This window comes from Streptomyces roseolus, assembly GCF_014649855.1.
Classification (GTDB): Bacteria; Actinomycetota; Actinomycetes; order Streptomycetales; family Streptomycetaceae; genus Streptomyces; species Streptomyces roseolus.
Genome location: NZ_BMTV01000002.1, coordinates 238,550 through 295,674 on the forward strand (window position 1 = coordinate 238,550; position 57,125 = coordinate 295,674).

Below are 57,125 nucleotides of genomic sequence, written 5' to 3' on the forward strand. Positions count from 1 at the left end.
GCACGGCACCAGACGCCGCGAGCTGATCCGGCCTGATCCGAAAGACACGCCCTAGCTCGGCTGCTCGATGAGCGTCGAGAGGTAGAGCGCCTCGCCCAGGGACTCGATCAGTTCGAGCTGGGTGTCCAGGTAGTCGATGTGGTGCTCCTCGTCCGCGAGGATCTCCTCGAAGAGGTTGGCCGAGGTGATGTCACCCTTGGCGCGCATGACCTCGATGCCCCGCTTGAGGCGGTCGATCGCCTCCACCTCGACCTGGCGGTCCGCCTGGAACATCTCGGTGACGGTCTGGCCGACGCGCACGTGGAAGAGCCGCTGGTAGTTGGGCAGGCCGTCGAGCATCAGGATGCGCTCGGTCAGCTTGTCCGCGTGCTTCATCTCGTCGATGGACTCTTCGCGGGTGTACTTCGCGAGCTTCGTCCAGCCCTTGTTGTCCTGGATGCGGTAGTGCAGCCAGTACTGGTTGATGGCCGTGAGCTCGCCGGTGAGCTGCTCGTTCAGAAACTCCAGGACCTCGGGGTCGCCCTGCATCGCTCCAGGTTCCTTCCCTCACGGAATGTGCCCGGCCCCTCACGGGACAGGATGGCCGCATCCTCGCACTCCGAATGGGGGGCGTCCAGTAAGTGGAGGCTTAGTAGGACTTGCCCGAATGGGTGCGTCCGGGTGGGTGGCTGGTCATGACCACCCCTCGCCGTCTGTCACCATGGAGGACATGGTTCAGCCGGAGAGCGGGGTACACCGGGACGCGGGGACGCCGGAGATGTCGCCCGAGCTTCCGCCGGGGCAGCGGCTCCAGCGCGGCTGGCCGGTCACCCACTACGGGCCCGTGCCCAAGTTCAAGCCGGAGCGCTGGGAGTTCCGCGTCTTCGGCGCGACCGCCGACGGCGACAAGCGCTGCTGGAACCACGAGGAGTTCTCGGCCCTGCCGTTCTCCACGGTGGTCGCCGACCTCCACTGCGTCACGAAGTTCAGCATGCTCGGCGCCGAGTGGGGCGGGGTCGCCGCCCGTACGGTCCTGGAGCTGGCGCCGCCCGCGCCGCACGTCACCCATGTGATGGTCTGGGCCGAGTACGGCTACAGCGCCAACATGCGGCTCGCCGACTTCGCCGCCGAGGGCACCATCTTCGCCACCCACAAGGACGGCGAGCTGCTCACCGCCGAACACGGCTTCCCGCTGCGGCTCGTCGTGCCGCACCTGTACGCGTGGAAGGGCCCCAAGTGGGTCCGGGGCGTGGAGTACATGACGGCCGACCGCCGGGGCTTCTGGGAGGAGCGCGGCTACCACAACATCGGCGACCCGTGGACCGAGCAGCGCTACTCCTACCAGGAGGAACCGGGCGACGGCCCGGAGCTGTAGCGGCCCCCGGCCGTCGCGTACGGCGTGGTCAGCGGTGGTACCGGTGGACCACCGCGTGGCCCTTGCCCCGCCCGATCAGCCACTTGTTCACCGGCGTGGTGACCAGGAAGGCGACGAGGAAGGCGAAGGCGAGCGCACCCCAGAAGAGGGCGTCGTCCAGGTGGGCGTCCATGGCGCCGGGGACCAGCAGCAGCACGCCGTTGTCGACGATCTCCATCACGAGGATGGAGAGGGTGTCGGCGGCGAGCGCGACCTTGAAGGCGGACGCGAAGTCCAGGCCGGCGGCGAGGACGCCGCGCAGCGTGAGCGCGTAGCCGAAGAAGAACGCGAGGGCGATCGCGAGGACCATGGTCGGCGCGTTGCCCCAGCCGAGCGCGGTGCCGATGATCATGCCCAGGACCTCGCCGACGGCGCAGCCGGTGAGGCAGTGGAGGGTGGCCTTCGCCGCCGTGCTCCAGGACGCCGCCCCTCCGCCGCCGTGACCGGCGTGGTGGTCGTGCCCGGCGTGAGAGTCGTGGCCGGTGTGGTGGTCGTGGCCGGTGTGGTCGTGCGTCTCGTGCTCCATGAGGGTCCCCCACCTCGGGTAGCGGTTCCTGCTCCTCAAGGAACCGTATACCCCCTTGGGGTACTCCTCAACGGAGCTTCTTCAGCAGCTCGATGTCGGCGACGTGGCCTTCCCTGCCGCCCGGGGTCTCGATGACCAGCGGTACGCCGTCGGTGGCCGGGTGGCGCAGCAGCTGCCGGAACGCCTCCTGCCCGATGTGACCGACGCCGATGTTGGCGTGCCGGTCCTTGTGCGCCCCGGCGACGTCCTTCGAGTCGTTGGCGTGGATCAGCCGGAGCCGGCCCTCGCCGACCGTGGCGACCAGCTCGTCCAGGGTGCGTGCCGCCCCGCCCGGCGCGGTCAGGTCGTGGCCGGCCGCGAAGATGTGGCAGGTGTCGAGACAGACGCCCAGCCGGGGGTGGTGGTCGAGGGCGTCGAAGTACGGGCCGAAGTCCTCCGCCCTGGAGCAGAGCGAGAAGCCCTGGCCGGCCGTGGACTCCAGGAGGAGGTACGGGTCGTCCTCGTGGGTCAGCTCGTCGAGCAGCGGCAGCATCCGCTCCCGTACCTGCGCCAGCGCCTCCTCCCGCGGACGGCCCCCGGTCGCGGAGCCGGTGTGCACGACCACGCCCTTCGCGCCGATCTCCCGGGCGCGCCGCAGCGAGTGCCGCAGCGACTCCACCGACTTCTCGACGGTGGCCTCGGTGTGGGACCCGAAGTTGATCAGATAGGGGGCGTGCACCCAGGCCGAGATCGATCCCTCGGCGCACTCCTCCCGGAACCGCTCGTCCTGGGCGGGGTTGCCGGTGGGGGTGGCCCACCCGCGCGGGTTGGCGACGAAGACCTGGACGGTCTCGGCGCCCAGCTCGCGGGCGTAGCCGAGGCCGGTCGAGGCGAGACCGCCGGCCACGGGGACGTGGCCGCCGACGGGGTTGCGCATGTTCTCTCAGATTCCCTTGACGGTGATGGCGACGGTGGAGCCCTCCGGGGCGGTCAGGCCGCCCTCCACGGACTGGCCCGTGACCTCGTCGCCGAGGAAGGGGAAGCTCTTCTGCACCTTGACCTCGAAGCCCGCCGCCTCCAGCTTCTCGCGGGCCTCGTCGGTCGACAGGCCGACGACGTCCGGCACCTCGACCGGGCGCGGGCCCTTGGAGACGGTCAGGGTGACCGCGTCGCCCTTCGCGGCCCGGCTGCCCTCGGCGAGGGACTGGGCGGCGACCGATCCGGCGTCCTCGGGGGAGTGCACCCGTTCCGGCGCGACGGAGACCTTGAGGCCGGCCTCCTGGAGGGCGGCGGTGGCGTCGGCGACGGTCTCGCCGGTGACGTCCGGGACGTCGACCGGGGCCCCCTTGCTGACCACCAGCGCCACGGCCGAGTCCGGGGCCCGCTCGGTGCCCGGCTCCGGGTCGGAGCCGATCACCGCGCCCTGGGCGACGGTCGTGCTGAAGGCCGAGGTGACCACGCCGGGGGCGAGGCCCTGCTCGGTGAGGATCCGCCTGGCCTCGTCGAGCGGCTTGTTCTTGAGGTTGGGGACCTTCACGATCTCCGGCCCCCGGGAGAGGGTGAGCGTGACGGTGACGTGGCTGCGGACCCGCTCGCCGGGCGCCGGGTCGACGGCCATCACGGTGCCGCGCTCGTACACGTCGCTGAAGGCGCGCTTCGTCGTGCCCGGCTCCAGGCCCGCGTCGGCGAGCCGCTCGCGGGCCGCCTGCTCGGTCTGGCCGAGGACGGCGGGGACGCGGGTGAACTGGCCGGCGTTGATGTACCAGACGCCGCCGCCGAGGCCCAGGACGAGCAGCACGCCGAGGACGATCAGGAGCGGACCGCGCGGTGCCGGGCGGAAGGTGCGGCGGCGGGGCCCGGCCGGCGGGGGCCCGGGCGTGGCGAGGCGGCTGGTGTGCTGGACGGCGTGCGGGTCGGCGGCCTCCGGCGCGGGCACCGGGCGGGCGATCACGCTGGTGCGGTCCTCGCCGGTGTCCCGCTGCTCGGTCCTCGCGCCCGGCGGCAGCGCGTCCAGCTGCTCGTCGGTGAGCGCGGCCCGCGCCTCCCGGAGCAGGGCGAGCAGCGCCACGGCGTCGTGCGGCCGGACCTCGGGGTTGCGGGCGGTCGCGGCGGCGACCAGCTCGTCCAGTTCGAGCGGCAGGCCGGGGACGGCGGCGGACGGGGCCGGCACGTCGGTGTTCAGGTGCCGGTAGAGGACCTGGGCGGGGGTGTCGCCGGAGTGCGGCTTGCCGCCGGTGAGCATCTCGTACAGGACGACGCCGCAGGCGTACACGTCGGCCCGGGTGTCGGCGGTGCCGTGCTCGATCTGCTCGGGGGCGAGGTACGAGACGGTGCCGAGGACCGCGCCGGTGGTGGCGGTCGCCGAGCCGACGGAGCGGACCAGCCCGAAGTCGGCGACCTTGACCCGGCCGTCGTCCCCTATCAGCACGTTCTCCGGCTTCATGTCCCGGTGCACGAACCCGACCCGGTGCGCGGCGCCCAGCGCGGCGAGGACCGGCTCCAGGATGTCCAGGGCGGCGCGGGGCTGGAGCGCGCCGCGCTCGCGGAGGACGTCCCGGAGGGTGCAGCCGGAGACGTACTCCATCGCCAGGTAGACGTACGCGCCCTCGGCGCCCTGGTCGAAGACGGCGACCACGTTCGGGTGCGCGAGGCGGGCGACGGACTTCGCCTCGCGGATGAACCGCTCGACGAAGGCCGCGTCGGCCGCCAGGGCGGGGTGCATCACCTTGAGCGCGAGGACGCGGTCGAGGCGGGTGTCGACGGCCCGGTAGACCGTGGCCATCCCGCCGACGGCGATGCGCGCGTCCACGCGGTAGCGGCCGTCGAGCAGCCGCCCGACGAGGGGGTCCTGAAGGGTCGTGTCCACGGCGTCGAGTCTACGAGCCGGTACGGACCCGTCCCGCCCTCCGGGCCCCGACCGCAGCACGCTTGTGACGTACCCCGCTCGGGGCCCGGCCGGGGCCGGGCTCAGAAGGCGGGGCGCTCCGGGTCCAGCCGGGCCAGGCCCTCCGTCGGCGAGGACGCCTCGGCGAAGCGGCGGCGGGGGATGCGGCCCGCGCGGTGCGCGAGGCGGCCCGCCTCGACCGCGTGGCGCATCGCCGAGGCCATCAGGACCGGCTCCTGGGCCCGGGTCACCGCCGAGGCGAGCATCACCGCCGCGCACCCCAGCTCCATCGCGAGCGCCGCGTCCGAGGCGGTGCCCGCGCCGGCGTCGAGGATCACCGGCACCCCGGCCCGCTCCACGATCAGCTCGAAGTTGTGCGGGTTGCGGATGCCGAGGCCGGAGCCGATGGGGGAGCCCAGCGGCATGATCGCCGCGCAGCCCACGTCCTCCAGCTTCCGGGCCAGGACCGGGTCGTCGTTGGTGTAGGGCAGGACGGTGAAGCCGTCGTCCACCAGGGTCTCGGCGGCGTCGAGGAGCTCCACCCCGTCGGGCAGGAGGGTCCGCTCGTCGGCGACGACCTCCAGCTTGATCCAGTCCGTGCCGAGGGCCTCCCGGGCCAGCCGGGCCGTGAGGACGGCCTCGCCGGCCGTGTAGCAGCCCGCCGTGTTCGGCAGGACGCGGATGCCGAGCCGGTCCAGGACGGAGAGGACCGAGCCCTGCACGGTGGGGTCGAGGCGGCGCATGGCGACCGTGGTGAGCTCGGTGCCGCTCGCCACCAGGGAGCGTTCGAGGACGTCCAGGCTGGGGGCGCCGCCCGTGCCCATGATGAGCCGGGAGGAGAACTCCGTACCGCCGAGGGAGAACACGTCGTCGGACATCGCGCTCAGCCTCCCTGCACCGCGGTGAGGACCTCGACCCGGTCGCCGTCGGCGAGCAGTGTCGCCGCCCACTCGCCGCGCGGCACCACCGTCTCGTTGACGGCGGCGGCGACCCCGGACGGGGCGGTGGTGAGGCCGGTGACCAGGGCCTCCAGGGAGACGGGGGCGGCGAGCACGCGCGGCTCGCCGTTCACGGACACGTTCATGCGGGCTGCTCCTGACGTGCGGAGAGAGCGGTGGGGAAGCGGCGGGGGGAGAAGGGGCGCGCCTCGTCGGGCAGGACGCCGGTGGTGAGCACCTCCGCCATGACGTCGCCGGTGACGGGGGTGAGGAGGATCCCGTTGCGGTAGTGGCCGGTGGCCAGGTCGAGGCCCGGCAGGGCGGTCGGGCCGAGCATCGGGGCGTTGTCGGGGGAGCCGGGGCGCAGCCCGGCGAGGGTCTCGGTGAGCGGCAGCTCGGTGAGGCCCGGGACCAGTTCGTGGGCGTCGCGGAGCAGCTCGTACACCCCGCCCGCGGTCACCGTGGTGTCCCAGCCCAGCTCCTCGCTGGTGGCGCCGACGACCAGCTCGCCGTTCTCCCGCGGCACCAGGTAGACGTGGCTGCCGCGGACCACCGCCCGCACGGTGCGGGAGAGGAAGGGGGCGTACGGGGCGGGGATCCGCAGCCGCAGGACCTGGCCCTTCACCGGGCGGACCGGCGGCAGGACCGCCGGCGGCACGCCCGCGAGCCGACCGCTGAGGCTGCCGGCGGCGAGGACGGTCCGGCCGGCGGACAGCGCCGTGCCGTCGCTCAGGACGACGCCGGTCGCCCGGTCGCCCGCCACCGTGAGCCGCTCGGCGAGCGCCCGGTGGAAGACCACCCCGGCCCGCTCGCAGGCGGTGAGCAGCGCGGCGGCCAGCCTGCGCGGGTCGACCTGGTGGTCGCCGTCCACCCGGAGCCCGCCGCGCACCCCGGGCGCCAGCATGGGTTCGAGGCGGCGGCACTCGCGGCCGCTGAGCCACTCGGAGGCGAGCCCGCAGCGGGTCTGGAGGGCGTGCAGTTCGCGCAGGTGGGCGCGGTCGTCGGCGTCGAGCGCGACGGCGAGGGTGCCGCAGGCGCGGTAGCCGACGTCGAGGCCGGTGGCCTCCTCCAGCTCGGCCGTGAAGGCCGGGTAGCGCGCGGCGGAGGCGAGGTTGAGCCCGAGGAGGGTCTCCTCGCCGTAGTGCAGTTCGGTGACGGCGGCGAGCATGCCGGCCGCGACCCGCGCGGCGCCGCCGCCCGGTTCGGGGTCGACGACCGCGACGGCCAGCCCGCGCAGGGCCGCCCGCCAGGCCGTGACGAGGCCGATGACGCCGCCGCCGATCACGAGGACGTCGGCGATCTGACGGTCTTCTGTTCCTACGGAAGGACGCATGGGCGTTCCCGCCCCTCCCTTCGCCGGCATGACCCGGATCAGGTTCGTACGGTCGGAGGCCGGTCAGCCTCCCTCTCAGCCCGGTGCGTCCGGGCTCCCGCGAGTGGTGTGTGCCCGCCACCCTAGCCCCCGTCGGCGGAGCTCCACAGGGGGCCTCCTGTCTGATGATCCGTCAGATGCGTATGGTGGACGGGTGAGCGAGCAGAAGCAGACCCAGCGGCACGTGGTGATCGTCGGCGCGGGCATGGCGGGCGTGCAGACCGCCGTCGCCCTGCGCGAGCAGGGCTTCCCGGGCCCCGTCACCCTCATCGGCGCCGAACCCCACCAGCCCTACGACCGGCCCCCGCTCTCCAAGGCGGTCCTCCTCGGAAAGGCCGAGCACTCCGCCTTCGACGTCGACTTCGCGTCCCTCGGCGTCGACCTCCGCCTCGGCCTCGACGTCACCGGGCTGCGTCCCGCCGACCGCGAACTCGACACCGAGGCGGGACCCGTCCCGTACGACGCCCTCGTCCTCGCCACCGGCGCCCGCCCGCTCACCCTCCCCGGCGCCGAGGGCGTCCCCGGCGTCCACCTGCTGCGCACCCTCGACGACGCCGTCCGCCTCGGCCCCGTCCTGGCCGGCGGCGGCTCCGTCGTCGTGGTCGGTGCCGGCTGGATCGGCGCCGAGTTCGCCACCGCCGCCCGCGAGGTCGGCTGCACCGTCACCGTGGTCGAGGCCGCCCCCCTCCCGCTCGCCGGCGCCCTGCCCGACGAGGTCACCACCGCCATGGCCGGCTGGTACGCCGAGAGCGGCGCCGAACTCCTCACCCACGCGCGCGTGGCCGCCGTCCGCCCCGGCGCCGTCGTCCTCGCCGACGGCCGCGAACTCCCCGCCGACGCCGTCGTCGTCGGCATCGGCGCCCGCCCCGCCACCGACTGGCTCGCGGGCTCCGGCATCGCCCTCGACCCCAGCGGCGCCGTCACCGCCGACGAGCGGCTGCGCACCTCCCTGCCCGACGTGTACGCGGTCGGCGACTGCGCCTCCTTCCCCTCCGCCCGCTACGGGGAGCGGCTCCTCGTCCACCACTGGGACAACGCCCTCCAGGGCCCCCGCACGGTCGCCGCCGACCTCACCGGAGCCGACGGCGCCGCCCCGGAGCCGTACGATCCCGTGCCGTACTTCTGGTCCGAGCAGTTCGGCCGCTTCGTCCAGTACGCCGGCCACCACGCCGGCGCCGACGCCCTCGTCCGGCGCGGGGACGCGTCCGGCGCCTCCTGGGCGGTGCTCTGGCTGCGCGACGGGGTGCCGGTCGCCCTCCTCGCCGTCGGCCGTCCCCGCGACCTCGCCCAGGGCCGCAAGCTCATCGAGGCCGGCACCCCGGTCGACCCCGAGCGGGCCGCCGATCCGGCCGTCCCGCTGAAGTCCGCCGTCCGGTGACAACCCGGACGGAGGCGGCCGGGGCGGGCCCGACTACCGACTGTCGGTCCCGGATGGCAGGCTTGTCCCGTGACCGAGATTGACGCAAACATCGATGCTCTCGTCCCCGCCTGGCTCTACCTCCCCGACATCGCGGAGATGCTCGACGTCGAAGTGACGCGGGTGAGGCAGCTGGTGAAGGAGGGCCAGCTGATCGCCGTGCGCCGAGGAGAGAACAACGCTCTCCAGGTGCCCGCCGCCTTCATCCAGGGCGACAAGGTCGTCAAGGGCCTCGCCGGCACCCTGACGCTCCTGCGGGACGACGGCTTCTCCGACGAGGAGATGCTGGAGTGGCTCTTCACCGAGGACCCGAGCCTGCCCGGCACCCCCGCGCAGGCCCTCGGCGAGAATCGCGGTACGGAGGTGAAGCGCCGCGCCCAGGCGCTCGCCGTCTGACCCGCCGAAGTCCAAGGCGCCGGAGTCCAAGGCGCCCGGGTCCGTGGCTCCGGGGGCCGAGACGCCCCGGAGCCCGGGACCCGGCGTCGGGAACACTCGGACCCGAGACACCCCGGAGCCCGGGACACCGGCCTCCGGACACCGAACCACCACCGCCGGTGCCGCGGCCCCCGCGCCGCGGCACCGGCACCACCCGACGGGGGGAACCACCATGCCCACGCCTCGTGAGCGGCTCGCCGACGCCCGGCTCTACCTGTGCACCGACGCCCGGAAGCGCCAGGGCGACCTGCCCGCCTTCCTCGACGCCGTGCTCTCCTCCGGCGTCGACGTCGTGCAGCTCCGCGACAAGGGCATGGAGGCCGGCGAGGAGCTGGAGCACCTCGCCGTCCTCGCCGAGGCCTGCCGCCGCCACGGCACGCTCCTCGCCGTGAACGACCGGGCCGACGTCGCCCACGCCATCGGCTCCGACGTCCTCCACCTCGGCCAGGGCGACCTGCCCGTCCCCGCCGCCCGCGCCATCCTCGGCGACGAGGTGCTGATCGGCCGCTCCTGCCACGCGGAGTCCGAGGTCGCCGCGGCCGCCGCCGAGCCCGGCGTCGACTACTTCTGCACCGGCCCCTGCTGGCCCACCCCCACCAAGCCCGGGCGGTACGCCCCCGGCCTGGACCTGGTGCGGTACGCCGCGGGACTCGCCCAGGACCGCCCCTGGTTCGCCATCGGCGGCATCGACGAGACCAACCTCGACCAGGTCCTCGACGCCGGCGCCCGCCGCATCGTCGTGGTCCGCGCGCTCACCGAGGCCGACGACCCGGCCGCGGCCGCCGCCTCCCTCGCCAAGCGCGTCCGGGAGCGGGCCGACGCCTGACGCCGACGGCCCGACGCGGAAGGACCCGCCCCGACGGCCCGCCCCGCACGGGTCCGCCCCGACGGACCGCCGCGGAAGGCCCGTACCGCTGTCCGAAAAGGTGTCCATTCCTCGGACGCGGTTTCCGCGCCTCCCTGGACCCCGTCTAACCTGCCCGTATGGCCCTTGGAACCGCTTCCGTCCGTACGGACCGCGCCCGCACGGTCCGCGAGATCCTCGCCGCCGGGACGTCGTACTCCTTCGAGTTCTACGCGCCCCGGACGGCCAAGGGCGAGCAGGTCCTGTGGAACGCCATGCGCCGCGTCGAGGCCGTCGGCCCCAGCTTCGTCTCCGTGACCTACGGCGCCGGCGGCTCCACCCGCGGCGGCACCGTCAAGGCCACCCAGAAGATCGCCTCGGACACCACCCTCACCCCGGTCGCGCACCTCACCGCCGTCGACCACTCCGTCGCCGAGCTGCGCAACGTCCTCGGGCAGTACGCCGACGCCGGCATCCGCAACATGCTGGCGCTCCGCGGCGACCCGCCGGGCGACCCGCTGGGCGACTGGGTCGAGCACCCCGAGGGCGTCCGGTACGCCGCCGACCTGGTCCGGCTCATCAAGGAGTCCGGCGACTTCTGCGTCGGCGTCGCCGCCTTCCCCGAGATGCACCCCCGGTCCACGGACTGGGACACCGACATCCGCCACTTCGTCGACAAGTGCCGGGCCGGCGCCGACTACGCGGTCACCCAGATGTTCTTCGACCCCGAGAACTACCTGCGGCTGCGCGACAGCGTCGAGAAGGCCGGCTGCGAGACCCCGATCATCCCCGAGGTCATGCCCGTCGTGAACGTGAAGACGCTCGACCGGCTGCCCCAGCTCAGCAACGCCGCCTTCCCCGCGGATGTGAAAGAACGCATCCTCGCGGTCAAGGACGACCCCGCCGCTGTACGCTCCATCGGTATCGAGTTCGCGACGGAGTTCTGCGCGCGCCTGCTGGCCGAGGGTGTCCCCGGACTGCACTTCATCACGCTCAACAGCTCCACCGCGACGCTCGAGATCTACGAGAATCTCGGACTGCACCAGCAGTCCTGACCGGTCGTACCCGCCCCGACCCGCGGCGGAGGCCGTAGAGAGGGGCGGCGGGGCATGGGGTGGACGGTCCTCTACATCGCGTTCGGCCTGGTGGCGCTCTGGCTGCTCGGCGAGGTGCTCCTCCAGTACAAGGCGCGGCTGCGCTGGCGACTCCTCGCCTTCTGCGGCTTCCTCGGCGTGGTCGCCGGCGTGCTGCTGCCCTCCGTGGCGGTCATCATCGCGGGCGCGGTCGCCTTCGCCGTCGGCCAGACCTTCGTGACCCTCTCCTTCCGCCGCGGCTTCTCCACCGGCTGGGCGATCGGCGGCACCCCCGGCGCCAGCCGCCGCCGCAAGGCGGGCCCGGCCCCCGAGGCCGGCCCCACCCTGGAGGTCTCCGGCCTCTCCTACGACGACCCCGACAGCGCCCCCGGCTCCGACGCCGAGGCGCCGCTCGGGGCGGACGCCCCCGCCCACGTCCACGCACCGCAGCCCCTGCCCGAGGACACCGGCCAGTACGGCGTCTACGACCCGCAGCAGCCGGGCTACGCGCCGCAGCCCGGGTACGACACCACCGGCTACGCGTACGACGCCCACGCCACCGGCTACGAGCAGCAGCCCGCCTACGACTACGGCACCGCGGGCGCCCCGCAGCAGTACGCCGCCTACTCCGACCCGTACATCGGCCCCGGCACCGACGGCCAGCAGTACACCCAGTACTACGGCGACCCCTACGCCCCCTCGTACGCCTACGACACCCCGCCCGGCGGCGTCTGGGTCCCGCAGCAGCGCGACACGGACGAGCAGCAGCCCCAGGCCCACGCGCCGGGCCAGTACGGCTACGAGCCGCAGCCGCAGCAGGACGAGCAGTCCCCGTACCGCTACTGAGCCGACGGGGAGGGGCCGCGGCCGCTCACTGCGAGCCGCGGAACTCCGCGCCCTCCACGATCAGCCCGGCCACCAGCGCGCCCGACATGCCCGCGTGGGCGAGCCCGCCACCCGGATGCGACCAGCCGCCGGCGAAGTACAGGCCGGGGACGGGCGAGAGGTTGGCGGCCGGCAGCCATTCCCCGCCGGCGTCCGCCAGCGCCGGGCCCGGGACCTCGGGCGTCCCCGTCGCCTCCCGCACGTCCTCCGGGGTGCGGACCTCCTGCCAGAGCAGCCGCCCCGCCAGGCCGGGGACGGCCCGGGCGGCGGCCCCCACCAGTCGCCCGGCGAGCTCCGCCCAGTCCTGTCCCGGCACCGGGTCCACGCGCGCCGAGACCGTCACCGACTCGTGGTCCGCGTCGGGCCGCAGCGCCGGGTCGTCCGGGCGCAGCACCGTCGCCGTGGGCCGGCTCCCGTCCCCGTGCACGACGGTCCGGTGCACGGCGTCCTCCTCACGGGCGCCGCGCAGCGCCAGCAGGACCGTCAGCCGGCCCGTGCCGTGCCCCTGGAAGGCGGGCCGCTCGTCGGCGCGCTCCCACGGCACCACCCGCTCGCGGTAGAGCGCCGGCACCGGAGCGCCCGCGACCACGTGGTCCGCCGCCACCGTCTCGCCCGACTCCAGCCGGACCCCGGTCGCCCGGCCGCCCTCGGTCACCACCTCGTCCACGCGCGCGTCGAAGACGAACTCCACCCGCCGCTCCCGGCAGCGCTCGTACACCGCGTCGGCGAGCGACCGGATCCCGCCCGCCACGTACCAGCTGCCGAAGGTCTGCTCCATGTACGGCAGGACGGCGGCCGACGCCGGGGCGGTCGCCGCCGGGAAGCCGTACGCCTCCGCGTACGCGTCCAGGAGCGCGACCAGCCGGGGGTCGCGCAGCTCCCGCTCGCCGACCTGGGCGAGCGTCCGCGTCGGGCGGCGCAGCAGCCCCGCCCTGAGCGCCGGGTACGGCTCCCGGGCGAGCGCCTTCGGGTCGACGGGCTGCGGCTCCTCCAGGAGCGGGCGGCGGGTCCGGTCCCACGCCTCGCGGGCCCGCACCAGGAAGTCCCCCCAGCGCTCGCCCGCGCCCGCGCCGAGCGCCGCGTCCAGGGCGGCGACCGTGCCGGCCCGGGAGGCGTTCGGCAGGTCCACGCGCGTGCCGTCGGCGAAGACGTGCCGGGCGGCCGGATCGACCTGGCTCAGCCCGACGCACTCCTCCAGCGGCTTCTTCCCCGTCTTCACGAAGAGATCGCGGTAGACCGCCGGCAGGTGCAGCAGCCCGGGCCCGGTGTCGAAGGCGAAGCCGTCGCGCTCGAAACGGCCCACCGCCCCGCCGTACGTCGACGTCCGCTCGTACACCGTCACCGCGTGTCCGGCGACCGCGAGCCGGGCCGCCGCCGCCATGGCGCCGAGACCCGCGCCGATCACCACAATCCGTCCCATGCCAGGGACTTTATCGGCCTCCGCCGACAGACCGGTCCGCAGGTGGGCCGCCCTCCGCCGCCAGCCTCCGCTCCTCGCGGCGCTGCGCCCGGCGGCGCAGGAACCGCCGGATCCGCGAGGCCAGGAAGACCAGCAGCCAGATGCCGAGCGCCAGCAGCACGGCGGCGATCACCGCCGCCGCCACCGGATGGAACATCGCGAAGGTGATGACGCCGGCGACCGCGAGGTCCTCGCCCGTACTGACCGCGATGTTGGAGAACGGCTCCGGCGAGGTGTTCACCGCCATCCGCGTCCCCGCCTTGACCAGATGGCTCATCAGCGCCGTCGACCCGCCGATCGCCCCCGCCGCCAGCTCCGGCAGCGAACCGCTCTCGCCGGCCAGCAGGGCGGCCACCACGGCACCGGCGACCGGCCGGATCACCGTGTGGACCGAGTCCCACACGTTGTCCACGTACGGCACCTTGTCCGCGACCGCCTCGACGAGGAACAGCACGCCGGCCGCGATCAGGACGTCCGTGCGCTGGAGCGCCTCGGGCACCTCGTCGCTGAGTCCGGTCGCGCCGAAGACGCCGAGGAGCAGGACCACCGCGTAGGCGTTGATCCCGCTCGCCCAGCCGCTCGTGAAGACCAGGGGGAGTACGGACACGCTCGTGATCGTAACGAGGCCGTGCCCGTCCGTCACGGGCGTCGGCTGAGTATCCGTACCTAGGCGCCGAGATGAGTACCCGCGCGGATGGGGCGGGAGCCGTCCGGAGGAGAGAGTGGTGCCCACGGAAGGGGCGCGGCTCCCGAACCGCCGACACGGGGCGGCGGAGCGGGGCCGCGCGCCTGCCGGCACGGGGGACGTGCACGGGGGTGTACGAAAGGAAGCGCCGGTCCGGCGTGGCTCGGGGGGATCGAGCCTCGCGCGGACCGGCGCTTTTCGTTCGCGTGGATCCGGCCTCCGGGATCCGGTTCAGCGGCCTCCGCCGACGCGCCCGTGCAGCAGCAGGGACAGGGCCGCGTGGACGTCGTCCAGGGAGCGTTCGCTCTGGAAGGCCTTCCAGTCCAGGGCGGCGACCAGGACCATGCCGACCAGGGCCGCCGCCGTGAGCTGGACGTCGATCTCGTCGCTGAGTTCGCCCGCCTCGACGCCCTCGCGCAGGACGCCCTCGACGACGGCGACGGCCTCCTGGCGGACCACCAGGAGCGTGGAGTTCCAGGCGCGGTTGGTGCGCCAGAGCTCGGCCACGTACAGCTGGGTGAAGGCGGGGTAGCGGTCGATGAAGACGAGGCCGGCGCGGATCATCGCGTCCAGCGCCGCGACCCGGCTGCCGCCGCTCGCCGCCGTCTCCTCGGCCGCCGTCCGCAGGGAGGCGGTGAGGAGGGAGACGCCGTGGCGCAGCAGCTCCTCGAAGAGCTCGGTCTTGCTCTTGAAGTTGTAGTAGACCGTGCCCTTGGCCACCCCGGCCCGCTCGGCGATCTCGTCGACCGTCGTGGCCGAGAAGCCCTGCTCGGCGATGAGGGTGACGGCCGCCTCGTAGAGCTTGGCGCGGGTGGCCTGGCGGCGGGTGCTGCTGCTGTCCATGGGGTCGATTCTCACAGAGGCCGGGCCGGTCACAGCGACAGCTCGGGGTGGAGCCGGTCCAGCGTCCACACCTGCTTGCGGCGCGCGGTGACCGCGGTCAGGGCGAGCGCGCCCAGGGTGAAGGCGGCGAGGACGGCGACGGCCTCCCAGACCGGGGCGAGCCCGCCGCCGGAGATGAGCCGGCGCAGCGCTTCGACCACGTGGGTCATCGGCAGGAAGGGGTGGACGGCGTTGAAGAAGCCCGGGCTGGTCTGCACCGGGTAGGTGCCGCCCGCCGAGGTCAGCTGGACCATGAGGAGCGCCAGGACCAGGATCCTGCCGGCCGCGCCGAAGCGGGCGTTGAGCCACTGGATGATCGCGGCGAAGCAGCAGGTCACGAGGGCGAGGAAGCCGACCGTGCCGGCCGCCCTGGCCATCTCCAGGCCGAGACCCCAGTGCAGGACGGAGAGGAGCGCGGCGACCTGGAGGACGCCGATCGCCGCGACCGGGAACCAGCCGGCCAGCGCGATCCGCCAGGCGGAGGCGCCCGCGGCGAGGGCCCGCCGGTTCATCGGCTGGATGATCATGTACGCGACCATCGCGCCGACCCACAGGGAGAGCGGGATGAAGTACGGGGCGAAGCCCGTGCCGTAGTTGGGCGCCTTGTGGAGCGACTGGGCGGCCAACCGCACCGGGTCGGCCATGACCTCCGTACGCCGGTCGCGTTCCGCCTTGTCGTAGTCCGGGATCTGGTCGACGCCGTCCTTGAGACCGGTGGCGAGCGAACCGGAGCCGTCGGCGAGCTTGAACAGGCCGCCGTCGAGGTCGCCGGCGCCCTTCTTCAGCCTGCCGACGCCGGTGTCCAGGCTGACCGAGCCCGCGCGGGCGCCGGTGACGCCGGTGTGCAGCTGCGCGGCGCCGTCGGCGACCTGCTTCGCGCCCCTGTTGAGCTCGTTGATCTTGCGGATGGCACCCTTGACGTCCTCGTCCAGGTGCGGGGCGCGGGCGGCCAGCTCGTCGGCCTCCTTCTTCAGCTTCTTCAGCCGCTCGTCGAGCGTCTTCAGGTCGCCGTTGCTGCCCTTGGTCAGCCGGTGCACGTCGTCCGCGACGGTCGCGACGTCCCCGGCGTTGGTCGACGCCTCCTTCAGGGCGGCGCAGAACTCCTTGTTGTCGGGGAGGGCGAACCCCTCGGGCAGGGTCACGCCCTCGGGCAGCTCGATCGGCGGGGTGGTGCCGGGCTTCGCGCAGGACTCGCGGTGCAGCCGGGAGAGCGTGTCGTCCGCCTTGTGGGCGGCGGTGCGCAGCAGCGGGGCGCGGCGGACCAGGTCCGCCAGGTCGTTGCGGGCGGCGGTGGCCGAGTCGGAGACGAGCCTGGCGGTGTCGCGGATGGACGTGCCGTTGTTCGCCAGGTACGGGCGGACCTTGTCGGCGGTGCCGTTCACCTTGTCGGCGAGCGCCTGGGTGCCGTCCGCGACCTTGCGCGTACCGGTCTGGACGTCCTTGGACCCCTTGTCCAGCTTCTTCAGGCCGGCGGCGAGGTCGCCGCTGCCGGTCTTGGCGTCGGCGAGGCCGTCGGAGAGGTCCTTGGACCCCTTCTTGGCCTTGTCCACGCCCTTCTTGAGGTCGGCGGCGCCCTTGGCGGCCTCGGCGGTGGCCTCGTGGATGTCGGAGAAGGAGATGAAGATCTTGTCGAGGAAGGTCCGGGAGGACTTGGTGGAGGCGGCGGTGCGCACCTCGGAGAAGACCGTCCGCGAGATCTGGCCGACGATGTAGTTGTTGGAGTCGTTCGTCCGGACCTTCAGGGCGCCGGTCTCGGGGGAGTCCCCGGAGCTGGACGCGATCCGCTCGCTGAAGTCGCCGGGCACGGTCAGGGACAGGTAGTACCGGCCGTCCTCGACGCCCTCGCGCGCCTCGGCGTCGCTCACCCGGTGCCACTCGAAGGTCCGGCTGTCGAGCAGGCCCTCGGTGATGTCCTCGCCGGCGGTGATCCGCTTGCCGTCGGCGGTGGCGCCGCGGTCCTCGTTGACCAGGGCCACGGGCAGCCGGTCGAGCCTGCTGTACGGGTCCCAGAACGAGTACAGGTACAGGGCGCCGTACAGCAGCGGCAGCAGCAGGACCGCGACGAGCGCGGCGCGCGGCAGCTTCCCCCTGCCGAAGCGCCTCAGCTCAAGCGCGGCCAGTTTCGGCGAGCGCATCGTCCGCCCCCTCCTCGGTGGTGTCGTCGTCTTCGGCGGCGTCCCCGGTTTCCCCGGGGGTGTCGTCCGCGCCGTCCTCGGCCGTGTCCCGTGCGTCCGGGTCCGCGGCGGCGGGCGCCGCGACCGTGGTGATCCGCAGGGCGTCGGCCGGGGCCTCGCTGCAGACGGCGAGGACGGTGGTGCCCGTGTCGGCCACCGCGCGCAGCAGCGCCCAGGCCTCGGCCCGGTCGGCGTCCGACAGCTTCAGGTCCGTGTCGTCCACGCCGAGCAGCCGGGGCCGGCCGATCAGGGCCAGCGCGAGGGACAGCCGCAGCGCCTCCAGGCGCTCCAGGTCCCGTACGGAGGTCCGGTCGCCCTTCGGCAGGGCGGCGAGGTCGAGCCCGACGGCCGCGACGGCCTCGTCGATCCGGGCCCGGGCCTCGGCGGCCCGGGTGCCGGGGCGGCGGAGGAGGGCGCGGACCGAGCCGTCGAACCGGCGCTGGAGCAGGGCCCGCTCGCGCAGGTGCTCGGCGACCGTGAGGGAGGGGTCGAGCTCGCTCACGCCGGGGACCTGGCCGAGCGCGGCGATCCGGCGCACGGCGGCCATCCGGCGCGGCAGCGGCAGCCCGCCGATCTCGGCGGTGCCCTCCTTGGTCCTCATCCGGCCGGTGAGCGCGAGCAGCAGACAGGTGCGGCCGCTGCCGGACGGGCCTTCGAGCGCCACCAGGGCTCCGGCCCCGGCCCGGAAGGACACGTCCCGGAAGGCCCAGCCGCGGGGGCCCTTGAGCCCGAGCCCCTCGACGACGAGCGCGGCCCCCTCCGGAGACGGTCGTGTGGTCAGGTCGTCGGATCCCATGGACCCACCCCCCGCTTCCCACTTTTGAACTGACTGGTCAGTCCAAAAGTTACCCGCGAGTCGCCCGGCTGGCAAAGCGCCAGGTCAGAACGATTGTCAGTGGGTGCCTCCACGATGGACACAGACGGCGACAAGGCCGTCACCCGACGACAGGAGGCTCGTCATGGCCAGTCCTTTCGCAGCAGCCGACGTCCACCCCGTGTCCCGCAGGACCGGTGCCCCGCCCGCCGCCCTCGACCTGCTCGCCAAGGCCCGCGCCGGAATCGACGAGGCCGCGGCCCTCGACCGCCCCCACGAGAGGTACGCCACCGCGCACCTCGCCGCCCTGCGCGCCGCGGCCGCCGTCCTCGCCGCCCGCGCCCGCCCCGAGCCCCGCACCCGCCGGCGCCAGCCCATAAGGAGCGCCTGGGAGCTGCTGCCGCAGCTCGCCCCCGAGCTCACCGAATGGAGCGCCCTCTTCGCCGCGGGCGCCCCGCGCCGGGCCCTCGCCGAGGCGGGCGTCGCCGCCGCCGCGAGCGCGCGCGAGGCCGACGACCTCGTCCGGGACGCCGCCCACTTCCTGCGGCTGGTCGAGCGGCTCCTCGTGCTCCAGCCGGTGCTGCCCCGGCAGCCCCCGGCGGACGGCACCGCCGGTTGATCCGCGCGACATCGCCGAGGCCATAGGGTGGGGAGGTCCGACCCCGTCACCGAGGAGTCAAGAGCCGTGCCGGACCCTTCCGCTGTCTTCGGCCGTGAGGCGTCGTCGCGCCCGTCGCGCGCCTCCCTGCGCACCGCCGTCGTCTGGGACGTCCTCAAGGACGCCCTCGACCGCCGGGTCGCCGGCACCGGGAGGGCCGTCCTCGACGTCCTGGACACCGGCGGCGGCTCCGGCAACTTCGCGGTGCCGGTGGCCCGCCTCGGCCACCGCGTCACCGTCGTCGACCCCAGCCCCAACGCGCTCTTCGCGCTGGAGCGCCGCGCCGCCGAGGCCGGAGTCGCCGAGCTGGTGACCGGCGTCCAGGGCGACGTCCGCGGGCTCTTCGACGTGGTCGAGCGCGGCGCCTACGACGCGGTGCTCTGCCACGGCGTCCTGGAGTACGTGGACGACCCGGCCGAGGGCGTGCGGAACACGGAGGCCGCGCTCCGCCCCGGCGGCGCGCTCAGCCTCCTCGGCGCCGGGCTCGGCGGCGCGGTCCTCGCCCGCGCCCTCGCCGGACACTTCACCGAGGCCCGGACCGCGCTCGGCGACCCCGACGGACGCTGGGGCGCCGGCGACCCCGTGCCCCGGCGGTTCACCGCCGATCAGCTCACCGGTCTGGCCGAGGAGGCCGGCCTCTCCGTGAGCGCCGTCCACGGCGTGCGGATCTTCGCCGACCTGGTCCCCGGCGTCCTCGTCGACACCGAGCCCGGTGCCGCCGAGGCGCTGCTGAGACTGGAGGCCGCGGCGGCCGAGCTGGCCGCCTTCCACGCCGTCGCCACCCAGCTCCACGTCCTCGCCGAGAAGCCCGCCTGATCGGGTGGAACTCCGGGGCCCCGCCACCCGTTCGGAGGTGTGGGCCCCGCTCCGCGACAGGCCGCCCCCTCTGCGGCTTCGCGCCGTATGATCGAGGGAAACCATCCGGCATGACGGACGGGCGGGTGGGGAATCAACGCCTCACCAACCGAACCGCGTGGCGGCCCGGATGGGCTGATCGGCATTGAGGGCGGGTTTCACGGGGGCGATTCCCTGCCTATCCTGAAAGGGCCGCAACCGGTCGCCCCCGCGACCGACGACTAGGAGGACTCCGTGCCGCTCTCGGAGCACGAGCAGCGCATGCTCGAGCAGATGGAGCGAGCGCTGTACGCCGAAGACCCCAAGTTCGCGACAGCGCTCGAAGGAAGCGGGCTGCGCACGTACACCCGGCGACGGGTGTACCAGGCAGTCGCCGGCTTCCTGGTGGGTATCGCGCTCCTCATGGCCGGAATGGTCGCCCAGCAGATCTGGATCAGCGTGGTGGGATTCCTCGTCATGCTGGGCTGTGCGGTTCTGGCGGTCACCGGATGGCGCAAGGCGCCGAAGCCGGGTGAGCAGGCGCAGCAGCAGGCGGGCCGGGGCCGGCAGGTCCGGGCGCGACGCTCGATGATGGACCGGATCGAAGCGCGGTGGCAGCGACGCCGTGACGAGCAGCAGGGCGGCGGCCACTGACGCGGCCCTGAGCGGAAGGCCCCGCACCCCCGTACCCGCGCCCCGCCGGACCCGAGCCCCGGCGGGGCGCAGTGTTTTCCGCCCCCGGGCGGTGCCCGCCGTCGCCGCCGTTCCGTCGTGGGCACACGTTCCGCTCGGGGTCCCCCCTGGACGAAGTCCATGGGGGAGGAACGCATGCCCACGACGGGGACCCGGAGGAGGCGCCGCCCGTACCCGGGTCAGGCCCTCACGGGGCGCCGCGGAGGCCGGGGACCCGGGAGGCGAGGGTGGCCCATCGGGTGGAGGCGGACCAGTGGAGGCGGGCGGCCGAGCGGGGGGCCAGGAGGGCTCGGAGGCGTGCCCCGCGGGTGGCGTTCGCGTGGAAGGCGGTGCGGACCCGGGCCGCGTCCTCGGCCAGGCCCGCCGTCGGACGGGGCGCCGGGGCGTAGAGCGTCTCCTCGACCGCCCGCGCCACGCGGTGGACCGACTCCGCCGCCGCACCCGTCAGCTCACCCGCCCGGACGATCCGCTCCGCCGTCCGCCGCGGCGTCTGCGCGTCGTCCGGTTCGAGCCCGTAGTCCCAGGCCGTGTCGCCGATCTCCCGCCACACCGCCAGCGCTCCGCCCGAGGGGCCGAGCCGGCGGGCCCGTACCCGGCTCCGCCAGAGGAGCGGGACGAGCGGCAGGGCGAGGACGAGCAGGATCCCCAGCGTCCAGGCCGCCGGCTTCAGGAAGTCCGTGCCGCCGCCGGAGGACGCGTCGTCCGCCGCCGCCACGGGCTGACCGCACTCGCCGAGGCGCCGCATCTCCGGCGGGCAGCTCTCCGAGGCGCTCGGCGCCGCCGAGGGCCGGGCCGAGGCCGCCTCCGAGGGCTGCGCCGGACCGGTCGGGCCGCCGGTGGGGGAGGCCTGCCGGGTGTACGCCGGGGTGAAGCCCCGGGACGGCGTCGGCTCGAAACGGGTCCAGCCGGCGCCCTCGAAGTACAGCTCGGGCCAGGCGTGGGCGTCCCGGATGCCGACCGAGACCGAACCGTCGGACTGGCCGGTGCCGGGCATGAAGCCGACCGCGACCCGCGCCGGGATGCCCAGCGTGCGGGCCATCGCCGCCATCGAGAAGGAGAAGTGGATGCAGAATCCCCTCTTGTCCCTCAGGAAGCGGGAGATCGCCTCCGTGCCCGTCCCGGACGTCACGTCGACGTCGTACCGGAAGCCGCCGTCCTGCGAGAACCAGTCCTGGAGCCGGACCGCCCGCTCGTAGTCGTCGGCCGCGCCCCGGGTGACCTCCAGGGCCGTCGCCTTCACGTCGGCGGGCAGGCTGCCCGGGACCTTGGTGTACTCGCGGAGCAGCGCGTCCGGCGCCGGGCCCGCCTGGGCCAGCTGCTCGGCCGTGGGCTGCACGTCGAGGCTGGTCACCTGGTAGCGGACGCCCTTGGTGGTCTGCTTGTCGTCGCCGACGAGCATCCGGCCGGCCGGCTCGAACCGCCAGCGGCCCTCGATGTCGACCCGGGCGGCCGGGAACGGCATCGGAAGCCACTTCTGGTCGTACCCCTCCGAGGCGACGAAGTTGCTGGTCACCTCGGCGGTGCGGACCGACTGGGCGAGTCCGTCCGGCCACGGCAGCGACTTCGGGACGGCCTCGATCGGGCGGACCGAGGACTTCCACGAGGTGCCGTCGAACTGGTCGAGGGCGACGAGCCGCAGATAGAGATCGCTGGTGTCCAGGGCGTTGGTGCGGTAGCGCAGGACCTCGAAGTCCTCCGGCTGCCGCAGGTTGTCCTGGAGCGAGACCAGCGGGTTCACCGCGGCGATGGTGCCGCCGCCCCCGCCGCCCCCGCCCGCGGCCCCTCCGCCGCCGGTGCCGAGGAGCCCGCCGGAGAAGCCGGGCAGGACGAGCGGCACGACCAGGGCGGTGCCCATGGCGACGGCGCCGATCCGGCGGCCGGTGCGCACCGGCGCGAAGGACGCCCCGGTGCCCACGAGCGCGCCGGACCGGCCGGTGCGCTGGGCGCCGCCGAAGACCCGGCCCCAGGCCGAGAGCCGGTCACGGCCCTCGGCGAGGAGCAGCAGGAGGTAGCCGGCGGCGGCGAGCACGAACCAGAGCCGGCCGGCGCCGCCGCCGGAGAGCCCGGCGGCCACCGAGTACAGCGCGAGCAGCGGCAGACCGGCCGGGGCGGCGCGGCGGAAGGTGACCGCCAGGACGTCCACGAGCAGGCCGATCGCCAGCACGCCGGCGACCAGCATCAGCCGGATGCCCTCGGTGTCCGGGGCGGGGATCGCGTAGGTGCCGACGTCCTCGGCACCGAGCCGGAACAGCTCGGCCACGTGCTGGACCGCGAGCGGCCCCGGCAGGAAGCCGAGGAGCGCCTGCTCACGGGCGAAGACCACGGTCAGCGCGAGCACGCCGACGAGCAGCTGGGCGCCGACCGTCAGCGGCCGGGCCAGCGGCACCCGCCGGCACAGCATGCCGGTGCCGCTCTGCAGGGCGAGCAGGAAGGCGGCGGTGAAGATCCAGGTGGCCGGCTTGACCAGCGGCAGCAGCGCCCCGGCGGCCATCAGGGAGGCCGCCCAGGCGGCCAGTGTCAGGCGGGTGAGCCCGCTCATGCCCATCCTCCGTAGCTGTCTGCGGCGGCGGTGTCCCGCAGCGCCCCGGCGGCCTGCTGCCACAGGTCGGCCGTCCGGCCCCCCGGCGGTACGGAGACCGCGGTCCAGCCGGTCTCGCGCAGCTGCCGGATCCGGGCCTCGACGGCCCCGGTCACGGCGCCGCCGGTGAGCCAGGCGCCGGAGTCCAGGACGAAGGCGACGGCCGCGCCGGCTCGGGCCCGCATCCGTCCGGCCAGCGCGGCCTGTTCCTCGTCGAGGTCGCCGAGGAAGGCGACGAGCAGCCCGTCGCCGCCGGCGCGCAGCACGTCGGCGGCGCGGGAGAGCCCGGCACCGTCGGAGTGGTCGACGAGCGCGAGGGTGTCCATCAGCAGCCCGGCCGTCTCCGCGGAGTCGCCGGTGGACGTGTCGGTGTACCCGCCGTCGGAGCCCTCGCCGGGGACGGCGGCGCCGGTGTCGGTGAGCAGCCGGACCGCGTAGCCCCGCTCCAGCATGTGGGTGAGGACGGAGGCGGCGCCGGAGACGGCCCACTCGAAGGCGGAGTCGGGGCCGGAGCCCTGGTAGCCGGCCCGGCGGGTGTCGAGGAGGACCGTGCAGTGGGAGCGCTGGGGCTGCTCCTCGCGGCGGACCATCAGCTCGCCGTACCGGGCGGTGGAGCGCCAGTGGACCCGGCGCAGGTCGTCGCCGTGCCGGTAGGCGCGCGGGATGATGTCGTCGTCGCCGGCGAGGGCCAGCGCGCGCTGCCGTCCCTCCCCGTACCCGGAGGCCTCGCCGCCCAGCGGGACCGCGGGCAGCGGGGTCGTGCGGGGGACGACGGTCAGGGTGTCGTACGTGTGGAAGGAGCGGGTGAGCTCGCACATCCCGAAGGGGTCGCTCAGCCGCAGCTGGAGCGGGCCGAGCGGGAAGCGGCCGCGCAGGTCGGAGCGGACCCGGTAGGAGACCTCGCGCCGGCCGCCGGCCTCGACCCGGTCGAGGACGAAGCGGGGGCGGGGGCCGAGCATGTACGGCACGTGGTCCTGGAGCATCAGCAGCCCGGTGGGGAGCTTGGAGACGTTCTCCATGCGGAGCTGGACCCGGGCCTCGGTGCCCGCCTCCACCCGCTGCGGGGTGAGCCGGCGGGAGGTGGCGACCCGGTAGCGGGTGCGGTGCAGGACGAAGACGCAGATCAGCGGCAGGCTGGCGAGCAGCAGGCCGACCCGGAGCAGATCGGCCTGGCCGAGCACGTAGGCGCAGACGGCGGCGGCCGCCCCGGCGGCCAGGAAGGACCGGCCGCGGGTGGTGAGTCCGCCGAGGGCGGCCCGCAGGCCGCCCCGGCCGTCCTCGGCCCGGGGGCCTTCGCGGTCGTCGGCCCGCTGCCCCTGGGGTGCGGCGGGGGTCGCCATCACAGCTGCCGGCCGCCGGGCTGCCGGCCGTAGACCGGTCCCGCGGGCGGGGCCGCGGACGGGACGGGGGTCCGCTGGAGGATGTCGAGGACGACCTGCTCGGCGTTGCGCCGGCCCAGCTGGGCCTGCGCGGTGGGCAGCAGCCGGTGCGCGAGGACCGGCACGGCGAGCGCCTGGAGGTCGTCGGGCAGCACGTACTCGCGGCCGGCGAGGGCGGCGGAGGCCCTGGCGGCCCGCAGCAGGTGGAGCGTGGCGCGCGGGGAGGCGCCGAGCCGCAGGTCGGGGTGGTTGCGGGTGGCGGCGACGACGTCGACGGCGTACCGCCGCACGGCGTCGGCGACGTGCACCGTGCGGACCGCCTCGATCAGCTTGAGGATCTCGTGGGCGTGGGCGACCGGCTGGAGGTCGTCCAGAGGATTGACCGCCCCGTGCACGTCGAGCATCTGGAACTCGGCCTCGGCGCTCGGGTACCCGATGGAGACGCGGGCCATGAAGCGGTCGCGCTGGGCCTCGGGCAGCGGATAGGTGCCCTCCATCTCGACCGGGTTCTGGGTGGCCACGACCATGAACGGGCTGGGCAGTTCGTAGGTGTGCCCGTCGATGGTGACCTGACGCTCCTCCATGGACTCCAGGAGCGCGGACTGCGTCTTGGGCGAGGCGCGGTTGATCTCGTCGCCGATGACGATCTGGGCGAAGATCGCGCCCGGCTTGAACTCGAACTCCCGGCGCTGCTGGTCGAAGATCGACACGCCGGTGACGTCCGACGGCAGCAGGTCGGGGGTGAACTGGATGCGGCGCACCGAGCAGTCGATGGACCGCGCGAGCGTCTTGGCGAGCATGGTCTTGCCGACGCCGGGCACGTCCTCGATGAGGAGGTGCCCCTCGGCGAGCAGCACGGTCAGCGCGAGACGTACGACCTCGGGCTTGCCCTCGATCACGCTCTCCACCGACCCGCGGACGCGCTCCGCGGTGGTGGTCAAGTCTGTGAGGCTCGCTCGGTCGTCATAGGTCGTCACCCCGGCCCTCCTCGGCCTTGCAGGAACACGGACACCTGCCCCCGCCGGGATGGACGGGGGGTGTCACCCGGGCATTCTTGTGGGGATGGCCGGGCCGTGTCACTCGCCTGTGGACAACCGTGGGGGGAATGCCGGGGTTTGTCGTCTTACGCGACGGCGGAAGGTGTGCTCCTGCCGGAGCCGGAACCATTCTCCACAGGGTGGATCTCGCGCAGCAGGCCGGTCGTCACGTCGAAGACGAAGCCCCGGACGTCGTCCGTGTGCGGCAGGAACGGCGAGGTCCTGACCCGCCGCATCGACCGCCGCACGTCAAGCGGACGAAGAACGCCCGTGGACCCGCGTGTGAGCCGACCCACGGCGACCGTCGCGTGCCGCCGGTCGAGTGAACCGTCCGGAACGTCCGCCACCGCGTCCGGAGCCGCGGCGCGCGTCGGCCGGTTGATTGACCGGCCCCCTCCGTGGACTAGAGTGACGCGGAGTTCCTGGAGACAATCGAGCGATTTGAAGCGGTTTCTCCCCCGTGTGCGCGGCGGCACCCAGGGCTCGGCCTCCATACCGCTCGCCGTGCCCGTTCTGAGAGGGTGCGTTGAGCAACGACCGACACGTCCCGGTGATGCTCCAGCGGTGCCTGGACATGTTGGCCCCTGCCCTCCAGAGCCCGGGAGCGGTCGTCGTCGACTGCACCCTGGGCCTCGGCGGACACAGCGAGGCCCTGCTGCGCGCCTTCCCCGAGGCCCGGCTCGTCGCCCTCGACCGCGACAAGGAGGCCCTGCGCCTCTCCGGCGAGCGGCTCGCCCCCTACGGGGACCGCGCCACCCTCGTCCACGCGGTCTACGACGAACTGCCCGAGGTCCTCGACCGGCTCGGCATCGACAAGGTCCAGGGCGTCCTCTTCGACCTCGGCGTCTCCTCCATGCAGCTGGACGAGGCCGACCGCGGCTTCGCCTACGCCCAGGACGCCCCGCTCGACATGCGCATGGACCAGACGACCGGCATGAGCGCCGCCGAGGTCCTCAACACCTATCCGGCCGGCGAACTCGTCCGCATCCTGCGCGCCTACGGCGAGGAGAAGCAGGCCAAGCGGATCGTCTCCGCCATCGTCCGCGAGCGCGAGAAGGAGCCGTTCGCCAACAGCGCCCGGCTCGTCGAGCTCATCCGCGACGCCCTCCCGCAGGCCGCCAAGCGCACCGGCGGCAACCCCGCCAAGCGCACCTTCCAGGCCCTGCGCATCGAGGTCAACGGCGAGCTGAGCGTCCTGGAGCGGGCCGTCCCCGCCGCCGTGAAGGCCCTCTCCGTCGGCGGACGGGTCGCCGTCCTCTCGTACCACTCCCTGGAGGACCGGCTGGTCAAGCAGGTCTTCGCGGCCGGTGCGGCCACCACCGCCCCGCCCGGCCTCCCGGTCGTCCCCGAGCAGTACCAGCCCCGCCTCAAGCTCCTCACCCGCGGCGCCGAACTCCCCACCGAGGAGGAGGTGGCCGAGAACCGCCGGGCCGCCCCCGCCCGCCTCCGGGGCGTCGAGCGCATCCGGGAGGACGTGCTGTGAGCGCGGCGAGGGGGCCGCTCAAAGGCCGGGCCGCGCGGCTCGGACGGCTGATGCCGTCCGGTCCCAGCACGGCCGCCCGCACCCCCTTCGTCCTGCTCGTCGTCCTCCTCCTCGGCGGCGGCCTCATCACCCTGCTGCTGCTCAACTCCGCCCTCAACCAGGGCTCCTTCAAGCTGCGCGAGCTCAAGGACCGCACCACCGAGCTCACCGACGAGGAGCAGGCGCTCCAGCGCGACGTCGACGCCGACGCCGCCCCCGACGCCCTGGAGCGCCGCGCCCGCGAGCTCGGCATGGTCCCCGGCGGCAGCCCCGCCTTCCTCGGCCCCGACGGCAAGGTCCTCGGCGAGCCCACCGTCGCCGCCTCCCCGAAGCCGTCCCCCACGCCCTCCCGCACGCCGACCCGCGCCCCGGACGACGGCACCGGCGACCCGGCCCCGTCCGGTACGCGGCAGGCCGCCGCCCCCGGCACGAGCACCGCCCCCCGCTCCACGGCCCCGGCGGCGGACACCACCGCGCCCACTCCCACGACCTCCGGCAGGTGACCGAGCAGTGCCCTCCAAGGAGCCCCCGCGCCGCCGCGTCCCCGGCCCCGCGCGTCCGGCCGCCCGCCCCCGGCCCGCCGCCTCCGCGGGATCCGGCGCCCGGAGCGGCGGCCGCGCCCCCCGCCCGGCCGCCCGTCCCGCCGCCCGCCGGCCGGCCCCGCCCCGGCCGCCCGCCCGCAAGCCCCGCACCATCAAGCTCGGCAACCCCCGGCCCCGGCTGCGCCTGATCTCCCTCGGCCTCACCCTCGTCATGCTGGTCTTCGTGGTGCGGCTGCTCCAGGTCCAGGCCGTCGACGCCAGCGCGTACGCGGCCAAGGCCGACAAGTACCGCTACCAGGAGTACACGCTCTCCGCCGAGCGCGGCGAGATCACCGACCGCAACGGCATCGCCCTCGCCACCAGCGTCGACGCCTACGACATCACCGCCGACCCGAAGCTCTTCACCCCCGAGGAGTCCAAGGTCCCCGACGCGCCCGAGCAGGCCGCCGCGCTCCTCGCCCCGATCCTCGGCAAGGAACCGGCCGAGCTGGTCAAGAAGCTCCGTACCCCCAAGTCCCGCTACACCCTGCTCGCCCGCAAGCAGACCCCGCAGGTGTGGAACCAGATCAAGGACCTCAAGAAGGTCTACGGGCAGAAGGCCCAGGCCGCCGGCGGCACCGGCGTCAACCTGCTCGGCGGCGTCCTCAGCGAGCCCAGCACCAAGCGGGTCTACCCCAACGGGGACCTCGGCGCCGGGATACTGGGCTTCGTCAACGCCGAGGGCCGCGGCGCCGGCGGCGTCGAGTCCATGCTCGACCCCGCACTCGCGGGCAAGGACGGAAAGATCCGCTTCACCGCCTCCGGCGGCCGGCAGGTCCCCACCGCCGGCTCCCAGGGCACCCCCGCCGTCCCCGGCTCGGACATCGAGCTCACCATCGACCGGGACATCCAGTGGGCCGCCCAGCAGGCCATCAGCGAGCAGGTCCGCAAGTCGAAGGCCGACCGCGGTTACGTCATCGTCCAGGACACCCGCACCGGCGAGGTCCTCGCCATGGCCAACGCCCCCGGCTTCGACCCCAACGACCTCTCCGCCGCAAACGCCGCCGCCATGGGCAACGCCGCCCTCCAGGACGCCTACGAGCCCGGCTCCACCAGCAAGGTCATGTCCATGGCCGCCGTCCTGGAGGAGGGCAAGGCCGCCGCCGACACCCACGTCGTCGTCCCCAACCGGCTCCACCGCGGCGACCGGCTCTTCAAGGACGACATCGACCACCCGACCTGGTACCTGACGCTCAACGGCGTCCTCGCCAAGTCCAGCAACATCGGCACCATCCTCGCCACCGGCCAGCTCGGCAAGGACCAGGCCGAGTCCAACCGGATCCTCGACGGCTACCTCCGCCGCTTCGGCATCGGCAGCCCCACCGGTCTCGGCTTCCCCGGCGAGACCTCCGGCATCCTCGCCAAGCCCGAGGACTGGTCCACCTCGCAGCAGTACACGATCCCCTTCGGCCAGGGCCTCTCCGTCAACGCCCTCCAGGCCGCCTCCGTCTACTCGACCATCGCCAACGGAGGCGTACGCATCGAACCCACCCTGGTCCGCGGCACCAAGGGCCCCGACGGGCGCTTCACCCCCGCCGAGAAGCCCGCCGAGAACCGGGTGGTCAGCGAGCGGACCGCCAAGACCCTCGCCCAGATGCTGGAGTCGGTCGTGGACGACCGCGAGGGCACCGGCACCAAGGCCGCCATCCCCGGCTACCGCGTGGCCGGAAAGACCGGCACCGCCAACCGCGTCGACCCCGAACTCGGCCGCTACAAGGGCTACACCGCCTCCTTCGCCGGCTTCGCCCCCGCCGACCAGCCCCGGGTCACCGTCTACTGCGCCATCCAGAACCCCACCAAGGGCAGCTACTTCGGCGGCCAGATCTGCGGCCCCATCTACAAGAAGGTCATGGAGTTCGCGCTCAAGACCCTCCACGTGGCCCCCACCGGCAGCGCGCCCCCGCGGCTGCCGGTCACCTTCGAACCCACCCCGTGACCTCCGGGAGCACCACCAGTGACGACGATCACCCCCCATTCCGGGAACCGGAAATCGAACTCCGGCGACGCCCGCGGCTCGTTTGGTCCCCCGCAGGGTGCGCCCGGTACGCTCACCGCCGTGCCACACGCTGATCAGTCCCGAACCACCCCGCCCCGCCCGGAGCGGGCCCGCCCGACACCCCTGGGCGAGCTCGCGGCACGGCTGGGCACCGAGCTCCCCGACGCCGCACAGGGCGTCCCGGTCTCGGGCATCACCCACGACTCCCGGGCCGTGCGCCCCGGGGACGTGTACGCGGCCCTGCCCGGTGCCCGCCTGCACGGCGCCGACTTCGTCGCCCAGGCCGCCGGCCTCGGCGCCGCCGCGGTCCTCACCGACCCGACGGGCGCCGACCGCGCCGCCGCCACCGGCCTGCCCGTCCTCGTCGCAGAGGACCCGCGCGGCCGGATGGGCGAACTCGCCGCCGAGATCTACGGCCGCCCCGGCGAGGGCCTCCTCCAGATCGGCATCACCGGCACCTCCGGCAAGACCACCACCGCCTACCTCGTCGAGGGCGGACTGCGCGGCGCCGGGAAGCACACCGGGCTCGTCGGCACCGTCGAGATGCGGATCGGCGACGAGCGCATCAAGTCGGAGCGCACCACCCCCGAGGCCACCGACCTCCAGGCCCTCTTCGCCGTCATGCGCGAGCGGGGCGTCGAGGCCGTCGCCATGGAGGTCTCCAGCCACGCCCTCGTGCTCGGCCGGGTCGACGGCTGCGTCTTCGATGTCGCCGTCTTCAACAACCTCAGCCCGGAGCACATGGAGTTCCACTCCGACATGGAGGACTACTTCCGGGCGAAGGCGACCCTCTTCACCCCGGAGCGCAGCCGGATCGGCGTCGTGAACGCCGACGACGAGTACGGCCGCCGGCTCGCGAAGGAGGCCGGGGTCCCGGTCGTCACCTTCTCCGCCGAGGGCCGCGCCGACGCCGACTGGCGCGCCGAGGACGTCGTCCTGGGCGCCGCCGACTCCACCTTCACGGCCGTCGGCCCCGAGGGCGAGCGGATCCCCGCCACCGCCCCGCTGCCCGGCCCCTTCAACGTCGCCAACACCCTCGCCGCCATCGCCACCCTCGCGACCGCCGGGCTCGACCCGCGGACCGCCGCCGACGGCGTCGCCGCCGTCCCCGGCGTCCCCGGCCGCCTGGAGCGCGTCGACGCCGGCCAGCCGTACCTCGCCGTCGTCGACTACGCGCACAAGACCGACGCCGTCGAATCGGTGCTGCGCTCGCTCCGCGAGGTCACCGAGGGCCGGCTGCACGTGGTCATCGGCTGCGGCGGCGACCGGGACACCACCAAGCGCGGCCCCATGGGCGCCGCCGCCGCCCGGCTCGCCGACACCGCCGTACTGACCTCGGACAACCCCCGCTCCGAGGACCCGCTCGCGATCCTCACCGCGATGCTCGCGGGCGCCGCCGAGGTGCCCGCCGCCGAGCGCGGCGACGTCCTGGTCGAACCCGACCGGGCCGCCGCCGTCGCCGCGGCCGTCGCCCGCGCCCGGCCGGGCGACACCGTCCTGGTCGCCGGCAAGGGCCACGAGCAGGGCCAGGAGATCGCCGGGCAGGTCCGTCCCTTCGACGACCGCCAGGTCCTGCGCGCCGCGATCGAAGCAGCGAACGAACACCGTCACCAGAACAGTCAGGGATGAAGCAGTGATCGCCCTCTCCCTCGCCGAGATCGCCGAAATCGTCGGCGGGCAGGCGCACGACATACCGGATCCGGGCGCCCGGATCACCGGGCCCGTCGTCATCGACTCCCGTGAGGTGAAGCCCGGCAGCCTCTTCGCCGCCTTCGCCGGCGAACGCGTCGACGGCCACGACTACGCGGAGCGCGCCGTCGCGGCGGGCGCGGCGGCGGTGCTCGCCGTCCGCCCCGTCGGCGTCCCCGCGATCGTCGTGGACGACGTGCAGGGCGCCCTCGGCGCCCTCGCCCGCGCGGTCGTCGAGCGGCTCGGCACCGATGTCGTCGCCCTCACCGGCTCGGCCGGAAAGACCTCGACCAAGGACCTGATCGCCCAGGTCCTCGGCCGCCACGCGCCCACCGTCTGGACGCCCGGCTCCCTCAACAACGAGATCGGCCTTCCGCTCACCGCGCTGACGGCCACCGAGGAGACCCGGCACCTCGTCCTGGAGATGGGCGCCCGCGGCATCGGCCACATCCGCTACCTGACCGGGCTCACCCCGCCCCGGATCGGGCTCGTCCTGAACGTGGGCTCCGCCCACATCGGCGAGTTCGGCGGACGCGAGCAGATCGCCGAGGCCAAGGGCGAGATGGTCGAGTCCCTGCCGTCCGCCGAGGACGGCGGAGTGGCGGTCCTCAACGCCGACGACCCCCTCGTCCGCGCCATGGCGAGCCGCACCAAGGCCCGCGTGACCCTCTTCGGCGAAGCGGACGAAGCGACCGTACGGGGCGAGAACGTCCGCCTCACGGAGACCGGCCGCCCCGCCTTCACGCTTCACACACCCACCGGGTGCAGCGACGTGACCTTGCGCCTGTACGGTGAGCACCACGTGTCGAACGCGCTCGCAGCGGCCGCCGTCGCGCACGAGCTGGGCATGCCTGTCCAGGAGATCGCCACCGCGCTCTCCGAGGCCGGCTCCCTTTCGCGCTGGCGCATGGAGGTCACCGAGCGTCCGGACGGCGTGACGATCGTCAACGACGCCTACAACGCGAACCCCGAGTCCATGCGAGCCGCCCTGCGCGCGCTCGCGGCCATGGGCAGGGCCCGAGAGGCCCAGGGGGCCCGCACGTGGGCGGTGCTCGGCAGGATGGCCGAGCTCGGTGACGCGTCGCTGGCCGAGCACGACGCGGTCGGACGGCTCGCCGTCCGGCTCAACGTCAGCAAGCTCGTCGCGGTCGGGGACAGGGAAGCGTCCTGGCTGCAACTGGGCGCCTATAACGAGGGTTCGTGGGGTGAGGAGTCGGTGCACGTGTCCGACGCGCAGGCGGCTGTCGACCTGTTGCGCAGGGAACTGCGCCCGGGGGACGTGGTCCTGGTGAAGGCCTCCCGGTCGGTCGGTCTCGAGCAGGTCGCGCTCGCGCTGCTCGACGGTGAGGGCGAGGTATCGGGCCGATGAGGCAGATCCTCTTCGCGGGGGCCATCGGCCTCTTCCTGACCCTGATCGGCACCCCGCTGCTCATCAAGCTGCTGGCCCGCAAGGGGTACGGGCAGTTCATCCGCGACGACGGCCCGCGCGGCCACGCCGGGAAGAAGGGCACGCCCACCATGGGCGGCATCTCCTTCATCCTGGCGACGCTCATCGCGTACGCGCTGGCCAAGGTCATCACCGGCGAGCCCGTCTCGTACTCCGGCCTGCTGGTCCTCTTCCTGATGGCCGGCATGGGCCTGGTCGGCTTCCTCGACGACTACATCAAGATCGTCAAGCAGCGTTCGCTGGGCCTGCGGGCCAAGGCGAAGATGGCCGGCCAGCTCATCGTCGGCATCGCCTTCGCGGTGCTCTCGCTCCAGTTCGAGGACGCGCGCGGGCTGACCCCGGCCTCCGAGAAGCTCTCCTTCATCACCGACTTCGGCTGGTCGATCGGCCCGGTCCTCTTCGTGGTCTGGGCGCTCTTCATGATCCTGGCCATGTCGAACGGCGTGAACCTGACGGACGGTCTGGACGGCCTCGCCACCGGCGCCTCCGTGATGGTCTTCGGCGCCTACACCTTCATCGGCCTCTGGCAGTTCCAGGAGTCCTGCGCCAACGCGCTGACCCTGACCAACCCGAACGCCTGCTTCGAGGTCCGCGACCCGCTGGACCTCGCGGTCGTGGCCTCCGCGCTCATGGGCGCCTGTTTCGGCTTCCTGTGGTGGAACACCTCGCCCGCCAAGATCTTCATGGGCGACACCGGCTCCCTCGCGCTCGGCGGCGCGCTGGCCGGTCTCGCCATCTGCTCCCGTACGGAGCTGCTGCTCGCGCTGCTCGGCGGCCTGTTCGTGCTGATCACCCTCTCCGTGATCATCCAGGTCGGCTCGTTCAAGATGACCGGCAAGCGCGTCTTCCGGATGGCCCCCCTCCAGCACCACTTCGAACTCAAGGGGTGGTCCGAGGTCCTGGTCGTCGTCCGGTTCTGGATCATCCAGGGCATGTGCGTCATCGTGGGCCTGGGCCTCTTCTACGCGGGATGGGCAGCCGACAAGTGAGCGAAGAGCTGGACTGGCAGGGCAAGCACGTCACGGTCGCGGGTCTCGGGGTGTCGGGCATCCCGGCCGCCCGGGCCCTGGCCGCCCGGGGCGCCGTGGTGACCGTCGTCAACGACGGCGACGACGAGCGCTCCCGGACGCAGGCCGCGGAGCTGGAGGGGGAGGGGATCACCGTCCGCCTCGGCGACGGCGCGACCCTGCCGGCCGGCACCGAGCTCGTCGTCACCACCCCCGGCTGGCAGCCGGACAAGCCGCTCTTCGCGGCCGCCGCCGAGGCGGGCGTGGAGATCTGGGGCGACGTCGAGCTGGCCTGGCGGCTGCGGGGCCCCGGAGCGGCTCCCTGGCTGGCGATCACCGGTACCAACGGCAAGACCACCACGACCCGGATGCTCGCCTCCATCCTGGAGGCGGCCGGGCTGCGGACCGCCGCCGTCGGCAACATCGGCGTCTCCCTCCTCGACGCCGTCCTCGGCGACGAGGAGTACGACGTGCTCGCCGTCGAGCTCTCCAGCTACCAGCTGCACTGGGCGCCCTCCGTGCGCGCCCACTCGGGCGCCGTGCTCAACCTGGCGCCCGACCACCTCGACTGGCACGGCTCCATGGAGGCGTACGCCGCCGACAAGGGCCGGATCTACGAGGGCAACCAGGTCGCCTGCGTGTACAACGTGGCCGACCGGGCGACCGAGGACCTGGTCCGCGAGGCCGACGTGGAGGAGGGCTGCCGCGCCATCGGCTTCACCCTCGGCACCCCCGGCCCCTCCCAGCTCGGCGTCGTCGAGGGGATCCTCGTCGACCGGGCCTTCGTCGAGAACCGGCAGAAGAACGCCCAGGAGCTGGCCGAGGTCGCCGACGTGCAGCCGCCGGCCCCGCACAACATCGCCAACGCCCTCGCCGCCGCCGCCCTCGCCCGCGCCTTCGGCGTCGAGGCCAAGGCCGTACGCGACGGGCTGCGGGCCTTCCGCCCCGACCCGCACCGGATCGAACTGGTCGAGGAGATCGGGGGCGTGACGTACGTCGACGACTCCAAGGCCACCAACACCCACGCCGCCGAAGCCTCGTTGGCCGCGTACGACCCGATCGTCTGGATCGCCGGCGGCCTCGCCAAGGGCGCCACCTTCGACGAGCTGGTCCAGAAGTCCGCGAAGCGGCTGCGCGGCGCCGTCCTGGTCGGCGCGGACCGCGCGCTGATCCGCGAAGCCCTGGCGCGACACGCCCCGGAGGTCCCGGTGGTGGACCTCGACCGGACCGACACTGGGGCGATGTCCGAGGCGGTCCGCGAGGCGGCCCGGCTCGCCCGCCCGGGGGACACCGTCCTCCTGGCCCCGGCCTGCGCCTCGATGGACATGTTCACCAACTACAACAAGCGGGGCGAGGCGTTCGCGGACGCGGTCCGCGCCCTCGCCGCCACCGGGGACGCCTGACCCGACCACTGCGAGGGTCCGGCCTACCGGGCCTGACCGGAGGGGGCAGCGAACCATGCCGAGCAAGATCGCCGGGACACGCCGGCCCTCCGCCCGACCGGGCGGAGGGCGCGCCCCAGCGACCCCGAGAGGGGGGCGCGGCGGAGGCGTGCGCGGGCTCTACACGCGTGCGCAGCGGGCCTGGGACCGGCCGCTCACGGCGTATTACGTGATCATCGGCGCGGGGCTGCTCATCACCACGCTCGGCCTGGTGATGGTCTACTCGGCCTCGATGATCACGGCGCTCCGCTACGAGCTGGTGCCGTCCTACTTCTTCCGCAAACAGTTCTTCGCGGCCCTGCTCGGCACCGGGCTGCTGCTGGTCGCCTCGCGGATGCCGGTGAAGCTGCACCGGGCGCTGGCCTACCCGATCCTGGTGGGCGCGATCTTCCTCATGGTGCTCGTGCAGATCCCGGGGATAGGGCATTCCGTCGGCGGCAACCAGAACTGGATCTCGCTGGGCGGCCCGTTCATGCTGCAACCCAGCGAGTTCGGCAAGCTGGGCCTGATCCTGTGGGGTGCCGACCTGCTCGCCCGCAAACAGGACATGAAGCTCCTCACCCAGTGGAAGCACATCCTCGTGCCGCTGGTCCCCGGCGCCTTCATGCTGCTCGGGCTGATCATGCTCGGCGGCGACATGGGCACCGCGATCATCCTCACGGCGATCCTCTTCGGACTGCTGTGGACGGCCGGCGCCCCCACCCGGCTCTTCGTCGGCGTGCTCGTGGTGGCCACCACGATCGGTGTGCTGCTCATCAAGACCAACGCCAACCGGATGCGGCGCTTCCAGTGCATCGGCGCCACCGATCCGGGTGGCGAGGGGGCCCCGTGCCTCCAGGCCGCGCACGGTATCTATGCTCTGGCGTCGGGCGGATGGTTCGGTTCCGGGCTCGGTGCGAGTGTGGAAAAATGGGGCCAACTGCCCGAAGCGCACACCGACTTCATCTTCGCGGTCACCGGTGAGGAACTGGGCCTCGCGGGGACGCTGTCGGTCGTCGCCCTGTTCGCGGCCCTAGGCTATGCGGGTATCCGCGTGGCCGGACGCACGGAGGACCCCTTCGTTCGATTCGCCGCGGGAGGCGTGACCACCTGGATCACGGCCCAGGCCGTGGTCAACATCGGTGCGGTGCTCGGTCTGCTGCCGATCGCCGGCGTCCCGCTCCCGCTGTTCTCGTACGGGGGGTCGGCCCTGCTGCCGACCATGTTCGCCGTCGGGCTCCTGATCGCCTTCGCGCGACAGGAACCCGCCGCGAAAGCGGCCCTGGCCATGCGCCGCCCCGGCTGGGGCAAGCGGGCCGGGGTGAGATGGAAGTCGATGCGACGGCGCGTCAAGAAGCGCCCGTCCGGAGAGCGGTGAATTTCGGTGCATGTCGTACTCGCCGGCGGGGGGACCGCCGGTCACATCGAGCCGGCGCTCGCCCTCGCGGACGCCCTGCGCAGGCAGGACCCGAGCGTGGGCATCACGGCGCTGGGCACGGAGAAGGGCCTGGAGACCCGGCTCGTGCCCGAGCGGGGCTACGAGCTGGCGCTCATCCCCGCCGTACCGCTGCCCCGCAAGCCCACCCCCGAACTGATCACCGTCCCGGGACGGCTGCGCGGCACCATCAAGGCCGCCGAGCAGGTCCTGGAGCGGACCAAGGCGGACTGCGTGGTCGGCTTCGGCGGTTACGTGGCGCTGCCCGGCTACCTCGCCGCCAAGCGCCTCGGCGTGCCGATCGTGGTCCACGAGGCCAACGCCCGGCCCGGCCTCGCCAACAAGATCGGCTCCCGGTACGCCGCCGGGGTCGGCGTCGCCACCCCGGACTCCAAGCTCCGCAACGCCCGTTACATCGGCATCCCGCTGCGGCACACCATCGCCACCCTCGACCGGGCCCGGGTCCGGCCCGAGGCGCGCGCCGCCTTCGGCCTCGACCCCAACCTGCCGACGCTGCTCGTCTCCGGCGGCTCCCAGGGCGCCCGCCGGCTCAACGAGGTCATCCAGCAGATCGCCCCGGTGCTCCAGCGCTCCGGCATCCAGATCCTGCACGCCGTCGGCCCCAAGAACGAGGTGCCGCGCGTCGACAACATGCCCGGAATGCCGCCGTACGTGCCGGTACCGTACGTGGACCGGATGGATCTCGCGTACGCCGCCGCCGACATGATGCTCTGCCGCGCCGGCGCCATGACCGTCGCCGAGCTCTCCGCCGTCGGACTGCCCGCCGCCTACGTCCCGCTGCCCATCGGCAACGGTGAACAGCGGCTCAACGCGCAGCCGGTGGTCAAGGCCGGCGGCGGACTCCTCGTCGACGACGCGGAGCTGTCGCCGCAGTGGGTGCAGGCCAACGTCCTGCCCGTACTGGCCGATCCGCACCGGTTGTACGAGATGTCCCGCGCCGCCTCCGAGTTCGGCCGCCGGGACGCCGACGACCTCCTCGTCGGCATGGTGTACGAGGCGATCGCCGCCCGCCGACAGGCGTAGCGGGGGACCGAGGGAAGAGGCGCGCGTGGCAGCCGGACCGACGACCGCGGAGAAGAGCGGCACCGAGAAGCCCAGGGGATCGTCGGACCGGCAGCCCCGGCCGGAAGGCGCGGGCGGCCGCTTCCGCCCGACCGGACTGAAGCTCGCCCTGATCGCCGCCGGCCTGCTCCTGCTCGCCGGCGGCACGGTCTGGGCGCTCTACGGCTCCACCTGGTTCCGTGTGGAACGTGTGAAGACTTCGGGCACGGCGGTGCTCACCCCGGCCCAGGTCGAGGCCGTCGCCGCCGTCCCGGTCGGCGCCCCGCTCGTCACCGTCGACACCGACGCCATCGCGGCCCGGCTCCGGGAGGAATTCCCGCGCATCGCCTCGGTCGACGTGATCCGGTCCTGGCCGCACGGAATCGGGATCGAGGTGACGGAACGGAAACCCGTCCTCCTTCTGGAGAAACGCGGATCCTTCACCGAAGTGGACGCCACCGCCGTTCCGTTCGCGACCGTCACCACTCCGCCCCGCGGCGTCCCCCGGCTCGTCCTCGACGTGGCGGCTTCGCCCAGCCTGCGGCGGTTCGACGCGGACCGGCTCCTCGCCGAGGCCGTGCGCGTACGGAGTGAACTCCCGGACGCGATCGCGAAGGACACTCGTGTCGTACGGCTCTCCTCGTACGACTCCGTCACTCTGGAACTCACCCGTGATCGCACCGTCTTCTGGGGCAGCGCCGAACACGGGCCCGCCAAGGTCCGGGTCCTGACCGCCCTCATGAAGGCGACCCCCAAAGCGGGGCACTTCGACGTAAGTGCCCCGAGCGCGCCCGCCTCGTCGAGGAGTTGACGCGCATCCGCGCTGGCCAGCACCCTGGTTGGCCAGCGCTACGGGTGATCACATAGGGTGAAAAGAAAAACGGGAGGTTCGGCGTGTTCGTTGAACGCGCGCGCCTTGTCGACTTAGTGTCCTGTTCGGAAGAGTCCAGCGAACAGAGACACTGGTAACCCTAAACTTCAACGTTAGGGTTGGGGTCGGCGCAACGGACCACCCCATCGGCATCCGTCGTCGCGGCGCGCAAACCACAGCGCAATGACGACACGTAACTCGAGGCGAGAGGCCTTCGACGTGGCAGCACCGCAGAACTACCTCGCAGTCATCAAGGTCATCGGTGTCGGCGGCGGTGGTGTCAATGCCATCAACCGAATGATCGAGGTCGGTCTCAAGGGCGTCGAGTTCATCGCCATCAACACCGACGCACAGGCACTGTTGATGAGCGACGCCGACGTCAAGCTCGACGTCGGCCGTGAACTGACCCGCGGCCTCGGGGCCGGGGCGAACCCGGCCGTCGGCCGCAAGGCCGCCGAGGACCACCGCGAGGAGATCGAGGAGGTCCTCAAGGGGGCCGACATGGTCTTCGTCACCGCCGGCGAGGGCGGCGGCACCGGCACCGGCGGCGCGCCCGTCGTCGCCAACATCGCGCGCTCGCTCGGCGCGCTCACCATCGGCGTGGTCACCCGCCCCTTCACCTTCGAGGGCCGGCGCCGCGCCAACCAGGCGGAGGACGGCATCGCCGAGCTCCGCGAAGAGGTCGACACCCTCATCGTCATCCCGAACGACCGGCTGCTGTCCATCTCGGACCGCCAGGTGTCGGTCCTCGACGCCTTCAAGTCGGCCGACCAGGTCCTGCTCAGCGGTGTCCAGGGCATCACCGACCTCATCACCACCCCGGGCCTGATCAACCTCGACTTCGCCGACGTCAAGTCGGTCATGTCCGAGGCCGGCTCCGCCCTCATGGGCATCGGCTCCGCCCGCGGCGACGACCGCGCGGTGGCCGCCGCCGAGATGGCGATCTCCTCGCCGCTCCTGGAGGCGTCCATCGACGGCGCCCGCGGCGTGCTGCTCTCCATCTCCGGCGGCAGCGACCTCGGTCTCTTCGAGATCAACGAGGCCGCCCAGCTGGTCAGCGAGGCCGCCCACCCCGAGGCCAACATCATCTTCGGCGCCGTCATCGACGACGCCCTCGGCGACGAGGTCCGGGTCACCGTCATCGCGGCCGGCTTCGACGGCGGCCAGCCGCCGGCCCGCCGGGACAACATCATCGGCTCGGTCTCCGCCAAGCGCGAGGAGCCGGCCCCGGCCCCCCGCGTCGCCGAGGCCTCCCGCCCGATCGGCGGCCTCGGCACGGTGACGCCGCGCGAGGAGCCCGCGCCCGCCCCGGTCGAGCCGGCCCCGGCCGTCAACGAGACCCCGCTGCCGCCCGCCCCGCCGGTGGTCCCGCCGGCCCGTCCGTACGCGGACAGCCCCGCCGAGGAGCTGGACGTGCCGGACTTCCTGAAGTGATAGGGCACCGCCACACGACGAACGGCGCGCACTTCGCCTTCACCGACCGGTGGGGCGGGGTGAGCGCCGTTCCGTACGAGGAGCTCAACCTCGGCGGCGCCGTCGGCGACGACCCGGAGGCCGTCCGGACCAACCGGGCCCGCGCCGCCGCCGGGCTCGGCCTCGACCCCGGCCTCGTCGTCTGGATGAACCAGGTCCACGGCGCCGACGTCGCCGTGGTCGACGGCCCCTGGGAACACGGCGAGGCCGTCCCCGCCGTCGACGCGATCGTCACCACCCGCCGCGGACTCGGCCTCGCCGTCCTCACCGCGGACTGCGTCCCGGTCCTCCTCGCCGACCCCGTCGCCGGGGTCGTCGCCGCCGCCCACGCCGGGCGGCCCGGCATGATCGCCGGAGTCGTTCCCGCCGCCGTCGCGGCGATGGAGCGACTCGGCGCCGAGCCCGGCCGGATCACCGCCCGCACCGGCCCCGCCGTCTGCGGACGCTGCTACGAGGTCCCCGAGGCGATGCGCGCCGAGGTCGCGGCCGTCGAACCCGACGCGTACGCGGAGACCTCCTGGGGCACCCCGGCCGTCGACGTCGCCGCCGGGGTCCGCGCCCAGCTCGCCCGGCTCGGGGTGACCGACGTCGAGGACGCCGGGGTCTGCACCCTGGAGTCCGGCGACCACTACTCGTACCGCCGCGACCGCACCACCGGGCGACTCGCGGGATATGTCTGGTTGGGCAGGTGAGGGGAATGACGGACCGCAAGGCCGAACTCGCGGAGAACCTGGCACGGGTGGAGGAGCGGATCGCCGCCGCCTGCGCCGCCGCCGGCCGCCCCCGTGACGAGGTCACCCTGATCGTCGTCACCAAGACCTACCCCGCGAGCGACGTGCGGATCCTGCACGGACTCGGGGTGCGCCACGTGGCGGAGAACCGCGACCAGGACGCCGCCCCCAAGGCGGCCGCCTGCGCCGACCTCGATCTCAGCTGGCACTTCGTCGGCCAGTTGCAGACCAACAAGGTCAGATCCGTGGTGGGTTATGCCGATGTGGTGCAGTCCGTCGACCGGATCAAGCTCGTCTCCTCGCTCTCCGCGGCGGCGGAGAGAGCCGGGCGGGAGCTCGGCTGCCTGATCCAGGTCGCCCTCGACGCCGAGGCCGGCGGGCGGGGCGATCGCGGCGGCGTCTCGCCCGACGGGATCGAGGAATTGGCAGCCGCCCTCGACGGGGCCCCCGGGCTGCGGCTCGCCGGGCTCATGACGGTCGCCCCGCTCGTCGGGGAGTACGCCGGGCGGCAACGGGCCGCCTTCGACCGGCTGATGGATTTGTCGACTGCCCTGCGCGCGACCCGTCCGGCTGCGAACATGGTCTCAGCGGGAATGAGCGCGGACCTCGAGGACGCCATCGCCGCCGGGGCGACACATGTACGCGTCGGTACGGCGGTACTCGGAGTCCGCCCGAAGCTCGGGTAACGTCGCGAAGCAGGTCGGACCACAGCAGAAAATATGGTCATTCCGTGAACGGCGGAGTGGCCACGTGGATCGCGAGCACTTGGTGACGAGGCCGATCCACCACAGAGCGGAGGAATCGGAGCATGGCCGGCGCGATGCGCAAGATGGCGGTCTACCTCGGTCTCGTGGAGGACGATGGGTACGACGGCCGGGGCTTCGACCCCGACGACGACTTCGAACCCGAGCTGGAGCCCGAGCCCGAGAGGGAGCGGCGCCACACCCCCCCGCGCCAGATCGAGCGTGAGGAACCCGTGCGTGTGGTGGCCCCTCCGGCCCCCCGGGAACCGGTCGCCCACTCTGCCCCGGTACTCGCCGAAAGTGGACGTCCGGCCCGAATTGCCCCCGTGGCATCCATCACACCCGAACGCCCGAACCTGGAGAAGAACGCACCGGTGATCATGCCCAAGGTCGTGTCCGAGCGGGAGCCCTACCGCATCACCACGCTCCACCCCCGGACCTACAACGAGGCCCGTACCATCGGGGAACACTTCCGTGAGGGCACCCCGGTGATCATGAACCTCACGGAGATGGACGACACCGACGCGAAGCGACTTGTCGACTTTGCCGCCGGACTCGTCTTCGGGCTCCATGGCAGCATTGAGCGCGTGACGCAGAAGGTGTTCCTGTTGTCGCCTGCTAACGTCGATGTCACGGCGGAGGACAAGGCCCGGATCGCAGAGGGCGGATTCTTCAACCAGAGCTGAGAAACGAGACCGGACGGACCGGCCGCGAGGGCGGTCGGAGCAAGCTGAGCACACGAGAGCCAGGGGAGAGGGAACCGCGGGATGGGCGTCGCACTACAGGTGGTCTACATCGCGCTGATGTGCTTCCTCGTCTTCCTGATCTTCCGGCTGGTCATGGACTACGTCTTCCAGTTCGCCCGTTCATGGGAACCCGGCAAGGCGATGGTGGTCGTTCTGGAGGCCACCTACACTGTCACCGATCCACCGCTCAAGCTTCTGCGGCGGCTCATCCCGCCGCTTCGTCTCGGGGGCGTGGCACTCGACCTGTCCTTCTTCGTTCTGATGATCATCGTCTACATCCTCATCTCCGTCGTGAACTCCCTCGCGAGGTGAGTGTGGACGATACGGTCCTGCCGACTGCCGACGACTACGTAGAGGTGAAGAAGAGATGCCGCTGACTCCTGAGGACGTGCGGAACAAGCAGTTCACGACCGTCCGCCTGCGAGAAGGCTATGACGAGGACGAGGTCGACGCCTTTCTCGACGAGGTCGAGGCCGAGCTGACCCGCCTGCTCCGCGAGAACGAGGACCTGCGCGCCAAGCTGGCCGCGGCCACGCGCGCGGCCGCGCAGAACCAGCAGCAGGCCATGCGCAAGCCCCCGGAGCCGCAGGACCGTCCCGTCGGACCCGGCGCCCCGGTGCCCGCCGCCATATCCGGTCCGCCGGTCCAGCAGCAGCCGCCGCAGATGGGCCCGCCGCAGCTGCCTTCCGGTGCTCCTCAGCTTCCCGCCGGCCCCATGCAGGGCGGACCCATGGGTCCGGGCCCGATGCAGGGCGGTCCGATGGGTCCCGGCCCGATGCAGGGCGGCCCCATGGGTCACCCGCAGCAGCAGATGCAGCCGCAGCCTCCGCAGCAGCCCGGTGGCGACAGCGCCGCGCGTGTCCTCTCGCTGGCCCAGCAGACCGCCGACCAGGCGATCGCCGAGGCCCGCTCCGAGGCGAACAAGATCGTCGGCGAGGCGCGCTCCCGCGCCGAGGGCCTGGAGCGGGACGCCCGCGCCAAGGCGGACGCTCTTGAGCGGGACGCGCAGGAGAAGCACCGCGTCGCGATGGGCTCCCTGGAGTCCGCCCGCGCCACGCTGGAGCGCAAGGTCGAGGACCTGCGGGGCTTCGAGCGCGAGTACCGGACCCGCCTGAAGTCCTACCTGGAGTCCCAGCTGCGTCAGCTGGAGACCCAGGCGGACGACTCGCTGGCTCCGCCGCGGACCCCGGCGACGGCCTCGCTGCCGCCGGCCCCGTCCATGGCCTCGGCCGGTGCGGGCGCGCCCTCCTACGGCGGCAACGGCCCGATGGGCGGCGGTCCGTCCATGGGCGGGGGCCCGTCCTACGGCGGCCAGCAGCAGATGTCCCCGGCGATGACCCAGCCGATGGCTCCGGTCCGCCCGCAGGCGCCGCAGCCGATGCAGCAGGCGCCGGCGCCGATGCGGGGCTTCCTGATCGACGAGGACGACAACTGAGGCGGCGCCTGAACGTGCGTTGAGCACGTAGCCGTCGGCAGCCGAAGGGCCAGGACCTGGATCACTCCAGGCACCTGGCCCTTCGCCGTGCCTGCGAGCCGCGCCCGCCGTCCCCTGCGGGCCTGCGCCCGCTGTCCCTGTGGGCAGGCGTCCCGTTGCCGGGCCAGGGCTTCCCGCACCTGCTGTGCGGCGCCGTACGGGTGCGGGTCCAGGCACAGGAGCGGAGGCACCCGCAGAGGGTGCCGTTTCGTTGTGCCCACCCTCCCCCGAGCTCTCGGCTTCGCTCGAGCAGGGGACCCCCATCGCCCCGGCGGAACGTATGCCCACAACGGGGGAAGGGCCCCGCACCGGATGGGTGGGGGCCCTTCTTGGCAGGGGTTACGCCTTGTGGAGGTGGAAGGTGAGGGCGAGGGGCTCGTCCTCGAAGGCGGGGCCGTACGCCTCGGTGGGCTCGCCCTGGTCGTAGTCCGTCGCCAGGACCTCGTCCGCGATCAGACCCGCGTGGACCGTCAGCGCCTCCGCCGTCTCGGGAGACGTCGTCGTCCAGCGCAGCGCGATGCGGTCCGCGACGTCGAGGCCGCTGTTCTTGCGGGCCTCCTGGATGAGGCGGATCGCGTCACGGGCGAGGCCCGCACGCCGCAGCTCGGGGGTGATCTCCAGGTCCAGGGCGACCGTCGCGCCGGAGTCGGAGGCGACCGACCAGCCCTCGCGCGGGGTCTCCGTGATGATGATCTCCTCCGGCGTGACGGTGATCGTCTCGCCGTTCACCTCCAGCGGCGCCTCGCCGTCCCGCAGCGCCAGCGCCAGTGCCGCCGCGTCGGCCGCGGCCACGGCCTTCGCCACGTCCTGGACGCCCTTGCCGAAGCGCTTGCCGAGGGCGCGGAAGTTGGCCTTGGCCGTGGTGTCGACCAGCGAGCCGCCGACCTCGGAGAGGGAGGCCAGGGAGGAGACGTTCAGCTCCTCCGTGATCTGGGCCTGGAGCTCGGGGGAGAGCGCCGCGAAGCCGTTCGCCGCGACGAGCGCGCGGGAGAGCGGCTGGCGGGTCTTCACGCCGGACTCGGCGCGGGTGGCGCGGCCCAGCTCGACCAGGCGGCGGACGAGCAGCATCTGCTCGGAGAGCGTGCCGTCGACGAGCGCCGCGTCGGCCTCCGGCCAGGTCGCGAGGTGGACCGACTCGGGGGCGTCCGGCGTCACCGGGACGACGAGGTCCTGCCAGACCCGCTCCGTGATGAAGGGGGTGAGCGGGGCCATCAGGCGGGTGACGGTCTCGACGACGTCGTGCAGGGTCCGCAGGGCCGCCTTGTCGCCCTGCCAGAAGCGGCGGCGGGAGCGGCGCACGTACCAGTTGGACAGGTCGTCGACGAAGGCCGAGATCAGCTTGCCGGTGCGCTGGGTGTCGTACGCCTCCATCGCCTCGGTCGTCTCGGCGACCAGCGTGTTCAGCTCGGAGAGCAGCCAGCGGTCGAGGACCGGGCGGTCGGCCGGCGCGGGGTCGGCCGCGGACGGCGCCCAGCCGGACGTACGGGCGTACAGGGCCTGGAAGGCGACCGTGTTCCAGTAGGTGAGGAGCGTCTTGCGGACGACCTCCTGGATGGTGCCGTGGCCGACCCGGCGGGCCGCCCAGGGGGAGCCGCCGGCGGCCATGAACCAGCGCACGGCGTCGGCGCCGTGCTGGTCCATCAGCGGGATCGGCTGGAGGATGTTGCCGAGGTGCTTGGACATCTTGCGGCCGTCCTCGGCGAGGATGTGGCCGAGGCAGACCACGTTCTCGTACGAGGACTTGTCGAAGACGAGGGTGCCGACGGCCATCAGGGTGTAGAACCAGCCGCGGGTCTGGTCGATGGCCTCGGAGATGAACTGCGCCGGGTAGCGGGACTCGAACAGTTCCTTGTTCCGGTACGGGTAGCCGTACTGGGCGAACGGCATGGAACCCGAGTCGTACCAGGCGTCGATGACCTCCGGCACGCGCGTGGCGGTCTTCGCGCAGCTGGGGCACGGGAAGGTGACCGCGTCGATGTACGGGCGGTGCGGGTCGAGGCCCGACTGGTCGGTGCCGGTCAGCTCGGTGAGCTCCGCGCGCGAGCCGACGCACGTCAGGTGGTCGTCCTCGCAGCGCCAGATCGGCAGCGGGGTGCCCCAGTAGCGGTTGCGGGAGAGGGCCCAGTCGACGTTGTTGGTGAGCCAGTCGCCGAAGCGGCCGTGCTTGACGGAGTCCGGGAACCAGTTGGTCTTCTCGTTCTCCTGGAGGAGCCGGTCCTTCACGGCGGTCGTACGGATGTACCAGGACGGCTGCGCGTAGTAGAGCAGGGCCGTGTGGCAGCGCCAGCAGTGCGGGTAGCTGTGCTCGTACGGGATGTGCCGGTAGAGCAGGCCGCGGGCGTCGAGGTCGGCGGTGAGCGCCTCGTCGGCCTTCTTGAAGAAGACGCCGCCGACCAGCGGCACGTCCTCCTCGAAGGTGCCGTCGGGGCGGACCGGGTTGACCACCGGGAGGTCGTAGGCCTTGCAGACCTTGAGGTCGTCCTCACCGAAGGCGGGGGACTGGTGGACGAGGCCGGTGCCGTCCTCGGTCGTCACGTACTCGGCGTTGACCACGTAGTGGGCCTCGGCCGGGAACTCGACGAGCTCGAAGGGGCGCTGGTAGGTCCAGCGCTCCATCTCGGCGCCGGTGAAGGACTCGCCGGTGGTGACCCAGCCCTCGCCGAGGGCCTTGTCGAGCAGCGGCTCGGCCACGACGATCTTCTCGTCGCCGTCCGTGGCGACCACGTAGGTGACCTCGGGGTGGGCGGCGACGGCCGTGTTGGAGACCAGCGTCCAGGGGGTCGTCGTCCAGACGAGCAGGGCGGCCTTGCCGGCGAGCGGGCCGGAGGTCAGCGGGAAGCGGACGTAGACCGAGGGGTCGACGACGGTCTCGTAGCCCTGGGCCAGCTCGTGGTCGGAGAGACCGGTGCCGCAGCGGGGGCACCAGGGGGCGACGCGGTGGTCCTGGACGAGCAGGTCCTTGTCGAAGATCTGCTTGAGCGACCACCAGACCGACTCGATGTACGAGGGGTCCATGGTGCGGTAGGCGTCGTCGAGGTCGACCCAGTAGCCCATCCGGGTCGTCAGCTCGGCGAAGGCGTCGGTGTGGCGGGTCACCGACTCGCGGCACTTCGCGTTGAACTCCGCGATGCCGTACTCCTCGATGTCCTTCTTGCCGGAGAAGCCGAGCTCCTTCTCGACGGCGAGCTCGACCGGGAGGCCGTGGCAGTCCCAGCCGGCCTTGCGGGCCACGTGGTAGCCGCGCATGGTGCGGAAGCGCGGGAAGACGTCCTTGAAGACGCGGGCCTCGATGTGGTGGGCGCCCGGCATGCCGTTGGCGGTCGGCGGACCCTCGTAGAACACCCACTCGGGGCGGCCCTCGGACTGCTCCAGGGTCTTCGCGAAGACCTTGTTCTCCTGCCAGAAGTCGAGCACGGCGTGCTCGAGCGCGGACAGGTCGACCTGGGCGGGCACCTGGCGGTACTGCGGCGTGGTCATGCGGCGGACTCTCCTCCGGACGGACATGGCGTGCTTCCGTCGGAGGGACGAGAGCCGTGCTCCCGCGGTACCACCCTCCTTGGCCCCGGACGTGACCGTCCGAAGCCCCCTCATTGGGGTCGCGACACCGGGTCTAGTCACCGCGCTTCGTGGTGCGTGTCCACGCGGCTTTCTTCCGGCAGCTCCGGGGTGATGCTTCGCATCGGGCTCGCCCCCGGGCTCTCACCGTCCCCGGGTCGCTCATGGCTCGCGTACGACGCTACTGGTCCCCATCGACGCCTCTCGCTGAGGCCAGTGTACGGGGCGCGGGGGCACCGGCCGACCGGATTCCCGGTGACCCGAATGGGCACACGGGGCGCGGCGGGTTCCGGGGGCCGCGCGGGGGAGCGGCGGGGCGGATAACCCGGCGGGGAGTTGGGCACCACTTCCCACGGGTCCGTGCCGGGGGCCGCGGGTGGGCGAAATGGGCGGCGTGCCCCGTTGCCGCGCGCCTTGGGCCGATTTATCGTCCCAGCACGATGCGCGAGCAAGATCACAAAATGTGAAGGGGTCGCGACATGGTGGCGAAGAAGACCGCCGCGAAGCAGTCCCCGGCCGCCGCCGGGGACCCCGGGGACGCCGGTTCCCCGGGCGACCCCGAGGCCCCGGACGGCCAGGCCGGGAAGCGAAAGGCGGCGGCCCCGGCACGCGGGGCGGCGAAACGCGCGCCAGAGGAGAGCGCTTCCGCGGGCGGGGCGCCGGAGCCACCGGCGGACGCGGCGCCTGCCGGTGCGGGGCCCGCCGCCGCTCCGACCGCCGAGAAGGCGCCCGCGAAGAAGCCGGCCGCGAGGAAAGCGACCGCGAAGGAAGCGGCCGCCACGAAGAAGGCGGCCACGAAGAAGGCGGCCACGAAGGAAGAGGCCGGGAAGAAGGTGGGCGGGAAGAAGGCCGTGGCCGGGAAGGCGGCCGTCACGAAGCCGGTGGCCGGGAAGGCCGCCGCGGAGAGGACGGCCGATGCCGGGGTCGACGGCGCGAGGGCCCCGGCGAAGCGGGCCGTCGCCGGGGAGGCCGCGGCCGGGAGCGCCCCCGGGGAAGCCGGAGCGGGGGCGGCGGGGGCGGATGTGAACCCGCCCGGGAAGAAGTCCGTGAAGAAGACCGTCGGCCGGAAGGCCGCCGCGAAGAAGCAGCAGACAGGAGCCAGGACGGTGGCAGCGAAGAAGACCGCGGGTGGCGTCACGACCGCCGAGGACGAGGCGGCCGTGCCCCCGGCACGGACCGGCGAGCTCGCGGTGCGGCCCGGCGAGGAGCCGTGGACGCCGGAGGAGGTCGCCGAGGCCCGCAGCGAACTGCAGTCCGAGGTGCTGAGGCTGCGCAGCGAGCTGGCCCACTCCCAGGAGGAGCTGACCGGCCTGATGCGGGACTCCGGCGACGGGGCCGGCCACGACGAGGCGGACACCGGCACCAAGAACATCACCCGCGAGCACGAGCTCGCCCTGGCGGCGAACGCGCGGGAGATGCTGGAGCAGACCGAGCACGCCCTGGAGCGGCTCGACGCGGGCACGTACGGCCTCTGCGAGGTCTGCGGCAAGCCCATCGGCAAGGCGAGGATGCAGGCCTTCCCCCGTGCCACCCTCTGCGTGGAGGACAAGCAGAAGCAGGAGCGGCGCGGCTAGGGCCTGTTTCAGAAGTGATCTTCAGAGCCACTCGTTGATGGCTGCGATGAGTATGGCGGCTTCGTAGCGGACGGTGAGCTTGTCGTACCGGGTCGCGACGGCACGGTGGCGCTTGAGGCGGTTGATCACGCACTCCACGGCGTGGCGCTCGCGGTAGTCGGTCTTGCAGAACTTGGGCGGCCGACCACCGTGAGAGCCGAACTTCTTCCGGTTGCGGACCCGGTCCGCGGGGATCGGGATCGTCGCCTTGATCTTGCGTCTACGCAGGTAGGAGCGGTTCTTGCGGGAGTCGTAGGCCTTGTCCGCGCGCACTCGGTCCGGGCGGGTGCGCGGGCGTCCGGCACCGACGCGGGGCACGCGGATCTTCTCCAGCACGGGCTCGAACTTCGGACTATCGCCGCGCTGTCCAGCCGTGACGACGATCGACAAGGGTTTCTGCCTCTGCTCCACCGCGAGATGAATCTTCGTGGTCAGCCCGCCCCGCGACCGCCCGAGGCTGTGGTCAGCCGGCTCGACGGCGACTCCGCCGGGCGGTTCGCGCTGGAGATCCCCTTTTTGCGTGCCCCGGCGACGTGCTGGTGGGCCCGGCAGATCGTGGAGTCCACGTCGACCTCCCAGGTGATGAGGTCCTTCGCGTCGGCCTGGGCCTGGAGCTCGGTGAGGATTCGGGCCCAGGTGCCGTCGCGCTGCCAGCGACGGAACAGCCCGTAGACGGTCTCCCACTCGCCGTACCGGGTGGGCACGTCCCGCCACGGCGCCCCCGTACGGGTCCGCCACTGTATGCCGTCAATGAGCTGCCGCTTGGGCCAGACCGGAGGCCGCCCCGGCTTCCTGCCCGCCGGTAACAACGGCTCCAGCCTGGCCCACTGCGCGTTCGTCAGATCTCCCCGCCCCACCCGAAGATCATCTCAGGCCGTGATCTACTTCCAATCATCCTGCTGATCAACGAGAGTCCGAGGGCATGACCGACCACTGCTGCGAGTCCATGACCCGTCAGGTCAACTGGCGGTGCGGCCAGCACGACGACCCCTTCGCGTGCCCGGACGCCCTGGTCCTGTTCATCCCCAAATTCCAGGAGTACGGGCTGATCTTCCACGACGGCGGCACGGCGATCAGCGAGATCGCCTTCTGCCCGTGGTGCGGTCAGCGCCTCCCCGAATCCCAGCGCGACCGCTACTACGACGAACTGGAGCGTCGCGGCATCGACCTGGACGAGGGCGAAATCCCGGCCGAGTTCCAGGATGCACGCTGGCTCGCTTCGCTACATCAGGAGTGATGAAGCAGCACTTTGATCCACTTCTGAAACAGGCCCTAGGTGTATTGACCCGTAGCGTTGTTGACGCGGGTGATGGGCGGGCGTCCGGTGCGTGCGCTCGCGGGGCGGAGGAGGGAGTCGGTGCGGTGGGGCGCCTCCCGGCGGTGGCCGGGGGACATCGGCGACCGGCGGCGACGCGGTGAGCGTGCGTGCCGGGCGCCGCGAGCCCGGCACGATCCGGAAGGGGCGGGCCCAGGGCCCGCCCCGGGTGCGGGACCGGCGGCTCGGACTGCCGGTCTCGTACGTCTGTGCCGTACCCTCGGGGCACGGTCAGGCAACGAGGTACGAGGGACTCACTCACGTGGCAGAGACGGAGAGCGTCATCGGTACGCCGGATTCAGCACCGGATGCGGCGGAGGCCGAGGAGCGGCCCAGGGGCAGGCGGCGCGTCGTCGCGCTCTTCGTCGTGGCCGTGCTCGCCTATCTGCTCGACCTCGGCAGCAAGATCGTCGTGGTGGAGAAGCTGGAGGGCCGCGAGCCGATCAAGGTGATCGGCGACCTGCTCCGCTTCGAGGCGATCCGGAACCCGGGCGCGGCCTTCGGCATGGGCGAGGCGTTCACCATCGTCTTCACCTGCATCGCGGCGGCCGTCATCGTGGTGATCATCCGGCTGGCCCGGAAGCTCTACAGCCTGCCCTGGGCGATCGCGCTCGGCCTGCTGCTCGGTGGCGCGCTGGGCAACCTCACCGACCGGCTGTTCCGCTCGCCGGGCGTCTTCGAGGGCGCGGTCGTGGACTTCATCGCCCCGGCCCACTTCGCCGTCTTCAACCTCGCGGACTCGGCGATCGTCTGCGGCGGCATCCTGATCGTCATCCTGTCCTTCCGGGGCCTGGACCCGGACGGCACCGTCCACAAGGACTGAGCGCACCTCGCGGCAAGGCATACTCGACGGGTGAGCACGAGTCCCGAGATCCGCACCCTGCCCGTTCCCGATGGCCTGGAGGGCGAGCGCGTCGACGCCGCCATCGCCCGAATGTTCGGGTTCTCCCGTACGAAGGCGGCCGAGCTCGCCGCGGCGGGGAAGGTCCTGGTCGACGGCTCCGTCGTCGGCAAGTCCGAGCGGGTCAGCGGCGGCGCGTGGCTGGAGGTCGAGATGCCCGGCGCCCCGGCGCCCGTGCAGGTCGTCGCCGAGCCCGTCGAGGGCATGGAGATCGTCCACGACGACGACGACATCGTCGTGATCATGAAGCCGGTCGGGGTCGCGGCCCACCCGAGCCCCGGCTGGACCGGCACCACCGTCATCGGCGGCCTCGCCGCCGCCGGCTACCGGATCTCCACCTCCGGGGCCGCCGAGCGCCAGGGCATCGTGCACCGCCTCGACGTCGGCACCTCCGGCCTGATGGTGGTCGCCAAGTCGGAGTACGCGTACACCTCGCTCAAGCGCCAGTTCAAGGAGCGCGTGGTCGACAAGCGCTACCACGCGCTGGTGCAGGGCCACCCGGACCCGCTGAGCGGCACCATCGACGCGCCGATCGGCCGGCACCCGAACCACGACTACAAGTGGGCCGTGACCGCCGACGGCAAGCCGTCCGTCACCCACTACGACCTCATCGAGGCGTACCGGGCGGCCTCGCTGCTCGACATCAAGCTGGAGACCGGACGCACCCACCAGATCCGGGTGCACATGTCGGCCCACCGCCACCCCTGCGTCGGCGACCTCACCTACGGCGCCGACCCGACCATGGCCAAGCGCCTCGGCCTCACCCGCCAGTGGCTGCACGCCGTCCGGCTGGGCTTCGAGCACCCCGGCGACGGGCAGTGGGTCGAGTTCTCCTCGCAGTACCCGGCCGACCTCCGGACCGCCCTCGAGCGCATCGAGGCGGAGAGCCGGTGACCGGGGCGTACACGGTCCGCGAGGCCGTCGCCGACGAGGACCGCGAGGCGTGCTTCGCGGTGCGCCGTGAGGTCTTCGTCGAGGAGCAGGGCGTCCCGGCTGAGATCGAGTACGACCCGTACGACGCCACCGCCGTGCACGTCCTCGCGGTCCGCGCGGACGGCGTGCCGCTGGGCACCGGACGGCTGCTGCACGGCGCCGACGCGACCGGCAAGACCGGTGCGGACGCCTCCGTCGGCTCGCTCGGCCGGCTCGCGGTCGCCGGGGCGGCGCGCGGTCTCGGCGTCGGAGCGGCGCTGGTCCGGGCCATCGAGGACGCGGCCCGCGAGCGCGGTCTCACCGCCGTCGACCTGCACGCGCAGACCCACGCCCTCGGCTTCTACGAGCGGCTGGGCTACGTGGCGTACGGCGACGAGTTCCCGGACGCGGGGATCCCGCACCGGGCGATGCGCCGGGTGCTCTAGGAGCGCCCCTCCCCGCACCGCGGCGGACATGGCCCCCCGAGCAGGGGGGGCAATCGACGTCAAAACGGGCGTACGTGACAGGGTGGGGCCGTGGATCAATTGGCCCTCCTGTTCCTGCTGCTCCTCGGCGCCCTGCTCACCGTCCCGCTCGGTGACAGGCTGGGGCTGCCCGCGCCCGTCCTGATGACGCTCCTCGGGATCGTGCTGGCCTTCCTGCCCTTCGTTCCGAACGTCGACATCCCGCCCGAGTTCATCCTCCCGCTGGTGCTGCCCCCGCTGCTCTACGCCTCGGTGCAGCGGACCTCCTGGCGGCAGTTCGCGGCGAACCGGCGGCCGATCTTCCTGCTCGCGGTGGCCCTGGTCTTCGTGACCACGGCCGCCGTCGGCGCGGTCGCGAACGCGCTGGTGCCCGGCATCCCGCTGGCCGCCGCGCTGGCGCTCGGCGCCCTGGTCGCCCCGCCCGACCCGATCGCGGCGACCGCCGTGGCCGGCTCGCTCGGGCTGCCCCGGCGGCTCGTGTCGATCCTGGAGGGCGAGGGGCTCTTCAACGACGTGACCGCGATCGTCCTGTACCACGTGGCCATCGCCGCCGTGGTGAGCGGCGAGTTCTCCTGGCCCGAGGCGCTCGGCCAGTTCGTCCTCTCGGCGGTGGTGGCGATCGCGGTCGGCCTCGCCCTCGGCTGGGTCACCAACAAGCTCATGGGCTTCCTCGGCGACGCCACCCTGCAGACCGGGCTCACCCTCCTCGTGCCCTTCGTCTCCTACGTCCTCGCCGAGGAGCTGCACGGCTCCGGCGTCCTCGCGGTCCTCGTCACCGCGCTCTTCCTCGCCGAGTACGCGGTCGACGCCGACGACGTGATGGGGCGGCTCGCCGGGCAGACCTTCTGGGAGATCGTCGACACCCTGGTCACCGGCATCGCCTTCGGTCTCATCGGCCTGGAGCTCATCCACGTCCTCGGCGCCGCCGAGGGGCACGTGGGCGAGATGCTGGGCTGGGGCGCGGCGGTCGTCGGCGTGGTCGTCGGGGTCCGGCTGCTCTGGCTGCTGCCGGCCGGCTGGCTGGCGCAGAAGCTGCACGACCGGCGGAACGTCGACGAGGAGATCCCGACGAGCTGGCGGGAGACCGTCGTCATGTGGTGGTCGGGGATGCGCGGGGTGGCCTCGGTCGCGCTGGCCCTCGCGATCCCGCGCACCACGGAGGACGGTTCGCCCTTTCCCGGCCGGGACGAGCTGATCTTCCTCGCCTTCTGCGTGATCCTCGCCACCCTGGTGGTGCAGGGGCTCACCCTGCCGTGGCTGGTGCGCAGGCTCGGGGTGGAGGCCGACGCCGACGCCGAGCGGGCCTTCGAGCGGGAGCTGGCGCTGCGGGCCGCCAAGGCCGCCAAGCGGCGCCTGAAGGAGATCGAGGAGGTCGAGGAGCTGCCCGAGGAGGTCGCCGAGCGGCTCCAGCGCGGGGCCTTCGACATCGGGGCGCGGATCAGCCCGGACATGGTGGACGAGGAGCGGCGGGCCGCCTTCAGCGAGCGGGCCGCCCGGGTGAAGCGGCTCCAGGCCATTCAGCGCGAGATGCTGTCCGCCGCGCGCCACGCGGTGCTCTCGGCGCGCAGCGAGCCGGGGGCCGACCCGGAGGTGGTCGACCGGGTGCTGCGCCACCTGGACGTCCGCTCGCTGCGCTGACCTGGGGGTTCCCTCGGGTCGCCGGGGGCGGGTGGCAGGATGGCGGGATGGACATCATGCTTTTCCACTCGGTCTACGGGAAGCGCCCGGCCGTGGACGCCGCCGCCGACCGGCTGCGGGCCGCCGGCCACCAGGTGTGGGTGCCGGACCTCTTCGACGGCTGGACCACCGACTCGGTGGAGGTGGCCATGGCGAAGAAGGACGAGATCGGCTCGGACGAGCTGCTGAAGCGCGCGGTCATGGCCGCCGCCCCCTATTCGGAGCGCGGCCTGGTCTACGCGGGCTTCTCCTTCGGCGCCTCGGTCGCGCAGACCCTGGCGCTCGGCGACGAGAAGGCGCGCGGGCTGCTGCTGCTCCACGGCACCTCGGACCTGGCGCCGAACGCCTCGGTGGACGAGCTGCCCGTCCAGCTGCACGTGGCCGAGCCGGACCCGTTCGAGACGGACGACTGGCTGTCCTCGTGGTACCTCCAGATGCGCAGGGCCGGTGCGGACGTGGAGGTCTACCGCTACCGGGGGGCCGGGCACGTGTACACGGATCCGGAGCTGCCGGACTGGGACCCCGACGCGGCGGAGCGGACCTGGGCGATCGCCCTCGACTTCCTCGACGGGCTCGCCGGGGAGGAGTGACGGGGACGGCCCCCGGGGGAATCCCCCGGGGGCGTTCACGGTGCGCGGACGGGCCGTCAGGCGCGGTACGCGGTCCAGTGGTCGTTCATGCGGGTCACCTGGCCGGTGGTGAACTGGTACATGCACGCGTCGTACGTGTAGTCCATGAAGTTGTGGATCGGGTCCACACCGGTCTTGGAGGCGCAGGAGTCACGGCCGGTCGGGCACTCGTACGCCGGGGACTTCTCGGCCGGGGTGTCGGTGACGTAGTCGCCGTTGCCGTTGCAGCCGCCCTGGAAGGTGTGGTAAAGGCCCATCCAGTGGCCGACCTCGTGGGTGGCGGTGTCGCCCTGGTTGTAGTTGGCCGCCGAGCCGCCCGGCAGGGAGGCGTCGAGCAGGACGACGCCGTCCATGGACGGGTTGGACTGGTACGAGGACGGGAAGGTCGCCCAGCCGAGCAGGCCGCCGCTGAGGTTGGCGGTGTAGATGTTCAGCGCGTTCGCGCCGCCCTGGCGGAGGGTCTGCTTCATCTGCTTCTCGGCGGTGGAGCCGGAGGCCAGGTTGTACCAGGAGGCGTTGTCCGTGTAGGTGGTGCCGGCGAGGGTGAACTGGAAGCCGGTGTTCACGTTGCCGGTGCCCTGGCCGCCGAAGGCCGCGTTGAGCACGTTCATCTGGTTGTTGATGTCCGTGGCGCTCAGCTTGCCGGTCGTGCCGCTGTGGACGACGTGGAAGTAGACCGGGATGCTCGCGCCGGCCGTGGCGGCGGTGGCGGAGAGCCGGCCGCTCGACTTCAGGGCCGAGAGCTTCTTGCTCAGGTCGGCGTCCATGGCCTTGGCCTGGGCGGCGGAGACCTCGTTCGGCTCGTGGGCGTGGGTGTCGGCGCCCTTCTCCTTGCGGGCGCCGGAGAAGGCGGCCGCGTCGTCGGCGCACTCCTCGGCGGACGCGCCGGCCAGGGTGGGGGAGGCCTGGGCGACCACGGGGGCGGAGAACGGCGCCAGGGCCAGGGTTCCGGCCAGGACGGCGGTGCCGAGTACACGACGTGAGGTACGCGGCGATATACGGACAAGAGCACGCACAGGTGACTCCTCGCGGGGGGTTGTGGGAGGTACTTCCTCGCCACGGCGGGGAGATTACGCGTCCATGTCAGACACCGTTGAGCGGTGATCAGGCCCAATCAATCGGAGGACAATTCAGGGCATCGGGAAGAAATTTTTGGGCGGCTTCCGGAGTTTGAGACACCGACGTAATGAAACCTGTGCCGGTGGCGGGTGGTGTGTCCGGATTCGCCTGTCCGGATCCACCACCCGCCGTAGCCATGTGATCTGCCGTTAACAAAGAAGATCATGGCTGAAAATCGTCGATCAGGAGGCCGTCAGGAGACGGCCGAGGGCCCGTCAGATGACCGGCTGGTACACCCGCTCGACGCGCTGCGTCCCGCTGAGGGTCCGGTAGGAGCGCGCCCAGGAGGCCGTCGCGGCCGGATCGCGCTTGTCGGAGACCGTGTAGTAGTCCATCTGCGAGCGGTCCGCGGTCACGTCCAGGACGCCGTACCCGTGGTGGTCCATGTCCACCCACTTCACGTGCCGGTTGGCCGCCTTCACCGCGCCGGCCGCCACCACCGAGAGGGTGCCCGGGGCCACGTTCAGCAGGTCGTCCAGGTTGTCCGAGGTCACCGAGGTGACCACGAACTCGGTCGCCACCGAGGCCGAGAGCGGGTACGTGGCCGCCTTGGCCGGCACGTCGTTGGCCCATGCCATGTGGATGTCGCCGGTGAGGAAGACGGTGTTCCGGATCCCTCGCGCGCTCAGGTGCCCCAGCAGTTCCCTGCGGTCGTCGGTGTAGCCGTCCCACTGGTCGACGTTGACCGCGATCCCCTCGGCCGGCAGCCCCATCAGCTCGGCCAGCGGCTCCAGGAGGTACGCGGGCAGCGAGCCGAAGGCGACCGGCGAGATCATCACCGAGGTGCCGACCAGCTGCCAGGCGGCGTCCGAACCGGCCAGGCCGGACTTCAGCCAGTCGAGCTGCGCGCGGCCGGTGAGCGTGCGCTCCGGGTCGTCGACCGAGCCGGAGCCCGTCTTCGCCTGGGCGGAGCGGAAGGAGCGCAGGTCGAGCAGGTGCAGATCGGCCAGCCGGCCGAAGCGGAGGCGGCGGAAGACCGTGCCCTCCGTGGAGGTGCGGACCGGCATCCACTCGAAGTAGGCCCGCTTGGCGGCGGCCACCCGGGCGGCCCAGTCGCCCTCGGCGCCGGGGGTGTGGTTCTCGGCCCCGCCGGTCCAGGCGTCGTTGGCGAACTCGTGGTCGTCCCAGATCGCCACCACCGGGTGGGCCGCGTGCAGCGCCTGGAGGTCCGGGTCCGTCTTGTACCGGCCGTGCCGGGTGCGGTAGTCGGCCAGCGAGACGATCTCGTGGCGCGGCTCGTGGGTCCGGACGGTGTCCTTCGCCTCCGGGTAGACCCCGCTCGCGTACTCGTAGAGGTAGTCGCCCAGGTGCAGGACCGCGTCCAGGTCGCCCCGGGCGGCGAGGTGCCGGTACGCGGAGAAGTGGCCGGCCTCGTAGTTGGCGCAGGACACCACGCCGAAGCGGACCCCCGGGACGGCGGAGTCGGCGGCCGGGGCGGTGCGGGTCCGGCCGGCGGCCGAGACGGCGCCGCCGACGGTGAAGCGGAAGAAGTAGGCGGTGGCCGGGCGCAGTCCGCGGACGTCGGCCTTGACGGTGTGGTCGGCGGTGGCGGAGGCGGTGGCCGAACCCGAGGCGACGACCCGGGTGAAGGAGCGGTCCTCGGCCACCTCCCAGTCGACGCGGACGTCCGCGCCGAGCCCGGAGCCGGGCACGGCCTCAGGGGAGGGGGTGACGCGCGTCCACAGCAGGACGCCGTCGGGCAGCGGATCGCCCGAGGCGACACCGTGCAGGAAGGCGGGCGCCGGGGCGTCCGCGAGGGCCGGCGCGGCCGCGCCGAGGAGC

52 protein-coding genes and 1 riboswitch (1 of these 53 cut by a window edge) are annotated in these 57,125 nt (G+C 73.0%); of the genes, 32 read left to right on the forward strand and 20 right to left on the reverse strand.

Features of this window, described 5'->3' with window-relative positions:
* Positions 1-51: 51 nt before the first annotated feature.
* A complete protein-coding gene (bfr, locus tag IE245_RS03155) occupies positions 52-528 on the reverse strand; it encodes a bacterioferritin (RefSeq protein ID WP_030493020.1) in 477 nt (158 codons plus the stop codon).
* A gap of 181 nt (positions 529-709) precedes the next feature.
* Here bfr and IE245_RS03160 point away from each other — a divergent pair, with 181 nt between their 5' ends.
* The gene (locus IE245_RS03160) at positions 710-1,354 is read left to right on the forward strand and encodes a sulfite oxidase-like oxidoreductase (protein ID WP_189945133.1); all 645 of its coding nucleotides are present in this window, start codon (positions 710-712) and stop codon (positions 1,352-1,354) included.
* Positions 1,355-1,382: 28 nt separating this feature from the next.
* Here IE245_RS03160 and IE245_RS03165 read toward each other — a convergent pair whose 3' ends face one another.
* The 6 genes from IE245_RS03165 to thiO form a co-directional block, all read right to left on the reverse strand.
* Entirely contained in the window at positions 1,383-1,919 is a 537-nt protein-coding gene (locus IE245_RS03165) for a DUF4396 domain-containing protein (protein ID WP_189945134.1), read from the reverse strand.
* Between the two features lie 67 nt (positions 1,920-1,986).
* On the reverse strand, positions 1,987-2,835 hold the full coding sequence (locus tag IE245_RS03170) for a deoxyribonuclease IV (RefSeq protein WP_189945135.1): 849 nt from the start codon (positions 2,833-2,835) through the stop codon (positions 1,987-1,989).
* Between the two features lie 6 nt (positions 2,836-2,841).
* Entirely contained in the window at positions 2,842-4,764 is a 1,923-nt protein-coding gene (gene pknB / locus IE245_RS03175) for a Stk1 family PASTA domain-containing Ser/Thr kinase (protein ID WP_189945136.1), read from the reverse strand.
* A gap of 101 nt (positions 4,765-4,865) precedes the next feature.
* Entirely contained in the window at positions 4,866-5,660 is a 795-nt protein-coding gene (locus IE245_RS03180) for a thiazole synthase (RefSeq protein WP_189945137.1), read from the reverse strand.
* Positions 5,661-5,665: 5 nt separating this feature from the next.
* Positions 5,666-5,866, reverse strand: coding sequence for a sulfur carrier protein ThiS (gene thiS / locus IE245_RS03185; protein WP_169085659.1), 201 nt, complete (start codon positions 5,864-5,866; stop codon positions 5,666-5,668).
* On the reverse strand, positions 5,863-7,053 hold the full coding sequence (gene thiO / locus IE245_RS03190; RefSeq protein ID WP_189945138.1) for a glycine oxidase ThiO: 1,191 nt from the start codon (positions 7,051-7,053) through the stop codon (positions 5,863-5,865). Before thiO ends, thiS begins: the two co-directional genes overlap by 4 nt.
* Positions 7,051-7,164, reverse strand: a riboswitch (TPP riboswitch). It overlaps the preceding gene by 3 nt.
* A gap of 82 nt (positions 7,165-7,246) precedes the next feature.
* Here thiO and IE245_RS03195 point away from each other — a divergent pair.
* The 5 genes from IE245_RS03195 (at position 7,247) to IE245_RS03215 (ending at position 11,707) form a co-directional block, all read left to right on the forward strand.
* Positions 7,247-8,470, forward strand: coding sequence for an NAD(P)/FAD-dependent oxidoreductase (locus IE245_RS03195; protein WP_189945139.1), 1,224 nt, complete (start codon positions 7,247-7,249; stop codon positions 8,468-8,470).
* Between the two features lie 69 nt (positions 8,471-8,539).
* Positions 8,540-8,905, forward strand: coding sequence for an Rv2175c family DNA-binding protein (locus tag IE245_RS03200; RefSeq protein ID WP_189945140.1), 366 nt, complete (start codon positions 8,540-8,542; stop codon positions 8,903-8,905).
* Positions 8,906-9,116: 211 nt separating this feature from the next.
* The gene (gene thiE, locus IE245_RS03205; protein ID WP_189945141.1) at positions 9,117-9,770 is read left to right on the forward strand and encodes a thiamine phosphate synthase; all 654 of its coding nucleotides are present in this window, start codon (positions 9,117-9,119) and stop codon (positions 9,768-9,770) included.
* Positions 9,771-9,928: 158 nt separating this feature from the next.
* Complete coding sequence (gene metF, locus IE245_RS03210) at positions 9,929-10,843, forward strand: methylenetetrahydrofolate reductase [NAD(P)H] (RefSeq protein WP_189945142.1); 915 nt, start codon at positions 9,929-9,931, stop codon at positions 10,841-10,843.
* A 54-nt stretch (positions 10,844-10,897) separates the two neighbouring features.
* Positions 10,898-11,707, forward strand: coding sequence for a hypothetical protein (locus IE245_RS03215; protein ID WP_189945143.1), 810 nt, complete (start codon positions 10,898-10,900; stop codon positions 11,705-11,707).
* 25 nt (positions 11,708-11,732) lie between these two features.
* Here the strand turns inward: IE245_RS03215 and IE245_RS03220 are convergent, their stop codons facing one another.
* The 5 genes from IE245_RS03220 to IE245_RS03240 all read right to left on the reverse strand — a co-directional run bounded on the left by IE245_RS03220 (position 11,733) and on the right by IE245_RS03240 (position 17,742).
* Positions 11,733-13,166, reverse strand: a complete 1,434-nt coding sequence (locus IE245_RS03220; RefSeq protein ID WP_189945144.1) for a phytoene desaturase family protein — start codon at positions 13,164-13,166, stop codon at positions 11,733-11,735.
* A 10-nt stretch (positions 13,167-13,176) separates the two neighbouring features.
* Complete coding sequence (locus tag IE245_RS03225) at positions 13,177-13,812, reverse strand: DUF4126 domain-containing protein (RefSeq protein WP_189945145.1); 636 nt, start codon at positions 13,810-13,812, stop codon at positions 13,177-13,179.
* Positions 13,813-14,121: 309 nt separating this feature from the next.
* Complete coding sequence (locus tag IE245_RS03230; protein ID WP_189945146.1) at positions 14,122-14,733, reverse strand: TetR/AcrR family transcriptional regulator; 612 nt, start codon at positions 14,731-14,733, stop codon at positions 14,122-14,124.
* Positions 14,734-14,762: 29 nt separating this feature from the next.
* Positions 14,763-16,907 carry a YhgE/Pip family protein gene (locus IE245_RS03235; RefSeq protein WP_189945147.1) on the reverse strand — a complete coding sequence of 715 codons (2,145 nt, stop codon included), beginning with the start codon at positions 16,905-16,907 and terminating at the stop codon, positions 14,763-14,765.
* Positions 16,879-17,742 carry an ATP-binding cassette domain-containing protein gene (locus IE245_RS03240; protein ID WP_189945148.1) on the reverse strand — a complete coding sequence of 288 codons (864 nt, stop codon included), beginning with the start codon at positions 17,740-17,742 and terminating at the stop codon, positions 16,879-16,881. The genes IE245_RS03235 and IE245_RS03240 overlap by 29 nt, the downstream gene beginning before the upstream one ends.
* 163 nt (positions 17,743-17,905) lie before the next feature.
* On the opposite strand from IE245_RS03240, the gene IE245_RS03245 reads away from it, so the two are divergent.
* From IE245_RS03245 to IE245_RS03255, 3 genes are all read left to right on the forward strand, one after another.
* Entirely contained in the window at positions 17,906-18,379 is a 474-nt protein-coding gene (locus tag IE245_RS03245; protein ID WP_189945149.1) for an SAV_6107 family HEPN domain-containing protein, read from the forward strand.
* A 66-nt stretch (positions 18,380-18,445) separates the two neighbouring features.
* On the forward strand, positions 18,446-19,234 hold the full coding sequence (locus tag IE245_RS03250; RefSeq protein ID WP_189945150.1) for a class I SAM-dependent methyltransferase: 789 nt from the start codon (positions 18,446-18,448) through the stop codon (positions 19,232-19,234).
* A gap of 273 nt (positions 19,235-19,507) precedes the next feature.
* On the forward strand, positions 19,508-19,906 hold the full coding sequence (locus tag IE245_RS03255) for an SCO2097 family morphological protein (protein WP_189945151.1): 399 nt from the start codon (positions 19,508-19,510) through the stop codon (positions 19,904-19,906).
* Between the two features lie 226 nt (positions 19,907-20,132).
* Here the strand turns inward: IE245_RS03255 and IE245_RS03260 are convergent, their stop codons facing one another.
* The 4 genes from IE245_RS03260 to IE245_RS03275 form a co-directional block, all read right to left on the reverse strand.
* Positions 20,133-22,484, reverse strand: coding sequence for a transglutaminase TgpA family protein (locus IE245_RS03260; RefSeq protein WP_189945152.1), 2,352 nt, complete (start codon positions 22,482-22,484; stop codon positions 20,133-20,135).
* Positions 22,481-23,863 carry a DUF58 domain-containing protein gene (locus IE245_RS03265; RefSeq protein WP_189945153.1) on the reverse strand — a complete coding sequence of 461 codons (1,383 nt, stop codon included), beginning with the start codon at positions 23,861-23,863 and terminating at the stop codon, positions 22,481-22,483. Before IE245_RS03265 ends, IE245_RS03260 begins: the two co-directional genes overlap by 4 nt.
* Entirely contained in the window at positions 23,863-24,879 is a 1,017-nt protein-coding gene (locus IE245_RS03270) for an AAA family ATPase (RefSeq protein WP_189945154.1), read from the reverse strand. The genes IE245_RS03265 and IE245_RS03270 overlap by 1 nt, the downstream gene beginning before the upstream one ends.
* A 146-nt stretch (positions 24,880-25,025) precedes the next feature.
* Positions 25,026-25,175, reverse strand: a complete 150-nt coding sequence (locus IE245_RS03275; protein WP_189945279.1) for a carbonic anhydrase — start codon at positions 25,173-25,175, stop codon at positions 25,026-25,028.
* A 290-nt stretch (positions 25,176-25,465) separates the two neighbouring features.
* Here IE245_RS03275 and rsmH point away from each other — a divergent pair, with 290 nt between their 5' ends.
* The 16 genes from rsmH (at position 25,466) to IE245_RS03355 (ending at position 43,098) form a co-directional block, all read left to right on the forward strand.
* Positions 25,466-26,422 (forward strand): 16S rRNA (cytosine(1402)-N(4))-methyltransferase RsmH, encoded by a 957-nt coding sequence (gene rsmH / locus IE245_RS03280; RefSeq protein WP_189945155.1) that lies wholly within the window; start codon positions 25,466-25,468, stop codon positions 26,420-26,422.
* Complete coding sequence (gene ftsL / locus IE245_RS03285; RefSeq protein WP_189945156.1) at positions 26,419-26,964, forward strand: cell division protein FtsL; 546 nt, start codon at positions 26,419-26,421, stop codon at positions 26,962-26,964. Before rsmH ends, ftsL begins: the two co-directional genes overlap by 4 nt.
* Positions 26,965-26,971: 7 nt before the next feature.
* On the forward strand, positions 26,972-28,978 hold the full coding sequence (locus IE245_RS03290; RefSeq protein ID WP_189945157.1) for a peptidoglycan D,D-transpeptidase FtsI family protein: 2,007 nt from the start codon (positions 26,972-26,974) through the stop codon (positions 28,976-28,978).
* A gap of 18 nt (positions 28,979-28,996) precedes the next feature.
* The gene (locus tag IE245_RS03295) at positions 28,997-30,667 is read left to right on the forward strand and encodes a UDP-N-acetylmuramoyl-L-alanyl-D-glutamate--2,6-diaminopimelate ligase (protein WP_189945158.1); all 1,671 of its coding nucleotides are present in this window, start codon (positions 28,997-28,999) and stop codon (positions 30,665-30,667) included.
* A gap of 4 nt (positions 30,668-30,671) precedes the next feature.
* Entirely contained in the window at positions 30,672-32,096 is a 1,425-nt protein-coding gene (locus tag IE245_RS03300; RefSeq protein WP_189945159.1) for a UDP-N-acetylmuramoyl-tripeptide--D-alanyl-D-alanine ligase, read from the forward strand.
* Entirely contained in the window at positions 32,093-33,163 is a 1,071-nt protein-coding gene (gene mraY / locus IE245_RS03305) for a phospho-N-acetylmuramoyl-pentapeptide-transferase (RefSeq protein ID WP_189945160.1), read from the forward strand. The genes IE245_RS03300 and mraY overlap by 4 nt, the downstream gene beginning before the upstream one ends.
* Positions 33,145-34,584, forward strand: coding sequence for a UDP-N-acetylmuramoyl-L-alanine--D-glutamate ligase (murD, locus tag IE245_RS03310; protein ID WP_189945161.1), 1,440 nt, complete (start codon positions 33,145-33,147; stop codon positions 34,582-34,584). The genes mraY and murD overlap by 19 nt, the downstream gene beginning before the upstream one ends.
* A gap of 55 nt (positions 34,585-34,639) precedes the next feature.
* Positions 34,640-35,980 carry a putative lipid II flippase FtsW gene (gene ftsW, locus IE245_RS03315; RefSeq protein WP_189945162.1) on the forward strand — a complete coding sequence of 447 codons (1,341 nt, stop codon included), beginning with the start codon at positions 34,640-34,642 and terminating at the stop codon, positions 35,978-35,980.
* A 6-nt stretch (positions 35,981-35,986) separates the two neighbouring features.
* On the forward strand, positions 35,987-37,081 hold the full coding sequence (murG, locus tag IE245_RS03320) for an undecaprenyldiphospho-muramoylpentapeptide beta-N-acetylglucosaminyltransferase (RefSeq protein ID WP_169085706.1): 1,095 nt from the start codon (positions 35,987-35,989) through the stop codon (positions 37,079-37,081).
* Between the two features lie 25 nt (positions 37,082-37,106).
* Entirely contained in the window at positions 37,107-37,910 is an 804-nt protein-coding gene (locus IE245_RS03325; protein ID WP_189945163.1) for a cell division protein FtsQ/DivIB, read from the forward strand.
* Between the two features lie 279 nt (positions 37,911-38,189).
* The gene (ftsZ, locus tag IE245_RS03330; protein WP_189945164.1) at positions 38,190-39,404 is read left to right on the forward strand and encodes a cell division protein FtsZ; all 1,215 of its coding nucleotides are present in this window, start codon (positions 38,190-38,192) and stop codon (positions 39,402-39,404) included.
* On the forward strand, positions 39,401-40,135 hold the full coding sequence (gene pgeF / locus IE245_RS03335; protein WP_189945165.1) for a peptidoglycan editing factor PgeF: 735 nt from the start codon (positions 39,401-39,403) through the stop codon (positions 40,133-40,135). The genes ftsZ and pgeF overlap by 4 nt, the downstream gene beginning before the upstream one ends.
* Before the next feature lie 5 nt (positions 40,136-40,140).
* Complete coding sequence (locus IE245_RS03340) at positions 40,141-40,860, forward strand: YggS family pyridoxal phosphate-dependent enzyme (RefSeq protein WP_189945166.1); 720 nt, start codon at positions 40,141-40,143, stop codon at positions 40,858-40,860.
* A 122-nt stretch (positions 40,861-40,982) separates the two neighbouring features.
* Positions 40,983-41,603 carry a cell division protein SepF gene (locus IE245_RS03345; protein ID WP_189945167.1) on the forward strand — a complete coding sequence of 207 codons (621 nt, stop codon included), beginning with the start codon at positions 40,983-40,985 and terminating at the stop codon, positions 41,601-41,603.
* A gap of 81 nt (positions 41,604-41,684) precedes the next feature.
* Positions 41,685-41,975 carry a YggT family protein gene (locus tag IE245_RS03350; protein WP_189945168.1) on the forward strand — a complete coding sequence of 97 codons (291 nt, stop codon included), beginning with the start codon at positions 41,685-41,687 and terminating at the stop codon, positions 41,973-41,975.
* A 55-nt stretch (positions 41,976-42,030) separates the two neighbouring features.
* On the forward strand, positions 42,031-43,098 hold the full coding sequence (locus IE245_RS03355; RefSeq protein WP_189945169.1) for a DivIVA domain-containing protein: 1,068 nt from the start codon (positions 42,031-42,033) through the stop codon (positions 43,096-43,098).
* 378 nt (positions 43,099-43,476) lie between these two features.
* Here IE245_RS03355 and ileS read toward each other — a convergent pair whose 3' ends face one another.
* Positions 43,477-46,614 (reverse strand): isoleucine--tRNA ligase, encoded by a 3,138-nt coding sequence (gene ileS / locus IE245_RS03360; protein WP_189945170.1) that lies wholly within the window; start codon positions 46,612-46,614, stop codon positions 43,477-43,479.
* A 557-nt stretch (positions 46,615-47,171) separates the two neighbouring features.
* On the opposite strand from ileS, the gene IE245_RS03365 reads away from it, so the two are divergent.
* Positions 47,172-48,266: a TraR/DksA family transcriptional regulator gene (locus IE245_RS03365; RefSeq protein WP_189945171.1), complete on the forward strand. Its 1,095-nt coding sequence runs from the start codon at positions 47,172-47,174 to the stop codon at positions 48,264-48,266.
* A 21-nt stretch (positions 48,267-48,287) separates the two neighbouring features.
* On the opposite strand, the gene IE245_RS03370 is transcribed toward IE245_RS03365, so the two are convergent.
* Positions 48,288-49,162 (reverse strand): IS5 family transposase gene (locus tag IE245_RS03370; RefSeq protein WP_373305255.1). Its coding sequence is split into 2 segments (ribosomal slippage): positions 48,288-48,796 and positions 48,796-49,162, totalling 876 coding nucleotides; the frame shifts between segments, so codons are not numbered across the junction.
* 65 nt (positions 49,163-49,227) lie between these two features.
* On the opposite strand from IE245_RS03370, the gene IE245_RS03375 reads away from it, so the two are divergent.
* The 6 genes from IE245_RS03375 (at position 49,228) to IE245_RS03400 (ending at position 54,185) form a co-directional block, all read left to right on the forward strand.
* Positions 49,228-49,542, forward strand: a complete 315-nt coding sequence (locus IE245_RS03375; RefSeq protein ID WP_189945172.1) for a DUF6980 family protein — start codon at positions 49,228-49,230, stop codon at positions 49,540-49,542.
* Between the two features lie 340 nt (positions 49,543-49,882).
* On the forward strand, positions 49,883-50,443 hold the full coding sequence (gene lspA / locus IE245_RS03380) for a signal peptidase II (RefSeq protein ID WP_189945173.1): 561 nt from the start codon (positions 49,883-49,885) through the stop codon (positions 50,441-50,443).
* Between the two features lie 30 nt (positions 50,444-50,473).
* Positions 50,474-51,415: an RluA family pseudouridine synthase gene (locus tag IE245_RS03385; protein WP_189945174.1), complete on the forward strand. Its 942-nt coding sequence runs from the start codon at positions 50,474-50,476 to the stop codon at positions 51,413-51,415.
* On the forward strand, positions 51,412-51,879 hold the full coding sequence (locus IE245_RS03390; protein WP_189945175.1) for a GNAT family N-acetyltransferase: 468 nt from the start codon (positions 51,412-51,414) through the stop codon (positions 51,877-51,879). Before IE245_RS03385 ends, IE245_RS03390 begins: the two co-directional genes overlap by 4 nt.
* A 90-nt stretch (positions 51,880-51,969) precedes the next feature.
* Positions 51,970-53,556 carry a Na+/H+ antiporter gene (locus IE245_RS03395; protein ID WP_189945176.1) on the forward strand — a complete coding sequence of 529 codons (1,587 nt, stop codon included), beginning with the start codon at positions 51,970-51,972 and terminating at the stop codon, positions 53,554-53,556.
* 47 nt (positions 53,557-53,603) lie between these two features.
* Positions 53,604-54,185: a dienelactone hydrolase family protein gene (locus IE245_RS03400; RefSeq protein ID WP_189945177.1), complete on the forward strand. Its 582-nt coding sequence runs from the start codon at positions 53,604-53,606 to the stop codon at positions 54,183-54,185.
* Positions 54,186-54,241: 56 nt separating this feature from the next.
* Here the strand turns inward: IE245_RS03400 and IE245_RS03405 are convergent, their stop codons facing one another.
* Together IE245_RS03405 and IE245_RS03410 are read right to left on the reverse strand one after the other, a co-directional pair.
* On the reverse strand, positions 54,242-55,240 hold the full coding sequence (locus tag IE245_RS03405) for a zinc metalloprotease (protein WP_229851048.1): 999 nt from the start codon (positions 55,238-55,240) through the stop codon (positions 54,242-54,244).
* Positions 55,241-55,558: 318 nt separating this feature from the next.
* A protein-coding gene (locus IE245_RS03410) for an alkaline phosphatase D family protein (protein ID WP_189945178.1) crosses the window boundary here: on the reverse strand, positions 55,559-57,125 show its 3' portion. The gene runs 83 nt beyond the window's last position; 1,567 of the gene's 1,650 nt are visible here — the last part of the coding sequence; the start codon falls outside the window, past its right edge — the gene reads right to left on this strand; the stop codon is at positions 55,559-55,561.

Excerpts from the sequence above, each read along its gene's own strand:
- bfr (WP_030493020.1), bottom strand. The coding sequence starts at position 528 with ATGCAGGGCGACCCCGAGGTCCTGGAGTTTCTGAACGAGCAGCTCACC.
- IE245_RS03260 (WP_189945152.1), bottom strand. The coding sequence starts at position 22,484 with ATGAGCGGGCTCACCCGCCTGACACTGGCCGCCTGGGCGGCCTCCCTG.
- IE245_RS03230 (WP_189945146.1), bottom strand. The coding sequence starts at position 14,733 with ATGGACAGCAGCAGCACCCGCCGCCAGGCCACCCGCGCCAAGCTCTAC.
- murD (WP_189945161.1), top strand. The coding sequence starts at position 33,145 with ATGGGCAGCCGACAAGTGAGCGAAGAGCTGGACTGGCAGGGCAAGCAC.
- IE245_RS03275 (WP_189945279.1), bottom strand. The coding sequence starts at position 25,175 with ATGCGGCGGGTCAGGACCTCGCCGTTCCTGCCGCACACGGACGACGTC.
- thiE (WP_189945141.1), top strand. The coding sequence starts at position 9,117 with ATGCCCACGCCTCGTGAGCGGCTCGCCGACGCCCGGCTCTACCTGTGC.
- IE245_RS03240 (WP_189945148.1), bottom strand. The coding sequence starts at position 17,742 with ATGGGATCCGACGACCTGACCACACGACCGTCTCCGGAGGGGGCCGCG.
- IE245_RS03180 (WP_189945137.1), bottom strand. The coding sequence starts at position 5,660 with ATGTCCGACGACGTGTTCTCCCTCGGCGGTACGGAGTTCTCCTCCCGG.
- metF (WP_189945142.1), top strand. The coding sequence starts at position 9,929 with ATGGCCCTTGGAACCGCTTCCGTCCGTACGGACCGCGCCCGCACGGTC.
- IE245_RS03350 (WP_189945168.1), top strand. The coding sequence starts at position 41,685 with ATGGGCGTCGCACTACAGGTGGTCTACATCGCGCTGATGTGCTTCCTC.
- IE245_RS03235 (WP_189945147.1), bottom strand. The coding sequence starts at position 16,907 with ATGCGCTCGCCGAAACTGGCCGCGCTTGAGCTGAGGCGCTTCGGCAGG.
- IE245_RS03345 (WP_189945167.1), top strand. The coding sequence starts at position 40,983 with ATGGCCGGCGCGATGCGCAAGATGGCGGTCTACCTCGGTCTCGTGGAG.
- IE245_RS03375 (WP_189945172.1), top strand. The coding sequence starts at position 49,228 with ATGACCGACCACTGCTGCGAGTCCATGACCCGTCAGGTCAACTGGCGG.
- IE245_RS03400 (WP_189945177.1), top strand. The coding sequence starts at position 53,604 with ATGGACATCATGCTTTTCCACTCGGTCTACGGGAAGCGCCCGGCCGTG.
- IE245_RS03365 (WP_189945171.1), top strand. The coding sequence starts at position 47,172 with ATGGTGGCGAAGAAGACCGCCGCGAAGCAGTCCCCGGCCGCCGCCGGG.
- IE245_RS03220 (WP_189945144.1), bottom strand. The coding sequence starts at position 13,166 with ATGGGACGGATTGTGGTGATCGGCGCGGGTCTCGGCGCCATGGCGGCG.
- thiS (WP_169085659.1), bottom strand. The coding sequence starts at position 5,866 with ATGAACGTGTCCGTGAACGGCGAGCCGCGCGTGCTCGCCGCCCCCGTC.
- IE245_RS03160 (WP_189945133.1), top strand. The coding sequence starts at position 710 with ATGGTTCAGCCGGAGAGCGGGGTACACCGGGACGCGGGGACGCCGGAG.
- ileS (WP_189945170.1), bottom strand. The coding sequence starts at position 46,614 with ATGACCACGCCGCAGTACCGCCAGGTGCCCGCCCAGGTCGACCTGTCC.
- ftsW (WP_189945162.1), top strand. The coding sequence starts at position 34,640 with ATGCCGAGCAAGATCGCCGGGACACGCCGGCCCTCCGCCCGACCGGGC.
- IE245_RS03170 (WP_189945135.1), bottom strand. The coding sequence starts at position 2,835 with ATGCGCAACCCCGTCGGCGGCCACGTCCCCGTGGCCGGCGGTCTCGCC.
- IE245_RS03355 (WP_189945169.1), top strand. The coding sequence starts at position 42,031 with ATGCCGCTGACTCCTGAGGACGTGCGGAACAAGCAGTTCACGACCGTC.
- IE245_RS03165 (WP_189945134.1), bottom strand. The coding sequence starts at position 1,919 with ATGGAGCACGAGACGCACGACCACACCGGCCACGACCACCACACCGGC.
- mraY (WP_189945160.1), top strand. The coding sequence starts at position 32,093 with ATGAGGCAGATCCTCTTCGCGGGGGCCATCGGCCTCTTCCTGACCCTG.
- thiO (WP_189945138.1), bottom strand. The coding sequence starts at position 7,053 with ATGCGTCCTTCCGTAGGAACAGAAGACCGTCAGATCGCCGACGTCCTC.
- IE245_RS03265 (WP_189945153.1), bottom strand. The coding sequence starts at position 23,863 with ATGGCGACCCCCGCCGCACCCCAGGGGCAGCGGGCCGACGACCGCGAA.
- IE245_RS03340 (WP_189945166.1), top strand. The coding sequence starts at position 40,141 with ATGACGGACCGCAAGGCCGAACTCGCGGAGAACCTGGCACGGGTGGAG.
- IE245_RS03215 (WP_189945143.1), top strand. The coding sequence starts at position 10,898 with ATGGGGTGGACGGTCCTCTACATCGCGTTCGGCCTGGTGGCGCTCTGG.
- IE245_RS03245 (WP_189945149.1), top strand. The coding sequence starts at position 17,906 with ATGGCCAGTCCTTTCGCAGCAGCCGACGTCCACCCCGTGTCCCGCAGG.